Source organism: Herbaspirillum sp. GW822-FHT03A08 (assembly GCF_058801885.1).
This window is the reverse complement of record NZ_JBXANR010000001.1, coordinates 55356-110583: the sequence shown is the minus strand read 5'-3', so window position 1 is coordinate 110583 and position 55228 is coordinate 55356. Positions and strand designations below refer to the sequence as shown.

The 55228-nt window shown below is 58.2% G+C and carries 57 protein-coding genes and 1 tRNA gene (2 of these 58 only partly in view); 35 read left to right on the top strand and 23 right to left on the bottom strand.

All coding sequences use genetic code 11. The features are described from left to right. Positions 1-866 carry the 3' portion of a DMT family transporter gene (locus AC1RN6_RS00575; protein WP_493002275.1) on the top strand. Its footprint begins 67 nt before the window's first position, so the window shows 866 of its 933 coding nt (coding positions 68-933); its start codon lies off the left edge, out of view; its stop codon occupies positions 864-866. Positions 867-1010: 144 nt separating this feature from the next. After that, the gene (gene pbpG, locus AC1RN6_RS00570) at positions 1011-2129 is read left to right on the top strand and encodes a D-alanyl-D-alanine endopeptidase (RefSeq protein WP_493002274.1); all 1119 of its coding nucleotides are present in this window, start codon (positions 1011-1013) and stop codon (positions 2127-2129) included. Between the two features lie 108 nt (positions 2130-2237). Here the strand turns inward: pbpG and AC1RN6_RS00565 are convergent, their stop codons facing one another. Further along, positions 2238-3032: an IclR family transcriptional regulator gene (locus AC1RN6_RS00565; RefSeq protein ID WP_493002272.1), complete on the bottom strand. Its 795-nt coding sequence runs from the start codon at positions 3030-3032 to the stop codon at positions 2238-2240. Between the two features lie 424 nt (positions 3033-3456). Here AC1RN6_RS00565 and AC1RN6_RS00560 point away from each other — a divergent pair, with 424 nt between their 5' ends. From AC1RN6_RS00560 to AC1RN6_RS00520, 9 genes are all read left to right on the top strand, one after another. Next, on the top strand, positions 3457-4470 hold the full coding sequence (locus tag AC1RN6_RS00560; RefSeq protein ID WP_007878290.1) for a sulfate ABC transporter substrate-binding protein: 1014 nt from the start codon (positions 3457-3459) through the stop codon (positions 4468-4470). Positions 4471-4552: 82 nt separating this feature from the next. Next, positions 4553-5143 carry an NADPH-dependent FMN reductase gene (gene ssuE, locus AC1RN6_RS00555; protein WP_493002271.1) on the top strand — a complete coding sequence of 197 codons (591 nt, stop codon included), beginning with the start codon at positions 4553-4555 and terminating at the stop codon, positions 5141-5143. 104 nt (positions 5144-5247) lie between these two features. After that, entirely contained in the window at positions 5248-6216 is a 969-nt protein-coding gene (locus tag AC1RN6_RS00550; protein WP_493002270.1) for a sulfonate ABC transporter substrate-binding protein, read from the top strand. An 82-nt stretch (positions 6217-6298) separates the two neighbouring features. Continuing rightward, a complete protein-coding gene (ssuD, locus tag AC1RN6_RS00545) occupies positions 6299-7495 on the top strand; it encodes an FMNH2-dependent alkanesulfonate monooxygenase (protein ID WP_493002269.1) in 1197 nt (398 codons plus the stop codon). A gap of 9 nt (positions 7496-7504) precedes the next feature. Next, a complete protein-coding gene (gene ssuC, locus AC1RN6_RS00540; protein ID WP_493002267.1) occupies positions 7505-8362 on the top strand; it encodes an aliphatic sulfonate ABC transporter permease SsuC in 858 nt (285 codons plus the stop codon). 14 nt (positions 8363-8376) lie between these two features. Continuing rightward, positions 8377-9222 carry an ATP-binding cassette domain-containing protein gene (locus AC1RN6_RS00535; RefSeq protein WP_493003475.1) on the top strand — a complete coding sequence of 282 codons (846 nt, stop codon included), beginning with the start codon at positions 8377-8379 and terminating at the stop codon, positions 9220-9222. A 45-nt stretch (positions 9223-9267) separates the two neighbouring features. Beyond that, positions 9268-9483 carry a TOBE domain-containing protein gene (locus tag AC1RN6_RS00530; RefSeq protein ID WP_007884497.1) on the top strand — a complete coding sequence of 72 codons (216 nt, stop codon included), beginning with the start codon at positions 9268-9270 and terminating at the stop codon, positions 9481-9483. A gap of 139 nt (positions 9484-9622) precedes the next feature. After that, positions 9623-10483 carry an EAL domain-containing protein gene (locus tag AC1RN6_RS00525; RefSeq protein ID WP_493002266.1) on the top strand — a complete coding sequence of 287 codons (861 nt, stop codon included), beginning with the start codon at positions 9623-9625 and terminating at the stop codon, positions 10481-10483. A 1-nt stretch (position 10484) separates the two neighbouring features. Next, the gene (locus tag AC1RN6_RS00520) at positions 10485-11081 is read left to right on the top strand and encodes an RBBP9/YdeN family alpha/beta hydrolase (RefSeq protein WP_493002265.1); all 597 of its coding nucleotides are present in this window, start codon (positions 10485-10487) and stop codon (positions 11079-11081) included. Between the two features lie 281 nt (positions 11082-11362). Here AC1RN6_RS00520 and AC1RN6_RS00515 read toward each other — a convergent pair whose 3' ends face one another. Together AC1RN6_RS00515 and AC1RN6_RS00510 are read right to left on the bottom strand one after the other, a co-directional pair. Beyond that, the gene (locus AC1RN6_RS00515; protein ID WP_493002263.1) at positions 11363-12118 is read right to left on the bottom strand and encodes an SDR family NAD(P)-dependent oxidoreductase; all 756 of its coding nucleotides are present in this window, start codon (positions 12116-12118) and stop codon (positions 11363-11365) included. Then, the gene (locus AC1RN6_RS00510; RefSeq protein ID WP_493002262.1) at positions 12111-12269 is read right to left on the bottom strand and encodes a hypothetical protein; all 159 of its coding nucleotides are present in this window, start codon (positions 12267-12269) and stop codon (positions 12111-12113) included. The genes AC1RN6_RS00515 and AC1RN6_RS00510 overlap by 8 nt, the downstream gene beginning before the upstream one ends. Here AC1RN6_RS00510 and AC1RN6_RS00505 point away from each other — a divergent pair. The 3 genes from AC1RN6_RS00505 to AC1RN6_RS00495 all read left to right on the top strand — a co-directional run bounded on the left by AC1RN6_RS00505 (position 12268) and on the right by AC1RN6_RS00495 (position 16261). Then, positions 12268-13158: an AraC family transcriptional regulator gene (locus tag AC1RN6_RS00505; RefSeq protein WP_493002261.1), complete on the top strand. Its 891-nt coding sequence runs from the start codon at positions 12268-12270 to the stop codon at positions 13156-13158. The two genes, AC1RN6_RS00510 and AC1RN6_RS00505, sit on opposite strands and share 2 nt — an antisense overlap. Positions 13159-13688: 530 nt before the next feature. After that, complete coding sequence (locus AC1RN6_RS00500; RefSeq protein WP_493002260.1) at positions 13689-14201, top strand: DUF3304 domain-containing protein; 513 nt, start codon at positions 13689-13691, stop codon at positions 14199-14201. A 2-nt stretch (positions 14202-14203) separates the two neighbouring features. After that, positions 14204-16261 (top strand): T6SS phospholipase effector Tle1-like catalytic domain-containing protein, encoded by a 2058-nt coding sequence (locus tag AC1RN6_RS00495; RefSeq protein ID WP_493002259.1) that lies wholly within the window; start codon positions 14204-14206, stop codon positions 16259-16261. A 164-nt stretch (positions 16262-16425) separates the two neighbouring features. Here AC1RN6_RS00495 and AC1RN6_RS00490 read toward each other — a convergent pair whose 3' ends face one another. The 7 genes from AC1RN6_RS00490 to AC1RN6_RS00460 form a co-directional block, all read right to left on the bottom strand. Further along, positions 16426-17904 carry a mannitol dehydrogenase family protein gene (locus AC1RN6_RS00490; RefSeq protein ID WP_493002258.1) on the bottom strand — a complete coding sequence of 493 codons (1479 nt, stop codon included), beginning with the start codon at positions 17902-17904 and terminating at the stop codon, positions 16426-16428. A gap of 12 nt (positions 17905-17916) precedes the next feature. Beyond that, on the bottom strand, positions 17917-18795 hold the full coding sequence (locus AC1RN6_RS00485) for an ABC transporter permease (protein WP_493002257.1): 879 nt from the start codon (positions 18793-18795) through the stop codon (positions 17917-17919). A 29-nt stretch (positions 18796-18824) separates the two neighbouring features. After that, positions 18825-19694 carry an ABC transporter permease gene (locus AC1RN6_RS00480; RefSeq protein WP_085942288.1) on the bottom strand — a complete coding sequence of 290 codons (870 nt, stop codon included), beginning with the start codon at positions 19692-19694 and terminating at the stop codon, positions 18825-18827. Between the two features lie 5 nt (positions 19695-19699). After that, the gene (locus tag AC1RN6_RS00475; RefSeq protein ID WP_493002256.1) at positions 19700-20800 is read right to left on the bottom strand and encodes an ABC transporter ATP-binding protein; all 1101 of its coding nucleotides are present in this window, start codon (positions 20798-20800) and stop codon (positions 19700-19702) included. Between the two features lie 81 nt (positions 20801-20881). Further along, on the bottom strand, positions 20882-22057 hold the full coding sequence (locus AC1RN6_RS00470; protein ID WP_493003474.1) for an extracellular solute-binding protein: 1176 nt from the start codon (positions 22055-22057) through the stop codon (positions 20882-20884). Positions 22058-22209: 152 nt separating this feature from the next. Further along, a complete protein-coding gene (gene uxaC, locus AC1RN6_RS00465; RefSeq protein WP_493002255.1) occupies positions 22210-23640 on the bottom strand; it encodes a glucuronate isomerase in 1431 nt (476 codons plus the stop codon). A gap of 147 nt (positions 23641-23787) precedes the next feature. After that, positions 23788-24528 carry a FadR/GntR family transcriptional regulator gene (locus AC1RN6_RS00460; RefSeq protein ID WP_050479601.1) on the bottom strand — a complete coding sequence of 247 codons (741 nt, stop codon included), beginning with the start codon at positions 24526-24528 and terminating at the stop codon, positions 23788-23790. Positions 24529-24996: 468 nt separating this feature from the next. On the opposite strand from AC1RN6_RS00460, the gene cysT reads away from it, so the two are divergent. From cysT to AC1RN6_RS00440, 4 genes are read left to right on the top strand one after another with little or no spacing between them, the layout of a single operon-like run. Then, entirely contained in the window at positions 24997-25860 is an 864-nt protein-coding gene (cysT, locus tag AC1RN6_RS00455) for a sulfate ABC transporter permease subunit CysT (RefSeq protein ID WP_493002254.1), read from the top strand. A gap of 1 nt (position 25861) precedes the next feature. Beyond that, positions 25862-26779, top strand: coding sequence for a sulfate ABC transporter permease subunit CysW (gene cysW / locus AC1RN6_RS00450; protein ID WP_493002253.1), 918 nt, complete (start codon positions 25862-25864; stop codon positions 26777-26779). A gap of 16 nt (positions 26780-26795) precedes the next feature. Then, positions 26796-27908: a sulfate/molybdate ABC transporter ATP-binding protein gene (locus AC1RN6_RS00445; RefSeq protein WP_493002252.1), complete on the top strand. Its 1113-nt coding sequence runs from the start codon at positions 26796-26798 to the stop codon at positions 27906-27908. Continuing rightward, entirely contained in the window at positions 27905-28840 is a 936-nt protein-coding gene (locus AC1RN6_RS00440) for a CysB family HTH-type transcriptional regulator (protein WP_493002251.1), read from the top strand. Before AC1RN6_RS00445 ends, AC1RN6_RS00440 begins: the two co-directional genes overlap by 4 nt. A 65-nt stretch (positions 28841-28905) precedes the next feature. On the opposite strand, the gene AC1RN6_RS00435 is transcribed toward AC1RN6_RS00440, so the two are convergent. Beyond that, a complete protein-coding gene (locus AC1RN6_RS00435; protein WP_493002249.1) occupies positions 28906-29931 on the bottom strand; it encodes an SDR family NAD(P)-dependent oxidoreductase in 1026 nt (341 codons plus the stop codon). Between the two features lie 122 nt (positions 29932-30053). Here AC1RN6_RS00435 and AC1RN6_RS00430 point away from each other — a divergent pair, with 122 nt between their 5' ends. Both AC1RN6_RS00430 and AC1RN6_RS00425 read left to right on the top strand, forming a co-directional pair. Next, positions 30054-30974: a LysR family transcriptional regulator gene (locus AC1RN6_RS00430; RefSeq protein WP_493002248.1), complete on the top strand. Its 921-nt coding sequence runs from the start codon at positions 30054-30056 to the stop codon at positions 30972-30974. Next, the gene (locus AC1RN6_RS00425; protein ID WP_493002246.1) at positions 30971-31600 is read left to right on the top strand and encodes a tRNA-uridine aminocarboxypropyltransferase; all 630 of its coding nucleotides are present in this window, start codon (positions 30971-30973) and stop codon (positions 31598-31600) included. Before AC1RN6_RS00430 ends, AC1RN6_RS00425 begins: the two co-directional genes overlap by 4 nt. A gap of 13 nt (positions 31601-31613) precedes the next feature. Here AC1RN6_RS00425 and AC1RN6_RS00420 read toward each other — a convergent pair whose 3' ends face one another. Further along, entirely contained in the window at positions 31614-32081 is a 468-nt protein-coding gene (locus AC1RN6_RS00420; protein ID WP_050479609.1) for an Lrp/AsnC family transcriptional regulator, read from the bottom strand. 133 nt (positions 32082-32214) lie between these two features. Here AC1RN6_RS00420 and ocd point away from each other — a divergent pair, with 133 nt between their 5' ends. The 5 genes from ocd to AC1RN6_RS00395 all read left to right on the top strand — a co-directional run bounded on the left by ocd (position 32215) and on the right by AC1RN6_RS00395 (position 36824). Continuing rightward, entirely contained in the window at positions 32215-33279 is a 1065-nt protein-coding gene (gene ocd, locus AC1RN6_RS00415; RefSeq protein ID WP_493002244.1) for an ornithine cyclodeaminase, read from the top strand. Positions 33280-33344: 65 nt separating this feature from the next. Beyond that, positions 33345-34253, top strand: a complete 909-nt coding sequence (rocF, locus tag AC1RN6_RS00410) for an arginase (protein ID WP_493002242.1) — start codon at positions 33345-33347, stop codon at positions 34251-34253. A 233-nt stretch (positions 34254-34486) separates the two neighbouring features. Further along, positions 34487-35266, top strand: a complete 780-nt coding sequence (locus AC1RN6_RS00405; RefSeq protein ID WP_493002240.1) for a basic amino acid ABC transporter substrate-binding protein — start codon at positions 34487-34489, stop codon at positions 35264-35266. Positions 35267-35352: 86 nt separating this feature from the next. Further along, positions 35353-36105 (top strand): amino acid ABC transporter permease, encoded by a 753-nt coding sequence (locus AC1RN6_RS00400; protein ID WP_493002239.1) that lies wholly within the window; start codon positions 35353-35355, stop codon positions 36103-36105. Further along, positions 36102-36824 (top strand): amino acid ABC transporter ATP-binding protein, encoded by a 723-nt coding sequence (locus tag AC1RN6_RS00395; protein ID WP_493002237.1) that lies wholly within the window; start codon positions 36102-36104, stop codon positions 36822-36824. Before AC1RN6_RS00400 ends, AC1RN6_RS00395 begins: the two co-directional genes overlap by 4 nt. Positions 36825-37057: 233 nt before the next feature. Here the strand turns inward: AC1RN6_RS00395 and AC1RN6_RS00390 are convergent, their stop codons facing one another. The 4 genes from AC1RN6_RS00390 to AC1RN6_RS00375 all read right to left on the bottom strand — a co-directional run bounded on the left by AC1RN6_RS00390 (position 37058) and on the right by AC1RN6_RS00375 (position 40379). Beyond that, positions 37058-38092 carry a quinone-dependent dihydroorotate dehydrogenase gene (locus AC1RN6_RS00390; RefSeq protein WP_493002235.1) on the bottom strand — a complete coding sequence of 345 codons (1035 nt, stop codon included), beginning with the start codon at positions 38090-38092 and terminating at the stop codon, positions 37058-37060. A gap of 88 nt (positions 38093-38180) precedes the next feature. After that, a complete protein-coding gene (locus tag AC1RN6_RS00385; protein WP_493002233.1) occupies positions 38181-38909 on the bottom strand; it encodes an arginyltransferase in 729 nt (242 codons plus the stop codon). A 156-nt stretch (positions 38910-39065) separates the two neighbouring features. Then, entirely contained in the window at positions 39066-39788 is a 723-nt protein-coding gene (gene aat, locus AC1RN6_RS00380) for a leucyl/phenylalanyl-tRNA--protein transferase (protein WP_493002232.1), read from the bottom strand. Between the two features lie 15 nt (positions 39789-39803). Further along, entirely contained in the window at positions 39804-40379 is a 576-nt protein-coding gene (locus AC1RN6_RS00375; RefSeq protein ID WP_493002231.1) for an NUDIX hydrolase, read from the bottom strand. Positions 40380-40638: 259 nt separating this feature from the next. Here AC1RN6_RS00375 and AC1RN6_RS00370 point away from each other — a divergent pair. Continuing rightward, positions 40639-40715 (top strand) — tRNA-Met (locus AC1RN6_RS00370). 162 nt (positions 40716-40877) lie between these two features. On the opposite strand, the gene AC1RN6_RS00365 is transcribed toward AC1RN6_RS00370, so the two are convergent. Together AC1RN6_RS00365 and AC1RN6_RS00360 are read right to left on the bottom strand one after the other, a co-directional pair. Then, positions 40878-41093, bottom strand: coding sequence for a hypothetical protein (locus AC1RN6_RS00365; RefSeq protein WP_493002230.1), 216 nt, complete (start codon positions 41091-41093; stop codon positions 40878-40880). A gap of 162 nt (positions 41094-41255) precedes the next feature. Then, complete coding sequence (locus AC1RN6_RS00360; RefSeq protein ID WP_493002229.1) at positions 41256-41675, bottom strand: hypothetical protein; 420 nt, start codon at positions 41673-41675, stop codon at positions 41256-41258. On the opposite strand from AC1RN6_RS00360, the gene aroQ reads away from it, so the two are divergent. Then, positions 41670-42431, top strand: coding sequence for a gamma subclass chorismate mutase AroQ (aroQ, locus tag AC1RN6_RS00355; RefSeq protein ID WP_493002228.1), 762 nt, complete (start codon positions 41670-41672; stop codon positions 42429-42431). The two genes, AC1RN6_RS00360 and aroQ, sit on opposite strands and share 6 nt — an antisense overlap. Before the next feature lie 38 nt (positions 42432-42469). Here aroQ and AC1RN6_RS00350 read toward each other — a convergent pair whose 3' ends face one another. Further along, on the bottom strand, positions 42470-43402 hold the full coding sequence (locus tag AC1RN6_RS00350) for a M15 family metallopeptidase (protein WP_493002227.1): 933 nt from the start codon (positions 43400-43402) through the stop codon (positions 42470-42472). Positions 43403-43463: 61 nt separating this feature from the next. On the opposite strand from AC1RN6_RS00350, the gene AC1RN6_RS00345 reads away from it, so the two are divergent. Continuing rightward, on the top strand, positions 43464-43715 hold the full coding sequence (locus AC1RN6_RS00345; RefSeq protein WP_493002225.1) for a hypothetical protein: 252 nt from the start codon (positions 43464-43466) through the stop codon (positions 43713-43715). A 318-nt stretch (positions 43716-44033) separates the two neighbouring features. Here AC1RN6_RS00345 and AC1RN6_RS00340 read toward each other — a convergent pair whose 3' ends face one another. Next, positions 44034-44840 carry a MetQ/NlpA family ABC transporter substrate-binding protein gene (locus AC1RN6_RS00340; RefSeq protein ID WP_493002224.1) on the bottom strand — a complete coding sequence of 269 codons (807 nt, stop codon included), beginning with the start codon at positions 44838-44840 and terminating at the stop codon, positions 44034-44036. 127 nt (positions 44841-44967) lie between these two features. Beyond that, positions 44968-45750 (bottom strand): phosphodiester glycosidase family protein, encoded by a 783-nt coding sequence (locus AC1RN6_RS00335; RefSeq protein WP_493002223.1) that lies wholly within the window; start codon positions 45748-45750, stop codon positions 44968-44970. 514 nt (positions 45751-46264) lie between these two features. Here AC1RN6_RS00335 and AC1RN6_RS00330 point away from each other — a divergent pair. From AC1RN6_RS00330 to AC1RN6_RS00300, 7 genes are all read left to right on the top strand, one after another. Then, positions 46265-47968, top strand: coding sequence for a methyl-accepting chemotaxis protein (locus tag AC1RN6_RS00330; RefSeq protein WP_493002222.1), 1704 nt, complete (start codon positions 46265-46267; stop codon positions 47966-47968). Between the two features lie 389 nt (positions 47969-48357). After that, a complete protein-coding gene (locus AC1RN6_RS00325) occupies positions 48358-49497 on the top strand; it encodes a branched-chain amino acid ABC transporter substrate-binding protein (protein ID WP_493002221.1) in 1140 nt (379 codons plus the stop codon). Positions 49498-49601: 104 nt separating this feature from the next. Further along, positions 49602-50528, top strand: a complete 927-nt coding sequence (livH, locus tag AC1RN6_RS00320; RefSeq protein WP_094564309.1) for a high-affinity branched-chain amino acid ABC transporter permease LivH — start codon at positions 49602-49604, stop codon at positions 50526-50528. Continuing rightward, positions 50528-51754 carry a high-affinity branched-chain amino acid ABC transporter permease LivM gene (locus AC1RN6_RS00315; RefSeq protein ID WP_493002220.1) on the top strand — a complete coding sequence of 409 codons (1227 nt, stop codon included), beginning with the start codon at positions 50528-50530 and terminating at the stop codon, positions 51752-51754. The genes livH and AC1RN6_RS00315 overlap by 1 nt, the downstream gene beginning before the upstream one ends. Further along, positions 51751-52527: a high-affinity branched-chain amino acid ABC transporter ATP-binding protein LivG gene (gene livG / locus AC1RN6_RS00310; RefSeq protein ID WP_493002219.1), complete on the top strand. Its 777-nt coding sequence runs from the start codon at positions 51751-51753 to the stop codon at positions 52525-52527. The genes AC1RN6_RS00315 and livG overlap by 4 nt, the downstream gene beginning before the upstream one ends. After that, positions 52527-53231, top strand: a complete 705-nt coding sequence (locus tag AC1RN6_RS00305; protein WP_493003473.1) for an ABC transporter ATP-binding protein — start codon at positions 52527-52529, stop codon at positions 53229-53231. The genes livG and AC1RN6_RS00305 overlap by 1 nt, the downstream gene beginning before the upstream one ends. Positions 53232-53487: 256 nt before the next feature. Continuing rightward, a complete protein-coding gene (locus tag AC1RN6_RS00300; RefSeq protein ID WP_493002217.1) occupies positions 53488-54123 on the top strand; it encodes an FMN-binding negative transcriptional regulator in 636 nt (211 codons plus the stop codon). A 59-nt stretch (positions 54124-54182) separates the two neighbouring features. On the opposite strand, the gene AC1RN6_RS00295 is transcribed toward AC1RN6_RS00300, so the two are convergent. Together AC1RN6_RS00295 and hppD are read right to left on the bottom strand one after the other, a co-directional pair. Continuing rightward, positions 54183-54470 carry a hypothetical protein gene (locus tag AC1RN6_RS00295; RefSeq protein ID WP_493002215.1) on the bottom strand — a complete coding sequence of 96 codons (288 nt, stop codon included), beginning with the start codon at positions 54468-54470 and terminating at the stop codon, positions 54183-54185. Between the two features lie 150 nt (positions 54471-54620). Continuing rightward, on the bottom strand, positions 54621-55228 hold the 3' portion of the coding sequence (gene hppD / locus AC1RN6_RS00290) for a 4-hydroxyphenylpyruvate dioxygenase (RefSeq protein WP_493003471.1). The gene runs 487 nt beyond the window's last position; 608 of the gene's 1095 nt are visible here — the last part of the coding sequence; its start codon lies off the right edge, out of view; its stop codon occupies positions 54621-54623.

Genomic DNA, 55228 nt, shown 5'->3' with positions numbered 1-55228 from the left:
TGTTCTGGGCCGGCAATATGCTGGTCGGCAAAGCGCTCAATCAGCAAGTCGCGCCCATGGCACTGGCATTTTGGCGCTGGGTGCTGATTCTGGTCATTCTGGCGCCGTTTGTGCTGCGCGACGTAATGCGGCATTGGCTGGCGATCCGAGCAGCATTACCTTTGCTGGCCCTGTTGGCATTGCTGGGCACCGGCTTGTACAACGCGCTGATTTTCGGCGCCTTGCACTTCACCAGCGCAACCAATGCCGCCTTGCTCAATTCATCGATTCCCGTCTGGACCTTGCTGCTGTCGGTGTTGTTGCATCAGCGTCGTCCCGGCCGCATGGAACTGGCCGGCGTGATCGTGTCGCTCTATGGCGTGGCGATAATCATCAGCCATGGTTCATTCGCCGGCCTGGCGAGTTTTCAACTCAATCGTGGCGACGGCTGGATGCTGGTTGCGATGGTGATGTGGAGTCTGTATCTGCTGCTGTTGCCGCGACGTCCGCGCGCCTTGCCGAGCTTCGCTTATCTGTGGGTGACGGGAGTGATCGGATTGATCGCATTAACTTTTGTAATGCTCGTCAACGGAGGTGGGCAGGCGTTCGTTATACCGCTCAATCAAAGCAGTTTGGCCGGTGTGTTTTATCTGGCGGTGTTCCCTAGCATTCTGGCAACGCTGGTATGCAATTACGGCATAGACCGTATCGGTTCCGTCAGGGCATCTCAATGCGTTCATCTGGTACCGGTATTCGCATCTGTTATCGCGATGGCGTGCCTCGGAGAGACGTTACACTGGTATCATGCTTTAGGTTTTATTTTCGTACTGGCGGGTCTGGTTATAGCAAATTACAGGGGTATCGCGACACAGAAAAAAGTCGCGTAGGTTTCCAAAAAGTAAAATAAAGCGCATTTCTCAAGAAAGTTGTTTAAAAAGTTGCGCTAACTACCTAATTATCTTGCGATTTTTCCTCGATTTGCTACACTGCCAACAGTTTCTTGTATGTATCAATCAGGGGGAGGTTCACCAATGCTTAAATCTGCGCTAGCTGTCGTTACTACGCTACTTTTCGTGGTGGCCGGCATTTCTCCCGCACAGGCTCAAACGTCGGCCAATACCAAGAAAACAGTCGTTAAAAAGACCGTAGTCAAGCGAGTCGTCGTTAAACGACAAGCCGCTCCCAAGCGCGCAGCACCGCAAGCCTCCCTTGATCACCGCGAAAAACTCGTTAAAAAAGTTGCTTACGTGCACGGCAAACGCCGCGTCGTCTATCAGCGCGTCGCCGCGATGCCGACTGTACCGGTTGTTCCTCCAGTGATGACCGCCGGCGACATGGCCGGCCTGAACCTGACGCAAGATCCGCTGGCGCTGCGTTCCAACGTCGCACTGGTGATCGACCAGGCGAGTTCGCAAGTCCTGTTTGAAAAGAATTCCTCCGTTGCCTTGCCGATCGCATCCGTGACCAAGCTGATGACATCGCTGGTCGTGGTAGAAGCGCGTCAGAACATGGAAGAGACATTGACCGTCACCGATGACGACGTCGATCGTCAAAAACACAGCAGCTCCCGCCTGCGCGTGGGTGCGCAATTGTCGCGTGACGACATGCTGCACATCGCACTGATGAGCTCTGAAAACCGCGCGGCATCGGCACTGGGCCGCAACTATCCGGGTGGTCTGCCCGCATTCGTTGCTGCGATGAACGCCAAGGCGCGCTCGCTGGGCATGATGGATACACACTACGTTGATTCGACCGGCCTTTCCAGCAACAACGTCGCCAGCGCACGCGACCTCGCCAAGCTGGTGGTCGCTGCTTACAACTATCCGGTCATTCGCCAATACTCGACCGACGCCAAGTACATGGTCGAGCCTAGCGGTCACGCTCTGCAATACGCCAGCTCCAATCGTCTGGTTGCCAGCAAGGACTGGGATATCGGCCTGCAAAAAACCGGTTACATCAACGAAGCAGGTCACTGCCTGGTCATGCTCACCAAGATCGAAGGCCGTTCGGTGGTGATGGTGTTCCTCGATTCCAAGGGCAAGCTGTCGCACGTCGGCGATGCGGCGCGCATGCGCAAATGGCTGTCCGAGCAAGGTCCGCAAAATCTGACGCGTGTGAATCTGCGCGGCGGGCGTGCTGACGAAGGTTGATTTCAGATTACATCGGCTATCTTTCATACCCGATAAATAAAAAGGCGAACCGCGGTTCGCCTTTTTTATTGCCTGATTTTATTGTTTGTTTCGGACTACGCTATGTGATCAAGCCGCGCCATCCTGCTGGCTCACGAAACCCAATGCAGAGGAAATCTGCGCCGCGGTCGTGATCAGATCCTCAACCCAGTCTTCCTGCAGGCGATCCGCCGGCGCCGAAATCGATAATCCCGCCACCAGCTTGCCGGAGTCGTCACGGATGCCGGCTGCCATACAGCGTACGCCCAGTTCCAACTCTTCATTGTCGCGCGCATAGCCTAGTGCGCGCACCATGCTCAGTTCGCGTTCCAGCTTACTGAGGTCAGTGATCGAATTCTTGTTGTGCCCGGCCAGTCCGGTGCGCGTTGCGTAAGCACGCACCGCCTTGGGGTCGTCAATCGAAAGGAACAGCTTGCCGGTCGACGTCAGGTGCAAGGGTGCACGGCCGCCGATGGCACGCACCACCTGCATGCCGGAGCGTTCAGAGAAGGAGCGGTCGATGTACACGATCTCATCGCTCTGACGAACCGACAGGTTGATCGTTTGATGCGTCTTGCGGTGCAGGGCGCGCATGAAGTCTAGCGCAGCTTCGCGCACGCTGAGACGGCTCTTGACGATGTTGCCCAGCTCGAGCAAACGCATCCCAAGACGATACGTGCCCGGCTCGGAACGGTCGACGAAACGCTTCACCACCAGATCGTTGAGGATGCGGTGAGCGGTGGAAGGGTGTAGTTTGGTCGCAGCCGACAATTCCTTCAGACTGACCGGATCCGGATACATTGCCAGAGCGTCCAGCAGAGACACCATGCGCTCAATGACCTGAATCGATATCGCGCCTGTCTCGTCTTGGGCTTCTTTTTTCATATCAGTGTTTGATGCATTGCAATACGTTCTTTATACCACATTGTGAAACACAGAAGAAGGCAGTGCGCTACAACAAGGCGTTTACGGGTGTTTCCAGTAGTTTTACCGGCGTCAAAATGAAACGACCTTGCATAGGTGCGATATGTGCAAGGTAGTTTCAGCCGGTATGGCCGGCACCGGAATTTGATCCAGTTGAATGTCACCTCGTGGTTGAAGAGCTGCGAAGCGATGCTCAAAGCTATATTGCTGCCAGTGATTCCTTTATACGAATTTGATATGAACAAGCCGGCTCTATATTCAGCGGCATTGCGATTGCATATCTGTTTTTCGCATATTGAGAGAAGAAAGTATTCGTTCGTTTTTCCTTGCTCACTCATTAATCTGTGACCTCCAGAACAAAACTGAACCAAGAGGGATGCAGATCATGTTGAAAAAGTTTATCAAGTCGGTTGCGGTGGCAGCCTTGTTTTCGCAGGTCGTGCCGCTGGCGCACGCCGCAGATATCTCGTTGCTGAATGTTTCCTACGATCCGACTCGCGAACTCTACGCCGACTATAACAAGGCTTTCGCCAAGTATTGGAAAGCCAAGACCGGCGACAACGTGACCATCAAGGCATCCCACGGCGGCTCGGGCAAGCAAGGCCGCTCGGTTATTGACGGTATCGACGCCGACGTCGTTACGCTGGCACTGGCCTACGACATCGATGAAATCTCCGAAAAAGCCAAGCTGCTGCCAGCCGACTGGCAAAAGCGTCTCGATCATAATAGCTCGCCGTACACCTCGACCATCGTGTTCCTGGTGCGCAAGGGCAACCCTAAGCACATCAAGGATTGGGACGATCTGATCAAGCCGGGTGTCTCGGTGATCACACCAAATCCTAAGACTTCCGGCGGCGCACGCTGGAACTATCTGGCAGCCTGGGCCTACGCCTTGAAGAAGGGCGGCAATGACGCCGCAGCGCGCGACTATATCTCCAAGCTGTTCAAGAACGTGCCGGTGCTGGATTCCGGCGCCCGCGGCGCCACCATCAGCTTCGTTGAACGCGGCCTGGGCGACGTCCTGCTGGCGTGGGAAAACGAAGCCCTGATCTCGCTCAAGGAGTGGGGCCCGGACAAGTTTGACGTCATCACGCCGTCGATCTCGATTCTGGCGGAACCGCCTGTCGCAGTGGTCGACAAGGTCGTCGATCGCCGCGGCACCCGCAAGGTTGCTGAAGAATATCTGAAGCATCTGTACTCCGACGAAGGCCAGGAAATCATCGCCAAGAACTACTACCGTCCGATCAATCCGAAGATCGCTGCGAAGTACGCCTCGCAATATCCGAAGGTCAATCTGATTACCGTCGACAACACCTTCGGCGGCTGGCAAAAGGCGCAGAAGGATCACTTCTCCGACGGCGGCAGTTTCGATCAGCTGTACGTGCCGAACAAGAAGTAAGTATGTAATCAATGCATTACATCTCCGGAAATCCGCCTGGCGATTTCCGGAGCCATCACCAGATTTATCCTTTGAGTTGACCATGACGATTCTCTTGCTGGCTGGTAGTCCTTCAGCGCCATCCCGCTCCACCCGTTTGCTGCATCACGTCGGCGAAAAGCTGGCCGCGCTGGGGCACCGATATTCCAAACTGGATGTGCGCGATTTGCCGGGGCAGGCATTGATCCGGGCCGATTTCAACGACGCCGAAATCAAGGCCGCGCTGGCCCGCGTCGAAGAAGCTTCGGCCGTCGTCGTGGCCACGCCAGTGTACAAAGCGGCTTACAGCGGCGCACTGAAAGCCTTCCTCGATTTGTTGCCGCAGTTCGGCCTGACCAACAAGCTGGTGTTGCCGCTGGCCACCGGCGGCAGCCAGTCGCACATGCTGGCCCTCGATTACGCCTTGCGTCCGGTGTTGTCGTCGTTGAATCCCAAGCATGTCCTGCCGAGCATTTATGCGACGGAAGCGCAGGTCACCTGGTCGGAGCAAGATGGCCTCGTGCTCGATGCACCGATCGTGGCGCGCGTGCAGGAAGGCGTTGAACAACTGTCGAGCAGCCTGATTGCCTTGCACAAGACCGCGCCGGGCGAATTTACCGATGTCCCGTTTTCGCAGATCCGATGTAGCGTGTAGTCGTTAAGCGCCACACAGAATTTCATTACTGACGCCTCAGAAATCGATGTCCGCGTTAAGGGCGGAGGGGCATTGTTACGCCAAAAAACTATTCGGGAAACAACATGAGTTCACAACATCGTATTACCAGACGCCGTACTTTGAGTTTGCTGTCGGCGCTGACAATCGCCGCCGCCAGTCTGAGCATCGGCAACGTCGCCTTGGCGCAATCCAAACCGGTTCTGCGCATCGGCTATCAAAAGGCTGCCAGCACGCTGGTGCTGCTCAAGGCGCATGGCTCGCTGGAAAAACGTCTGCAGGCGCAAGGCGTGGAAGTGAAATGGGCTGAGTTCGCCGCCGGTCCGCAATTGCTGGAAGCATTGAATGTCGGCTCGGTTGACTTCGGCTATGTCGGCGAAGCGCCGCCGGTATTTGCACAAGCAGCGGGGGCCAATTTCGTCTACACCGCGTACGAAATACCGACACCGAATGCCGAAGGCTTGCTGGTGCAAAAAGATTCGCCGATCAAGACCGTCGCCGAACTCAAGGGCAAGAAGATCGCCTTCAACAAAGGTTCCGACGTGCATTGGCTGGTCGTTGCCTTGCTGAAGAAAGCTGGTTTGACTTACAGCGACATTCAACCCGTTTATCTGGCGCCTGCCGATGCGCGCGCCGCATTTGAAAAAGGCGCCGTCGACGCCTGGGCCATCTGGGATCCGTTCCAGGCCGCCGCCGAGAAGCAAATCAGTGCACGCCGTCTGGCGACAGGCGTCGGTGCCGTCAGTCATCACCAGTTCTTCCTGAGCGCGCGTCCGTTTGCTGAAAAGAACGGCGAGATCCTCAAAGTCCTGCTGGAAGAAATCACCAAAGAAGGCCAGTGGATCCGCGCCAACACCAAGGAAGCCGCCGCACAACTGGCGCCGATTCAAGGTCTGGATCCTGACGTCATCGAAGTCAGCCTGAAGCGCTACGAGCACATCTTCAAGCCGGTAGACGCCAAGGTGCTGGAGGAGCAGCAACGCATCGCCGATGCCTTCTTCGAGCTGAAGCTGATCCCGAAAAAACTGAACGTCAAGGAAGCGGTGCTGAAGTAATCCTGGCGATGCGCCGTGCCCGCAAGGGCATGGTGCAATCCGGATCCGGCACGGTGTTGAATATTATTGATTGGAGTCTGCAATGAATGTTTTCTGGTTTCTCCCCACACATGGCGACAGCCGCTACCTCGGCACCTCAGAAGGCGGCCGCCGCGTCAGCCACGACTATCTGAAGCAAGTTGCGGTCGCCGCCGACACGCTCGGCTACGACGGCGTGCTGCTGCCGACGGGGCGATCCTGTGAAGACGCCTGGGTGACAGCATCCAGTCTGATTGCAGAAACCAAACAATTGAAATTTCTGGTTGCCGTTCGCCCGGGCCTGAGCGCACCGACCTTGTCCGCACGTATGGCTGCGACCTTCGACCGTCTGTCCGGCGGACGTCTGCTGGTCAACGTCGTCACCGGCGGCGATCCGGCGGAGCAAGAGAGCGACGGCATCTTCGGCACCCACAAGGAACGCTACGAAATTTCCGACGAATTTCTCAAGATATGGCGTGAAGTCTTGACCAAGACCCACACCGGTGAAGAGACCAATTTTGAAGGCAAGCATCTGAGCGTCAAGGGCGCCAAGGCCATCTATCCGCCGATCCAGACGCCATATCCGCCGTTGTACTTCGGTGGTTCGTCCGATGAAGCCATTGATCTGGCGGCGGAACAAGTCGACGTCTATCTGACCTGGGGCGAACCGCCTGCCGCCATCGCAGAAAAAATCGCCAAGGTGCGTGCCCGCGCCGAAAAGGCCGGCCGCAAACTGCGCTTCGGCATTCGCTTCCATGTCATCGTTCGTGAAACCAACGAAGCCGCCTGGCGCGCTGCGGATGAACTGATCAGCAAGCTCGACGACGAGACCATCGAAAAGGCGCAGAAGTCGTTTGCCAAGATGGACTCGGAAGGTCAGCGCCGCATGGCGGCGCTGCACGGCGGCAAACGCGACAAGCTTGAAGTCAGCCCGAATCTGTGGGCCGGCGTCGGCCTGGTGCGCGGCGGCGCCGGTACTGCACTGGTCGGGGACGGTCCGACCGTGGCGGCGCGCATGAAGGAATATGCCGATCTGGGTGTCGACACCTTCATCTTGTCGGGCTACCCGCATCTGGAAGAGTCTTACCGTTTTGCCGAGCTGGTGTTCCCGCTGCTGCCGCGCAAGCAGAAAGAAGATCTGCCGGGCTTCAACATCACCGGACCATTCGGCGAGATCGTGGCCAATACCCACGTGCCATCGGCGCCCAAGGCAACGGCAGCCAAGCAAGAGTCGCAAGAACTTCGCGTCTCCGAAAGCTGAGGAATCGACATGAGTGCAGGCATCACAAGTTCGGGCGTGGCGGACGCAGTAGCAGTTACTACATCCGCTACGCCGGCCAAATCGGTACGCAAGAGCGAACGCGGCCACAGCTTCGGCCGTAAGCAACTGGCATCGTGGGCTTTGCCGGTCGGACTGATCGTCTTCTGGCAAATCGCTGCCCAGGCGGGTTGGCTGTCCAGCCGCATTTTGCCGGAACCGTTCGCTGTTTTGCGTGCAGCATGGCATCTTGCGGTGACCGGCGAGTTGTGGGTTCATCTGGGCGTGAGCACTGGACGCGCGGCTTCCGGTTTTGCCGTCGGCGGTGGACTGGGGCTGCTGTTGGGCTTGTTGACCGGCACCTTCCGTCAAGCCGAGACCTTGCTCGATACCACTTTGCAGATGGTACGCAATATTCCGGCGCTGGCGCTGATTCCGCTGGTGATTCTGTGGTTCGGCATTGACGAGACGTCGAAACTGTTTCTGGTTTCGGTCGGCGTGTTCTTTCCGATTTATCTCAATACCTTTCACGGCATCCGCTCGGTCGACAAAGGACTGATCGAAATGGCCAAGAGCTACGGCCTGTCGGGCTGGCCTCTGTATCGCGACGTGATCCTGCCGGGCGCCTTGCCCTCGATTCTGGTCGGCGTGCGTTTTGCGCTGGGCTTGGTATGGGTGCTGCTGATTGTTGCTGAAACGATTTCGGCGCAGGCGGGTATCGGCTACATGACCATGAATGCACGTGAGTTTCTGCAGACCGATGTCGTGCTGGTCGGCATTCTGCTCTATGCCTTGCTGGGCAAGCTGGCCGACGTGCTGGCGCGCGGCCTGGAAAAATTCTGGTTGCGCTGGCATCCGGGTTACCAATGAAAGAGGGTGACATGATGCAAAACAATCACGTGGAAACCACAGAAGTAAAAAATGCCGCTGAGCGCAAGCCAGGCCAGGTGCGCGGTGTTCGCGTCGCGGCCAAGGCGCTGTCCAAATCCTACGGCGGCCGCGAAGTGCTGAAGTCGGTTGAGCTGGACGTCAAGCCGGGCGAGTTCGTCGCCATCGTCGGCCGCAGCGGCTGCGGCAAGAGTACTCTGCTGCGTCTGATCGCCAAACTGGAAACAGCCACCAGCGGCGACATCGCCTTCGCTCAGGATGGACATCAACCTGAGACGCGCATCATGTTCCAGGACTCGCGCCTGTTGCCATGGAAGCGCGTGCTCAACAACGTCGCACTCGGCTTGCCGAAAGCGGCGCTGGCGTCGGCGGCGCAAGCCTTGCGCCAGGTCGGTCTGGAAGAGCGCGGCGGCGAGTGGCCTGCGGTGCTGTCCGGCGGACAGCGTCAACGCGTCGCCCTGGCCCGCGCACTGGTGCACGATCCGGAATTGCTGCTGCTCGATGAACCGCTGGGCGCGCTGGATGCGCTCACCCGTATCGAGATGCAGCAACTGATCGAATCGCTGTGGCAAAAGCGTGGCTTCACCGCCGTGCTGGTGACCCACGATGTCCAGGAAGCGATTGCGCTGGCGGATCGCGTGGTGCTGATCGAAGACGGCCGTATCACGCTCGATCAGACCATCGACCTGCCGCGTCCGCGTGCCCGCGGCAACCTTGCCTTCGCCCAGATCGAAGAAGCCATTCTGTCGCGCGTGCTGCAACATCCGGCCAGTGCGCCGGACAGCACGCTCGGCGATATCTCACTGCAAAAGAGCGTCAGCCAGGTGCAGTGGGCCATTTGATTTATCCCTTTTATTTTTTAACCGCAGTCCCTCAAGGAGCAAAGCATGACCATTCAAGCCATCAACGTTCGTAACCAATTCAAGGGCAAAGTAAAAGCCATCATCGAGGGATCCGTTGTCTCCGAAGTCGATGTCGAGACGCCAGCCGGTATCGTCACCTCCGTCATCACCACACGCTCGGTCAAGGACCTGGGTCTGGTGATCGGCAGCGAAGTAGTGGCACTGGTCAAGGCGACCGAAGTATCGATCGCCAAACTCTGATTCTGGCTGCATCTTTAGAGCGGCTGACAAAACGCCGATGGCAAGGCGCGCCGACGAAGACAGTACGAAAGTACGGCTAGGAGAAGCAACGCCGGCAGCGGCGTTTTGTTAGCCGCTCTTTATTGCATTGGAGCCATTGATGAAGTATCAAGCCCTGGAAAAATATCTTGCTCGTCTCAACGGCTCCGTCAGGGAAGAGTCCAGGGTGTGGCTGGATGCGGAAGGGCGGGCGCAAGGCAAGTATTTCAATACGACGCTGACGTCCGCCTTTCAACCGATACGAGCATTTGGCAGCACGGCGATTGCCGATGCCGGCATCGTGGCGCACGAAGGATTCGCGCGCAGCTATTCGGAAGACGACAGCGGCCTGCACCTGTGGCGCCTGCTCGATCAGGCTGCCAGCGATGACGAATCGGTCGAGCTGGACCGCTTGTGCCGCATGCTGCATTCCATCAATTTTTATCGCCAGGCGGAGGACAAGGTCAGTCTCCATCTGAGCGTGCACGCACGCCTGCTGGCGGCGGTCGACAGCAACCACGGGATTGCTTTCCGGCGCATCCTCAACATGCTGGAATTGCCGCACGAACAGATCGTGTTGCAAATGCCGGTGGTCACGCAGAACCAGCGCTGGTTGCTGAACTATGTGCTGGACAATTACCGGCGCAATGGATTCAAACTGGGCATCAGTGCAGCCGACGCGCGCGATGCGCTGGCCTTACTGGAGAAGGTCAAGCCCGATCTGATCAAGGTCGATGCGCGCGAGATCACGGATGAGCAAAGCACCGGGAAGCTTTTGCGCATCGCCGGTGAGCAGGATATCCGGGTGGTGTTCAAGCGTGTGGAAAACCCGGACGTGTTCACCAAATTGCAGGCATTCGGACAAGCTCTTTCGCTGCCGGTGTATGCTCAGGGCTATCTGTGGGATACGCCGAAATCGACGCTGGCTGCGCCAGCCGCACACGATTCGGCGACCGCACCCTCCGGCATCAAGGTGGCCTGATATGAGCGAGACGACTGCACTGCAAGCGAACCGGCGCCATTCACCGCGTCTGGCCGATTTTCGTGTGCTGGTCGTCCCGGGCTTGCATGGCAGTGGAGCTGAGCATTGGCAGTCACGCTGGCAGCGTCTTTATCCTTCTTTTGAACGTGTCGAGCAGGATCGCTGGGATACGCCGGATTTGCCGGTGTGGTCGCAACGCTTGCAGGATGTCTTGCAACGAGACGTCCGACCGACGCTGATCGTGGCGCACAGCTTTGGCTGTCTTACGACGGTGCATCGTGCTGCTGCTGATGCCGGGCTGATCGCGGGGGCTTTGCTGGTGGCGCCGGCTGATCCGGTCAAGTTTGCGGTGGCGGATTCCGTTCAGGTGGCGTTGCCATTTCCTTCGATTGTGGTGGGGAGCGGGGATGATCCCTGGATGACTGCTGAGCGGGCGCAGCATTGGGCGTCTGTGTGGGGGAGTGAGTTCGTTTATGCCGGGGAGGTGGGGCATATCAACTCGGACTCGGGGTTGGGGGATTGGGTTGAGGGGCAGGAGGTGTTGGGGCGGTTGGTTGCTCGGATCGCGTCTCCGGTCTCGGCTTCTGTCTCTGGCTGAGTTGTTTCTTCTTCTGTAATCGACTCCTTTCTTTCTCCGATCAAGCGTGGTTTGCCGGGGTAGTCCGGCGGCTACTCTCAAGCGGACTTCGAGACTGGCTTGCTTCGCATCGCCTTCAGGTACTGAGGTGATTCAATCTTCTCCGGCCTTATTTATTTCGTCGTTCCAACGCACAAGCTGGAACCCGGTTTCGTTGCGACGATTGAGTGACGCGCTGACGCCACCGGGTCCCAGCGTTCGCCGGGACGACGGGTTATGGCTGGAAGATTATCCGTCGCAACTCAAATCCCCTGACCACCCGACACTTCAATCCGCTGCGCCGTCACCCAGCGATTATCCTCCGACAGCAAACTCGCAATCATCGGTCCGATGTCGTCCGGCAGACCGACACGGCCAAGTGCTGTCATTCCTGCAAACAGTTTATTGATGTCCGGGTTGTCGCGGACCGCGCCGCCGCCGAAGTCGGTTTCGATGGCGCCGGGTGCGACCGTGTTGACGGCGATGCCGCGTGGGCCGAGTTCTTTGGCCATGTAACGGGTGAGTACCTCCACCGCGCCTTTGGCTGCCGCATAGGCGGCATAGCCGGGGAAGGAGGTACGGGTCAGGCCCGAAGACAGGTTGACGATGCGGCCGCCGTCGGCGATCAGGGGGAGCAGGGTCTGTGTCAGGAAGTAGACGCCCTTGAAGTGGACGTTGACCAGGCCGTCAAACTGGGCTTCGGTGGTCTGGCCGAGCAGGGCGTAGTCGCCGTGGCCGGCGTTGTTGACGATGTGGTCCAGGGTGTCGCGCGACCAGGTTTGGCGCAGGGTAGTGCGCAGGCTTTCGGCGAAGCCGTCGAAGGTGGCGACGTTGCCGGTATCAAGCCGGAGGGCGGCTGCCTTGCGGCCCATGGACTGGATTTCGGCGACGACGGCTTGTGCGTCTTCGCTGCGGCTTTGGTAGGTGACGATGACGTCGCCGCCGTGGCGGGCGATGCTTAATGCGGTGTTGCGGCCTAAGCCGCGGCTGGCGCCGGTAACGAGAGCTATTTTAGACATGATGCGCTTCCTTGATGATGAGATGCTGCGTGGATGGGAAGCCGCAGTATCGGATCCGGGCGGGGCGCATGGTTACCGGAAACTCGACGATCCTTGCCTGATCCTCCAAATGGGATGCGCGTTCGGCTGCGACGAGGTAGGCTTGCAGCATGACTACTTTACTCACTACCGTACATCGCTATGCCGAGTCCCACGCCGACAGGACCGGCTTGGCGCAGACGCCCATTGCCGGGCTGACGATCGTGCGTGCAACTGAGGTCAGCGATCTGCTATATGCGATTTCGCGACCGTTGATTTGTCTCGTCTTGCAAGGAGGCAAGCATGTCACGATGGGCGCGCAGGCGTTTTCGTTCTCCGCGGGGGATTCCTTGCTGATCACGGCGGATGTGCCGACGGTCAGTCAGATCACGCGCGCAAGCCTTGCTGCACCTTATCTGTCGCTGGTGATGGAGCTGGACCCGGCGGTCATCGCCGATCTGGCCATGCAGATGGATGTTGTCCGGGAAGACGGCGCGTTGCCGGTTCGTGTCGACCCCACGGACAGCGAAGTGGCCGATGCAGCATTACGGCTGATGCGTTTGCTTGATCGTCCGGCGTCGTTGCCGGTGTTGCATGTGCAACTGGTGCGCGAGTTTCACTATTGGCTGCTGGCCGGCAAGCATGGTGCGGCGATCCGGAGTCTGGGATGGCCGGATAGTCAGGCGCGCCGGGTGGCGCGTGTAGTTGAGGTGTTGCGTACCGATTTTGCACAACCCTTGCCGGTGGAGCGTCTGGCGGCGGTGGCGGGGATGAGTCCATCGTCGTTTCACCAGCACTTCCGCAACGTGACCTCTTTGTCGCCGCTACAGTTTCAAAAGCAGTTGCGTCTGATCGAGGCGAGGCGCTTGATGCTGTCGGAGGGGGTAAGCGCCAGCAGTGCGGCGTTCGCGGTTGGATATGCAAGCGTGCCGCAGTTCACGCGGGAATACGGCAGGATGTTCGGCCTGCCGCCGGTGAAGGATACGGAAGAAGCGAAGAGTAGGGTGCGTGCGTCTGCCTAAGAACGTGGTGATGATCTGTGAATGGCATCGTCAAGAATTCTTGACCGGAAAATTGCAAGCTGGCGTTGCGCCCCGAGCCTCTCGCGTGCGTTCCCATCTTATTATTCAAGCCCCCTTTTCAATATGCCGAGACCGTCGGAGCGAACAGTTTTTTGATAAGACATCTTCCACGGGCAGCCGGTGAGTTGCATATAGAAAACCTCGCAGAGCTATTCGTAAAATTTACTGTATCTGACCTCGTGCGCTTCTTCGCCTTTTCAAGCACGTGGACAATCTCTTCAAATTCCTTAGGGATCATATCGCTCATATAGAACGTGCATGTTCTGCTGCCAAGGACAATCACAAACATATTCTTGAATCCTGCTAACGACAAATTTTCCCGATAGCAGGCAGAAATACACTCTCCATATTTAACGAATTTTCCTGATTTTCTTGGGCCTGCAGCTGAGTGTGTGTTTACAACGCCCTTATCTTCGCGGACATTGGCAGGTTGTACTTTTCTCAAGGAATACGTTCTAAGGAAAACAACGATGACGATTAAAAAATTACTACTTCCACTACTACTATTCACAAGCATCTCTGCCTTGACTGCCTGCAATACGCCTTTGCCGGCGGTGCAGGAGAAGGCTGACACGATATCGTATGTGCCCATACCGAGGGAATATGTCTCGGTTTCTTGCGTGACACACGGCACCGGCTATATCCATTCCTTTTACATTGAGGAACCTGCATCAAGCAGTCGGTTGGGAGGCCGTGAAGCAGGAGGCACTAACTGCGGCGGCATCATCGCCGCCGGCTACGCTCTGCCCAAGACCTGGTTTCCGGGGATGAAAGTCAAGGTGCGCTGGAACCGTCCGATCAAAGGCGTGGATAGCTGGCATGAAAAGACGACCAATATCATGCGATATGACGAGGTGGGGACGATCTATGTTCACTTTTTCCCGGGGGACCAAGTGCGCGTAGTATCCGCACTCCCTTATCCAGAAAGCCTAAAGCATCCTATACCAGCCAATGCCACGGTCCCGCCACCGGAGGAGCAATAATCATGTACACACCAATTTATTCAGCTCCGACGACGATAGAGAACAACGCTGAGCAAGAAATGATGACGACAGAGCAGCAAGAGCGCGCCTTGGCCGATCTGCTCACAGAGCCACCCGTCTACAAATCCAACGGTCTTAGGATGCCTTCCTGCCAGTCGATGGTCAGAATTGGTCTGTTCTTCGACGGCACCAGTAACAACAAGTATCGGGATGAGCCCAAGCAGGAACATACCAATGTCGTCAAGCTGTTCAATGCGCACAAGGACGTCAGGGGCGAAGGTTTTCTGGACGATATGGACTGCTTCCGTTTCTATATCCCCGGTGTCGGCACCCGTTTTCCTGAAAATCAGGAGTGGAAAGAAACACAGGAAGGCAAGGCCATGGGCAAAGGTGGACAAGCGCGGATTTTGTACGGAATTCTAGAGATCTATAACGCTGTTCATCGCGCTTTTAACAGTGATCGACCACTGCTTTCACCACCTGAAATTACAGCCAAACTAAAAAGCTACACCCGCGACGTCGAAAGTAACTACGACAAGGAATACCCCGAACATGAGCGCCGCAAGCGGTGGTTCACAGAACTACGCGATGAGTTGAACGACAAGCTAAAAGCCCGGCGTGACATCATCCTCCAGCCGCGCATTCCCCTGATTCGCGTGGCCGTATTTGGTTTTTCACGCGGGGCGATTGAAGCGCGCAGTTTCTGCTACTGGCTGCACGCCGCGCTGGAAGAGAAATCAACGCTCGCTGGCATGCCCATCGAGATCAACTTCCTCGGCCTGTTCGACTCGGTCGCCTCGGTCGGCCTGCCGCATTCGGCGGCGCAAACCACGCCGTTCCGCTTTATCGACGGCCACTTCAGCTGGGCGGCAGAGACTTTGACGCCACTTCCATCGCTGGTCAAACAGACGGTGCACTACATTGCCGCGCACGAACAGCGCATGAACTTCCCGGTCACGCGCGTGCAGGGCAATAACGTGCAGGAAGTACTGTATCCCGGTGTGCATGCGGATGTCGGCGGCGGCTACTGTCCCAAGGAGCAAGGGCGTGGCATGACGATGGGGCAGATGGTGTCGCAGGTGCCGCTGCTGCATATGCACAAAATTGCGCGCCTGGCAGGCGTGCCCTTGGTGACCTATCGCCAGATGGATGCACGTCTGCAAAACGACTACGCCCTCAGTCCTGAGCTGGCCGCCAACTGGAACACCTACATGGCTGCCGGAGATTTCGCCGGAACGTATGAAAGTCAGGTACGCGAACACATGCGGATGTACTACCGATTTCGCTATCACTGGTTAGGCCGCATGGCGCAACTGCCGGCCTGCAAACGTGCCACTCCTCAAGAGCGGCAAGACATGGTCAGCTACGACGATCTGTTCAAGGGTGACATGGAATTGCTGCGTGAGCGCGCCAAGGGCGGCCCTCCAAGGAGGTACCGAGCCAACGGCGACGAAATCAAATTCTTTGCACCGGGCCACAGTCACATCGCCAACCGCGAACAGTTACTGCGCGCAGATATACGCCAAGCACCCGACGACAGGGAAGCGCTGGTGCTTCAGGTATTCGAAGAACAACGGGGCCAGTCCAAGGCCGAGGGCATCGCCTTGCTGGAAGAGCAGGTGCACGATTCGCTGGCGGGGTTCTATCTGGGTGGCTACATCAGCGCAGAAGAGAAGGCTGAGAAACTACGCACATGGCAGACCAAGCCGCCGTCGCGGGAAGATAGCTACAACTATCAGGCCTGGCAGAATTTTGAGAAGGCCAAGGCTAACAATCGCGAACTGCAAAAGATTCTGGACGATAAGGCTGCGTTGGCGACGCAGGCAGAGACCGCTCGTTTTAATGGTCGTTTGGGAGACATGGAAGATATACAGCGTGAAAGCGCCTTCACCGACAAAGAAGCCACCTTATTGACGCTAGATGCCAACGGTCAGCCTATCTTCCCCGTACAAAAGGACAGCGATGCGGGAGCATTGTGTAGTGTCCTTGTCGCTACGCAGACGGAGACTCTACGCGAAGGCGGTGGGTATCTGGTGCCGCGCTTTGTGTTCTTGCCATAACGACACGTTGTGACATGGGCTGGTACGATGCGTGAAAAGATTACCCAACCCAGCCGGATATTCACGAGCTGAGAGGGGATCGAAAAATGAGGCCGGCGCGCGCAAGAAGTGTTTTGGGCGCGCCTGTCTTTGATGTTTTAATCAGGCATTCTTTGCGGCTCTACTCAGGAAATCGTGAGAATGTTCTTTGCATCGATTTTTCCCAGCGCCTGCAGCACGCCTTTGTCCTCGATCCTGCACAAGAATCCCTTCACGCTAGAGACAAATTCAATCCGCATCGCCAGGTCGTTGCCGAACACCGCTTCAATCGCCAGCAGTGCATCGACGCGCTGACTGATGTCGGCAATGCCGGCTGCTGCCTGCAAAGATTCGGCCAGCGGGTCAGAGATCGGATAGGCCAGCCCCGCTTCATCTTCCGCGCGCAGATAACGCATCCAGCCGGCTACCGCAAAACAAAGACGCTCGCACGGCAAGCCTGCGTCGAGACGCGCGCGTATTGTGCCAAGCAGCCGCTGCGGCAACTTTTGTGAACCGTCCATCGCGATCTGTTGCAGACGATGCTTCAACGCCGGGTTGCGAAAACGCGCGACCAGTTCGTCTCGGTATTCGTCCAGTCCTGGGCGCTCCAGCGTCGGTGCGATTTCTTCCGTCATCATGCGCTCGATGAAGCTGCGCAAACTGTCGTCGCGGATCGCCTGATCGACCGTGACATAACCTGCCAGAGAACCGAGATAGGCGAGGCTGGAGTGGCTGCCGTTGAGCATGCGCAGTTTGGCATGTTCGTACGGTTCTGCTTCCTTGACCATGGTGGCGCCGGCCTGTTCCCATGCGGGACGCGGACCGGCGAAGCGGTCTTCGATCACCCACTGCGAGAACGGCTCGGTCACGACCGGCCAGGCATCGTCAACCTTAAGGCGGACGGCGATGGCGGCGCGGTCTTCATCGGTGGTCTTGGGGACGATGCGATCCACCATGGAGTTGGGGAAAGCGCCGTGCTGAGAAATCCATTTCGACAGTTCCGGATCAATGCGTTCGGCAAACGCCAACACCAGCCCGCGCGAGGTATTGCCGTTGGACGGCAGGTTGTCGCAGGATAGTACGGTGAACGGCGGCAAGCCTGCGTCACGGCGCTTCTCCAGCGCGCGCACGATGAAGCCGATGGCCGAGCGCGGCGCGTCGGCATGCGCCAGATCGTGCGTGATATCGGGATGATCGAAGCGCAGCGTGTTGGTCGCCGGATCGTGGCAATATCCTTTTTCCGTCACGGTGAGGCTGACGATATGGCAGTGCGGATGACTCATCGCGGCCAGCACGGCGGCGGGCGACTCCGGCGCTACCAGCGTATCGATGATGGAGCCGATGACGCGAAGCTGCTCTCCCTCGACACCTCTTATCCCCAGTGTGTAGAGATTGTCCTGCGGCGCCAGCGCATCGCGGGTATCGGGACTGCGCAGCGATACGCCGATGATGCCCCAGCGCAGATCGCCTTCCGCCAGCACCGTGTCGGTATAGACCGCCTGATGCGCACGGTGGAAGGCTCCCAGTCCCAGATGCACGATGCCGGGCAGCAGGGCGGCTCTGTCATAGGTCGGCAGAGCCGCCTGCTTGCCGGCCTCCGCCAGGGTTTGCTTGTTCAGCTTCATGATGCGCCCGAATCAGTTTTGCGGATGTTCTTTGACGCGGGACACTAGTTGCGTCGGGCTGACGAAGCGCATCGCGATCAGCAGCCAGATCAGCGTGACGATCATGTAGACCATCGCCATGGCATCGATCGACTGCGAAGCGCGCACGCCTGCGGCAAACACCGAGTAATAAAGCGCCACCACCAGCGTCTGCGTATCCGCGCCGGCGGTCAGGAAGGTCAGCTCGAACATTGCAATCGTGCGCACCAGCACCAGCAGCGAGGCGGCCAGAATGCCCGGCGCCAGCAACGGCACCAGCACATGGCGGAACATCGTGAAGGTGCGTGCGCCGAACACGCGGGCCGCCGATTCCAGATTCGGATCGATCTGTTCGATGAACGGCGTCATGACCAGAATCACGAACGGCAGCGCCGGCAGCAGATTGGCGATGATCACGCCGGGGAGGGTGCCGGCCAGATGCAGTTCATACATCAACGTCGCCAGCGGGATGCCGTAAGTAATTGGCGGGATCATCAGCGGCAGCAGGAACAGGCCCGTCAGCAGTTTCTTGCCGCGGAAATTGCGCCGCGCCAGGGTATAGGCCGCCGGCACGCCGATCAGGATCGATAGCACCACCACCGACAGCACGACCTGCACCGTCACCAGCAGCACGTCGCCGAGCTGGAATTCCTGCCAGGCGGCGGAATACCATTCCAGCGTCCAGCCGTTCGGCAGCCAGGTGCCGAGCCAGCGCTTGGCAACTGAGTTGGTGGCGACCGAGGCGATCATCAGGCCGACGTTGATCAGGAAGAAGGTCATCAGGCCGACTACCAGTCCGCTCCAGGCGCGGCTGGCCCAGTGGGTGCGGCGCTTCGGTGCGGGCTGCCGTGAGATCGATTGCGAAGTCATCATGGGAGAAGTTGTCGTTGCTTGATTCATAATTAACCCTTGCCTCCGGTGACCGGACCGCGATAGAACAGATTGCGCGCGCCGAGCACGATCACCACCACGCCCAGTTGCACCGCACCCATGATCATCGCTACCGCCGAGGCCATGGAATAGTCATAGTTCTCGAACGCCGCTTCATATGCAGCAATCGAAATCACGCGTGTCGCACCGGCCGGCGAACCCAGCAGAACGGCAGATGGAAAAACCGAGAACGCCTGCACGAACGACAGGCAGAACGCCATCGCCAGACCCGGCAGGATCAGCGGAAAGATCACGTAACGGAACTGATTGAAAGGTGTCGCGCCGAGCGTCGCAGCGGCACGCGGCAGCACAGGATCGATGCCGGTGATGTACGACAGGATCAGCAAAAAGGCGAACGGAAAACCCGATATCACCAGCGAGATCACTACACCTGCATAGTTATGCGTCAGGCGGATCGCGCCTTCGTAGATGTGCAGCGTCTGCAGGATCTGTGCGAACCAGCCCTTGGGGCCGAAGTAAGTCAGCATGCCTTCGGCGATCAGCACTGTACCGAGCGTGATCGGGATCACGAGGATGGTGGTGGCGATCTTTTGATACGGCGTCTTGTGGCGCAGGCGATAGGCCACGGGCACGGCGATCAGGATGTTGATCAGCGTTGCCGGCAAGGCCAGTTTGAGCGTCACGCCGATGGTCATCCACAGGTTGTCGGTGCTGAAGAACTTGATGTAGTTCGACAGCATACCGCCTTCCAGCGGCTGAAACGACAGGATCAGACCGTGAATGAACGGATAGACGAATACCGCCAGCATGAAAATCACCGCCGGCGCCGCCATCCACATGGCGGGATCTCGCCAGCGCGAGCCGGCTGTTTGTGAAGACATCAGCATCATGCCACCTGCTCAAAAGGATAAGCCAGCACGCGGTCGGCAGGGACCGATACGCGGATAGTTTCGCCCGGCGATGCCTTGCCTTCAGCGCGGACATAGAGGCGGGTATTGTCTTGCGTGCGCAGCATGAACAGCGATTCGCGGCCATAGTATTCAACCGACTCGACGCGCGCACTGATGCTGTTGCCTGGCGCGGTGCCGTCGGCGCAGATGCTGAATTCTTCGGGGCGGATCGATACGGCGGCGCGGCCGTTCAGGCGCATCTTCGGAATGCCGGTCAGATTGACGCCGGGACCTGCCAGTGTGACGGTTTGCGCATCCTGGCCGACCACATCGAGCACCAGTTCATTGCGATAACCCATAAAGCGTGCGACTGCCAGATTCGATGGTTGGCCATAGACTTCCGGCGGCGTGCCGATTTGCTGGACCTTACCGTCTTTCATGACGACGATGCGGTCGGCCAGCGACAGCGCTTCATCCTGATCGTGGGTGACGTACAGTGTGGTGCGGCCGAGTTCGCCATGGATGCGGCGGATTTCGGAGCGCATTTCCAGACGCAGTTTGGCATCGAGGTTGGACAGCGGCTCATCCATCAGAATCAGCGGCGGCTCGATGACGATGGCGCGGGCGATCGCCACGCGTTGTTGCTGGCCGCCGGACAACTGGCCGGGCAGCTTGTTCATGTGTTGCGCCAGTTGCACCAGATCAAGGGCGCGTTTGACGCGGGTCTGGATTTCAGCGGCAGGCACGCCGCGCATCAACAGGCCGAAGCCGACATTCTTGGCCAACGTCATGTGCGGGAACAGGGCATAGTTCTGGAACACCATGCCGAAGCCGCGCTGTTCAGGCGGCAAGGTATCGATACGGTGATCGTCGAGATAAATGCCGCCGTCCGACAGCGGCAGCAGGCCGGCGATGCAGTTCAGCGCGGTCGATTTGCCGCAGCCCGAAGGGCCGAGCAGGGCGATGAATTCGCCGCGCGCAATATCCATTTGCAAACCATCAAGTGCTGCGACTTGCGGCGCTTCGGTTGTTTTTCCGGTGCCGCCAAAGCGACGTGTGACGCGATCCAGTCGCAATGTCTTGAAGTCAGGTTTCATGCTTGCCTCTTATTGATCGTAATGAGCCGGGTGGCGCGGAATACGTTGTTGCCACCCGGCCTGTCTCTGCTGTGCTTTTGCTTATTTAAATTTTTGAGCGCCGACTTGCTCGTCCCAAATGCGGAAGGCCTTGACCATCACCTGCGCATCCAGCGGTTGCACGTGCGGGAACTTGGCGATCCAGTCGGCGTACTCGGCGCGGCCGAATTCTTTCAGCGTGTCCTGGCTGGCTTGCGGCGCCATCGTCACCGGCACGTTCTTGATCGCAGGGCCGGGATAGAAGTAGCCCTTGTCATAGGTCTGCGCCTGTTGCTTCGGTTGCAGCAGGTAGGCCATCACGTCCAGCACCACGGCTTGCTTGGCGGGAGCCAAGCCCTTCGGCACGATCATGTAGTGCGTGTCGTTGACCCAGGTCATGTTCTTGAAGGCGCCGACTTTGAACTCTTTCGGCACCACGCCCAGCGCGCGCGGGTTGATGTCCCAGCCGGTCACGGTGACGGTCATGTCGCGCGAACCTTCGCCGAGTTCCTTCATCACGGCGCCGGTGCCGCCCGGGTAGTATTCGATGCAGGTGTTGAGGTCTTTCAGGTAAGCCCAGGTCTTATCCCAGCCCTTGACCGGATCTTTCGGATCCTTGTCGCCCAGCAGGTAAGGCAGGCCCATCAGGAAAGTGCGGCCGGGACCGGAGTTGGCCGGGCGCGCGTAGATCAGTTTGTTCGGATTGGCCTTGCACCATGCCAGCAATTCCTGCGGCGTGGTCGGCACTTGCTTGACCTTGTCGGGGTTGTATTCCAGCAGCGGACCGGCAGGCATGAAGGCGACTGCCAGACCCTGGTTGTGCGCCAGTTCCTGCATCTTCTTCACTTCAGGAAGATAGTTCTCGGTCAGCGGCGCAAACTTGGCATTGTTCTCCGGCAGCAGCGTTACCCACAGATTCTGCTCAATGCCGGCGGCCAGGATGTCGGTGCCGCCGAGGACCAGATCGATGTCGCTGCGCTTGGCGTTTTGCATCGCCTTGAGCTTGCTCGGCAGCTCAGGCGCAGGGGCTTTGGTGAAGGTGAATTTGACGTTCGGATGCGCCGTCTTGTATGACTCGATGGCGTCTTGCAGCAAGGCTAGCGAACCGGCGACGTCGACCACGTTGATGGTGACGGCTGCCTGCGCGTGCGCCGCAGGGCTGCCGGCCAGGGCGGCAAGGCCGAAGCCGATGGCAGCAGCCATGACGGTGCGACGGGTCGCTTTGTGCAAGGTGTTCAAAACCTGTTTCATTACTGTCTCCTCCTGGGAATAGATGTTAGGTATCGGGATAAAGCCGACGTCTTAAAACGTTCTGATGCATCTTCAATCCGTACTAGCTATTACTTATTGCTGATTGCTGTTTTGCCGATGTGCTTCTCTTTCAAAAACGGTTACAAGCGATAGGCCTGTTTGGCCAGTCGGTATGTCAGGTCATGCGCCAGCTCGAGCGCTTCGTCTTCGCGCAGGCGATGCTCGGCGACCAGTCGCGCCAGGTAGCCGCAGTCGATGCGGCGGCTGACGTCGTGGCGCGCCGGGATCGACAGGAAGGCGCGGGTGTCGTCGTTGAAGCCGACCGTGTTGGCAAAGCCGGCGGTCTCGGTCGTCAGTTCACGGAAACGGCGCATGCCTTCCGGCGCGTCGAAGAACCACCATGCCGGGCCAAGCTTGAGCGCCGGATACACGCCGGCCAGCGGCGCCAGTTCGCGCGAGTAGCTGGTTTCATCGAGCGTGAACAGAATGATGGACAGGCGCGGATCGAGGCCGAAGCGATCCAGCAGCGGCTTGAGCGCACCGACGTATTCGGTCTGCATCGGAATGTCGAAGCCCTTGTCGCGGCCGAAGCGCGCCAGCATTGCCGGGTTGTGGCTGCGCCAGGAGCCAGGGTGGATCTGCATGACGAGACCGTCTTCGATGCTCATCGCCGCCATCTCGGTCAGCATCTGGGCGCGGAACAGTTCGGCCTCATCGCGGCTGATCTTGCCCGAGAGCGCCTTGTCGAACAGCGCCTTGCATTCGGCCAGAGGCAAGTCGGCGGTGCGCGCGCTCGGATGGCCGTGATCGGTCGAAGTCGCGCCGTGTTCCTTGAAGAAGGCACGGCGGTTGCGGTGCGCGTTCAGATAGCCTTCCCAGGTGCGGGTGTTCTCGCCGGTCAGTTCGCCGAAGCGGGCGACGTTGGCGGCGAAGCCTTCGAATTCGGGATCGATCACCGGGTCTGGACGATAGGCGGTGACCACGCGTGGACGGCCTTTCGCTGTTTGCCAGGGATCGCTCTTCAGCTTGCCGTGATGGGCGAGCGGATCGAGCGGCGATTCGGTGGTGGCGATGACCTCGATGTTGAAGCGTTCGAACAAGGCGCGCGGGCGGAACTCGGAGCGTTGCAAGCAGGCGTCGATATGATCGTAGAGCCGGTCGGCATTGGCTTCGCTCAATCCTTCTTCGAGACCGAACACTTCCTGGAACACATGATCCAGCCACATGGCGGACGGCGTGCCGCGAAACAGCGTCCAGTGTTTCGCCACCAGACGCCAGATGCGGCGCGGATCGGTTTCCACTGCAGCGCCATCGCTGTCTTCACGTGTTGGGATACCGAGATCTTCCAGTTTGACGCCCTGGCTGAACAGCATGCGGAAAACATAGTGGTCCGGCTGGATCAGCAGCGCCGATGGGTTGGGGAAGGCGGCATTCTCGGCAAACCAGCTCGGGTCGGTGTGACCGTGCGGGCTGACGATGGGCGCGTCTTTGATTTCCTGATACAGACGGCGCGCAATGGCGCGGGTGTCCGGGTCAGCGGGGAACAGTCGGTCTGGGTGCAGCAATGGCATGTCGTCTCCTGATTTCCAATGGCTTGCTTGTCCGTTCATTCCGTCCTTGGCTCTGGCGGGTTTGCAGGTTTTGCTTACCCAGGCCTCTGGCGGACGTCATGACGGTTTCTCTTTCTGAATCTGCTGTCGTTTTTGCCTTTTTTGCCCTTACTCCGGGTTATGCGGCATATACGCCTTGCCGCCGCCCCAGCCGCGCGAGAACTCGCTGGTCACGCGTTCGAGGTGGGCATGCATGGCTTTGCGCGCGCCGGCCGGGTCGCGGTCAACGATGGCCTCAAGGATGCGGCGATGGTCGACCAGCGTCTGCTGGCGCAATTCCTCGGTATGGAAGTGCTCTTCCATCTTGATCCACAGACGGCCGCGCTGGTCCCACAGGTTTTCAATCACGCTGACCAGCGCGCTGTTGCCGGTGGCGCGGGCGATCGACAGGTGGAAGGTGCGGTCGGCCTCTTCGTTGTTGGGGCGGTCGTGGTAGAAGCGCTCCATGTCGTTGAGGGCGCGCAGGATGGCGTCGAGCGCGCCGTCGGTGGCCATGCGCGCGGCAATCGCGGCGACTTCGCCTTCGATCATGCAGCGCGCCGACAGAATCTCGAAAGGGCCGGGGCCGATTTCCTGGATGGCCGGCGCCGCGCCTTTCTTCTCAATTACGTAAATCCCCGAGCCGCCGCGCACTTCGATCACGCCGGTCAGTTCCAGCGCGATGAGCGCTTCGCGCACCGATGCGCGGCTGACCTTGAGCTGCGCCGCCAGATCGCGTTCCGACGGCAGGCGCTCGCCGGCGTGAATCTGCTCGTCGCGGATATACGCCTGAATGCGATCGGCGACCACGCGGTAAAGCCGCGTTTCGGGGGCGCTGAGTTCGGCGAGGGCAGTAACGACTTTGAGCATGGCGTGCTTTTCTAAAGGTCGTAAAAAGTGGTCAGGCCATTCTAGGTTGGCCTGACCAATATTGCAATACGGTCTAGCCAATTTATTTCGCGGTTCGCCAAAGTGCCACTGGATGCGGCTTGTAAGGCATTTGAAAGCAGATTTCCTGTTTTGCAAAGTGGTCGACCAATTCTTGTTTTGATAGGTGGTCAGTCGTCGGATGACTATAGCGGAAGCCGCTTTCCGAGAAAAGAGGAGAGATAAAATCGATGCAAATTCAGGCGTTTTTGCGTTCGTCTATATACGTAAATTTTCTATAGACATGCAAAAAAATTCGTTCTCTTTATAACAATGCGGTGCGAATATCGCCACTCATTAGTCGTATTTGTAATAAGAGAATTGGCCGCCACAGGCCGGAAGCCGCTTTCTCGTCGCGCTCCATCGCGTCCATCGAAATCAAAGCGGCTCTCATAAGAAGGAAACACAAGCGTGACCGTGCCGATTGCCCCCCCTGTTGTTAACAAAGCGCCATTCCGGGTGTTGCCGGGCTTTCGCCTGTCGCTCGGTTTTACGCTGTTTTATCTGACATTGATCGTTCTGATTCCTTTGTCGGCAGTGTTCCTCAAGACTTTCACCATGACCTGGGATGCCTTCGTCAGCGCCGTGACCTCGCCGCGCGTGATGGCATCGTACCGTCTGACGTTTGGCGCTTCTCTATTAGCTGCGCTGTTGAACGTGATCTTCGGCGGCATCGTGGCATGGGTACTGGTGCGCTATAAATTCCCCGGCAAGCGCATCATCGACGCGCTGGTCGATTTACCGTTTGCCTTGCCGACCGCAGTGGCCGGTATTGCCCTGACGACGCTGTATTCGCAGAACGGCTGGATCGGCCGCTACCTGGAGCCGCTCGGCATCAAGGTCGCCTTTACGCCGCTGGGCGTGCTGGTGGCGCTGACCTTCATCGGCTTGCCGTTTGTTGTGCGCACCGTGCAGCCGGTGCTGGAAGACGCCGAACGCGAACTCGAAGAAGCGGCCGCCAGTCTTGGTGCGTCGCGTTTGCAAACCTTTGCCCGCGTGATTTTTCCGACGGTGTTTCCTGCGCTGTTGACCGGATTCGCTCTGGCGTTTGCCCGTGCTACCGGCGAATACGGCTCGGTGGTGTTCATCGCCGGCAACATGCCGATGGTGTCCGAAATCACGCCGCTGTTCATCATTACCAAGCTGGAGCAATACGACTACACCGGCGCAACCGCGATTGCCGTGGTGATGCTGATTGTGTCCTTTGCCTTGCTGCTGACCATCAACCTGTTGCAAGCCTGGGTCCGCAAGCGCGGCCAGGCCGAGAAAGTCTGACATGAGCGCCGTCATTACTCCGGGTGTCACTGCCACACCGATGCGCGGCGAGCCCGCTTACGCGCCGGCCGCCACGCTGGAACCTTTGTGGGTGCGCATCGTGCTGGTGGGGATCGCTTTTGCCTTCCTGACCCTATTCCTGTTCGTGCCGCTGGTGGCGGTGTTTTATGAAGGCCTGAAAAAAGGCTGGGACGTCTACGTCGACTCCATCATCGAGCCGGACGCCTGGTCAGCCATCAAGCTGACCCTGATGACGGCGGCGATTGCCGTGCCGCTCAATCTGGTATTCGGCGTCGCCGCAGCATGGTCGATCGCCAAGTTCGAGTTCTGTGGCAAGAACATCCTGCTGACGCTGATCGACTTGCCGTTCTCGGTGTCGCCGGTGATCTCCGGTCTGATCTATGTGTTGCTGTTCGGTCTGCAAGGTTACTTCGGCCCCTGGCTGCGCGAGCACGACATCAAGATTCTGTTTGCGGTGCCGGGTATCGTGCTGGCGACAGTATTCGTGACCTTTCCCTTTGTGGCGCGTGAGCTGATTCCCCTGATGCAGTCGCAGGGCAGCGAAGAAGAAGAGGCCGCGCTGGTGCTGGGCGCTTCCGGCTGGAAGACCTTCTGGCACGTGACTTTGCCCAACATCAAATGGGGCCTGCTGTACGGCGTGATCCTGTGTAATGCCCGCGCCATGGGCGAGTTCGGTGCGGTGTCGGTGGTGTCCGGCCATATCCGCGGGGAGACCAACACGATCCCGCTGCAGGTCGAAATTCTCTACAACGAATTCAATATCGTCGGTGCATTTGCGGTGGCGTCGCTGCTGGCTTTCCTTGCGCTGGTGACGCTGGCCATCAAGAGCTTTATCGAGTGGCGTCTGCACAAGCAGTTGACCGCCCACGTCGCCCATCCCGGCGCGGATCTGGAGTAAGGATTAGGAGTTAAGCATGAGCATCGAAGTCAAAGACATCAACAAGCGTTTCGGCAATTTTGTCGCACTGAACAATGTTTCGCTGAATTTCCCCGCGGGCGAACTGACCGCTTTGTTAGGACCGTCCGGCTGTGGCAAGACCACGCTGCTGCGCATCATCGCCGGTCTGGAGTCGCCCGATTCGGGGCAGGTGCTGCTCGACGGCGACGACGCTTCGGCGCGCCATGTGCGCGAGCGCCAGGTCGGTTTCGTGTTTCAGCATTACGCCTTGTTCAAGCACATGACGGTGTTTGAAAACATCGCCTTCGGCCTGCGCGTCAAGCCGCGCAATCAACGCCCTTCCGAAGCGCAGATACGCGAAAAGGTCACCAGCCTGCTGGAACTGGTGCAGCTGGATTGGCTGGCCGATCGCTATCCGCCGCAATTGTCCGGCGGTCAGCGGCAGCGTATTGCCCTGGCGCGCGCACTGGCGGTGGAGCCGCGCGTGCTGCTGCTGGACGAGCCGTTCGGCGCGCTTGACGCCAAGGTCCGCAAAGAACTGCGCCGCTGGCTGCGCCGTCTGCATGACGAACTGCACGTCACCAGTATTTTCGTCACCCACGATCAGGAAGAAGCGCTGGAAGTGGCCGATCAGATCGTGCTGATGAACAAGGGTAACGTCGAGCAGATCGGATCCCCCAGCGAGGTCTACAACCATCCGGCGTCGCCGTTCGTCTACGGCTTCCTCGGCAACGTCAACCTGTTCCACGGTCGCGTGCACGAAGGCGTGCTGGAAGCGGGCGGCGTCACCTTCGATGCGCCCGATCATGCGCAGGCGCAGGACGAAAAGGGCATCGGCTACGTACGTCCGCATGACCTCGAAGTGGATCGCTACTCGCCCGGCGCCGAAGGCATCGTGGCCCAGCTCAGGCGCTCGCATGCCATCGGCCCGCTGGCGCAGCTGGAGTTGGAGCGTGACGACAATTCCGAACTGATCGAAGCCGTGATTTCCAATGAACGCTTTGCGCAATTGAATCTGAAAGACGGCGAAACGCTGGTGGTGCGACCGCGCCGCCTGCATGTCTTTGTAGATAAGTTCGTCGACAACGCGGCCTCTACCGGGGCTGCACAGAATAAGGATGCACGATGAATTTCCAGCAACTGCGTTCCATCCGCGAAGCTGCGCGTTGCGGCTTCAACCTGACCGAAGTCGCCAATGTGCTGTTTACCTCGCAGCCCGGCGTAAGCCGCCAGATCCGCGAACTGGAAGAAGAACTCGGCGTCGAGATTTTCGAACGCAACGGCAAGCGTCTGATCGGCCTGACCGAACCGGGCAAGGGCATCCTGCACATCATCGAACGCTTGCTGCTGGAAGCGGAAAATCTGCGCCAGGCAAGTCAGGAATACGCCGGCGAACAAAGCGGCACACTGACCATTGCGACTACGCACACTCAGGCGCGTTATGTGCTGCCGCGCGTGGTGCAGGCTTTCCGAGCGGCGTTCCCGCAAGTGAGGATTGCGCTTCAGCAAAGCGCACCGGAACACATTGCCGAGTGGGTGATGTCGGGCAAGGCGGACGTCGGCATTGCGACGGAAGGTCTGAGCCAGTTCAAGGATCTGGTCTCTTTCCCTTGCTATACCTGGAACCACGTCATCGTTGTGCCGCAAGGCCATCCGCTGCTGTCGCTCAAGCATCCGATCACGCTGGAAGAATTGGCCGCACATTCGCTGATTACCTATGACGTCGGCTTCACCGGCCGCGGCCATATCGACGACGCTTTCCGCAAGGCCGGCATCGAGAAAGATATTGTGCTGACGGCCATGGATTCGGACGTGATTCAGCAATACGTCGCACTCGGCCTGGGCGTGGGCATCGTGGCGTCAATGGCGATCGAACAGGGCAAGCATCATGGTCTGGAAGCAATCGAGGCATCGCACTTGTTTGCACAGAACATCACGCGTCTGGCGGTGCGCCGCGGTGCATATCTGCGTGCTTACACCTACGACTTCATCCTGCAGTTTGCACCGGAACTCAAGCGTGCCGATATCGTTGCAGCATTGAATGAGCCGACTTCACATTGATGTGAGGTTAACGCTGTTCTGTTTCATCAAAACCGCCTTCCAATGAAGGCGGTTTTTTTATGCGCTCAAACTGTCGCCGGGCTGCGCAGGTTGGATGTCGGCAGACAACCAAGGCCTTCAAGCGTCGCGCGCACCGCTTCGTCCAGCGGCGTATGCGGTTCTTCGCCGAGCATCTGCAGCAGGCGCTGATTGCTCATGCGTACCGGCTGTTGCCACAGGTAGCGCATTTCCTTCATTTCCTTGAACAGCGGGACGAAAGGTGAGGCCGGCGCCAGCAACCACCATGGAAAGCCGCGTACCGGCAACGACGTATTGCCGACAGCGCGGCGGATGGCATCGATCATCTGCATGCCGTCGGCATCCCAGTGGCCGTGCATCTGGAAGGTGGCAAACTTGTCCAGCACCGCCTCGCGTTCTATCAGGCGCATCATGGTTTCAGCCAGATCGGGCAGGTAAGTCCACTGATGGCCGAGGCCTTGTTTCCCCGGATTGGTGATCGAAACCGGTATCTTGCCCGGCTTGACCAGACATTGCGAAAACCAGTTGCTGCCCGCTTGCGGACCGAAGAAATCGCCGGCACGCACGATCAGGCTGCGCACGCCATCGCCGGAGGCGGCCTGCAGGCGGCGTTCCAGCTCGACGCGAATGGCGCCTTTGCGCGTGACCGGACGTTGCGCAGAGTTTTCACTCAGATTCGGCAAGGCATCCGGGCCGTAGTTGTAGATGGTGCCGGGCAATAAGATGCGCGCGCCGAAATCCTGAGCAGCGGCGATGCTGTTGCCGATCATCGGCAACACCAGCTCGGCCCAGCGCTGGTAGCCCGGCGGGTTGACGGCATGGACGATCAGGTCGACATTGCGTGCGGCAGCAACGACGTCGGCGCGCTGCATGGCGTCGCCTGCTATCCATTCATATTGCTGCATGCCGGGGCGGGCCGCGACCTCGGCGGCGTTGCGATGCAGGGCGCGTACTTGCCAGCCGCGCGCATGCAGCTTGCGCGCCATTTCGCCGCCGATGCCGCCGGTGGCGCCGAGCACCAGGGCGGTCTTGGTTGTTGCGGTTGCATTGTTTGCGTTCGTTGCATTGTTCATGATCTGCTCCGTGGTTGTGGTTTGCTAGTGAGGCCAGTTCGCGAGGCCCAATGAAGCCAGTGTCGGATAAATGGGCATTAAATGGAATTGTTGAAAATAAGTGAGCTGCTATACTTATTTGTATGACTAAACTAGCTGCCGATCCAGGCTGGGAGCTTTACCGTTCCTTTCTCGCTGTACTGACCGAGGGCTCGCTCTCGGCGGCTGCGCGGTCGCTCGGGCTGACGCAGCCGACAATCGGGCGGCATGTCGATGCGCTGGAACAGGCGGTTGGTTTTGCGTTGTTTACGCGTTCGCAACATGGCTTCATGCCGACTGAGGCGGCGCTGAGTTTGCAGCCTTATGCAGAAAGCCTGGCTTCAACCACCGCGGCCCTGATGCGCGCAGCATCGGCGCACGGCGGCAAGGATGCCTCGGCGAAAGGGGGCGTGCGGGGGACTGTGCGCATTACGGCAAGTGAGGTAGTGGGGGCGGAAATCCTGCCGCCCATTCTGGTAAAGCTGAAACGGGCGCATCCCGAGCTGGTGGTCGAGCTGGCCTTGTCGAATCGTGTCGAAGACTTGTTGCGGCGCGAAGCCGACATCGCCGTGCGCATGTTGAGGCCGACGCAGGAAGTACTGGTCACAGGCCGCGCCGGTGCGATCGAACTGGGTTTTCACGCGCACAAAAATTACCTCGCGCAACACGGTGCGCCTAAGAATATGGATCAGTTGATGGAACACACGCTGATCGGGTTCGACAAGGAAACCGCGTTCATCCGCAATGCCGCCAAGGATATCGCCATCATGCGGCGCAGTCATTTCTCCTTGCGCACTGACAGCGATCTGGCGCAACTGGCGATGATCCGCGCCGGCTATGGTATCGGCATGTGCCAGACGCCGCTGGCCAGACGCAACCCCGATCTGGTGCGGCTATTTGCGAAACAGTTTTCCATGAAGCTGGAGACGTGGGTAGTGATGCATGAAGACTTGCGCAACAGCGCGCGCGTGAGCACGGCCTTTGACGCTCTGGTTGAGGGCTTGCAGGAATACATCGCATCATGAATCAAGCCGAGAATACCGGGTTGCCTCCGAGGCGTCCGATGTGCACGCGTTGCCTGCGTGCGCAGAGCAGTTGCATTTGCAGCTGGATCAGGACCCTGGCGCCGGTAGCGCAAGTGCTGATCTTGCAGCATCCGCTGGAAATCCATCAGGCTAAGGGCAGTGGGCGTTTATTGCATCTGAGTCTGCAGGGCAGCAAGCTCGCCAATGGCGAACAGTTTGAGGAAGAGACGCTACGCCGTTTGCTGTATGCGGATGTGGATGGGCAGTCGATACAACCAGTGCTGCTGTATCCGCAGACGCCGGGCGAATCGCCTGCGCGAATCTTGCCGTTGCCGGATTTGTCCACGCCGGCGCGTGTGCGACTGGTAATCCTCGATGCGACCTGGCGCAAGAGCCGCAAGATGCTGTATCTGAATCCCTTGCTGCAACACCTGCCGCGTTTGCCGCTGATCGATCCGCCTGCGTCACAGTACCGCATCCGCAAGGCGCATCGCGCGGATCAGTTGTCGACGCTGGAAGCCACTTGCCATGCGCTGGCGCAGCTGGAAGCCGGCGAGGGTAAGTATCTGCCGCTGCTGCAGGCTTTCGATGGCTTTGTGGCGCAGCAGACTTCTTATATCCCCTAAGATCCGGACCCGCTCAACGATCCTCCAGCGTGATCGGCAAGCCCGACTGCGGTTTGACTTCTTCGAGGCAAATCATGGAGCGCAGGCCGGCTACTCCCGGCACCTGCATCAGACGATCGGTCAAAAAATGCGACAGGCTCTTGAGGTCGTGCGACACCACCTTGAGCAGATAGTCGAAATCGCCGGAAATCGTGTAGCACTCGATGATTTCCGGAAACGCCCGGATTACGCTTTCCACTTCACGCACCTGCTTGAACTGGGCGCGATCGAGCGACAACGCCACGAACGCCGTCACGTCCAGTCCTACCGCAGGGGGCGAGACCAACGCCGCATACCGGCGAATCACCCCTTGTTCTTCCAGCACGCGCACGCGGCGCAGGCATTGCGGCGGCGACAGATGGATGTTTTCCGAGATGTCGACATTGCTCATGCGTCCGTCGTTTTGCAGCAATTCGAGGATCTTGACGTCGAGTTTGTCCATGGAATCTCCTTGTAATGAAATAAAGCTGCATAACTATCTCTTTATTTATAGGATAAAGAAAGCAAATTTCCAATGTTCATCTGTAAAATTTCTTGCATTGAAACAACGGCGGCGAGCAGTAACGCCGATCATCATGGTCAAGTACATCGGAACCCGGGAATTGCAGTCTTTCGTGGCCGCCCAGTCGGTGGAACGCGTCATTGACGCGCTGACGGGCTATATAAAAGCAGACTACTTGCGCTGGCAACAGTTCGACAAAACTGCACGCATGGCGAGTCATTCCACGGTAGGTGTGATCGAATTGATGCCGATTTCGGACGGCAGGCTGTATTCGTTCAAATATGTCAATGGCCATCCCAAGAACACCGCGCACGGCTTGCTGACGGTGACGGCATTCGGTGTGCTGGCCGATGTGGACAGCGGTTACCCGCGCCTGCTGAGCGAGTTGACGCTGACCACGGCCTTGCGCACGGCGGCGACTTCGGTACTGGCGGCGAAATACATGGCGCGCCGCAACAGCCGCGTGATGGCGCTGATCGGCAACGGCGCGCAGAGCGAGTTTCAGGCGATTGCGTTTCATTGCCTGCTGGGCATTGAAGAGTTGCGTGTGTTTGACGTCGATCCTGCGGCGACCGAGAAGTTGTGCCGTAATCTCGCCGCCTATCCGGCTTTGCGCTTGGTGCGCGCCGGCAGTGCAGCGGAAGCGGTGCGCGGCGCCGATATCGTCACCACCGTCACGGCAGACAAGCGCAATGCCGTCATCGTGACGCCGGACATGATCGAAGCCGGGATGCATCTCAACGCTGTCGGTGGCGACTGCCCCGGCAAGACCGAGTTGCACCGCGAGGTATTGGACAAGGCGCGCGTGATCGTGGAATTCGAGCCGCAGTCGCGCATCGAAGGTGAATTGCAGCAGATGCCGTCCGACTTCGCCGTGACCGAGCTGTGGCAAGTCTTGTCGGGCGAGGCGGCAGGGCGCAGCAGCGACACCGAGGTGACGGTGTTCGACTCGGTGGGTTTTGCGCTGGAGGATTTTTCCGCGTTGCGCTATCTCGACGAACAACTGAGCGGCGACGATGCACAATCCATCGATCTGGTGCCGGAACTGGCTGATCCTAAAAATTTGTACGGCGTTGCCCTGGGCGGCAAACCGGCTGTGCTGGACGTGCTGCAGAAAGCGGCTTTGCTGCATGCCTGATGTTCCGGCGCGACGGGCGATTTGCTCGATTTGATTTATCCGCTTCACTTGTTTAAGGAAATTACATGAAACAACTCAGACTGATTGGCGCACCTACCGACATCGGCGCCGGTCGTCGCGGCGCATCGATGGGGCCAGAAGCCCTGCGGGTGGCCAATCTTCAGCAGGCTTTGCAACAGCATGGCCTGGATGTGATGGATGGCGGCGACCTGATCGGTCCGGCCAATCCGCGGCAGGGACCGGTCGACGGTTTCCGTCATCTTGAACAAGTCGTTGCCTGGAACCGCAGCGTGCATGAAGCTGTGCACGCGACCTTGCAGCAGGGGCAGTTGCCGGTGCTGCTGGGCGGCGACCACGCGCTGGCGATCGGATCGATTGCGGCGGTAGCGCAATATTGCCGCGAGCAAGGCAAGAAGTTGCTGGTGCTGTGGCTGGATGCGCATGCCGACGCCAATACCAATACTTCGACGCCGACCGGCAATATCCACGGCATGCCTGTGACCTCTCTGCTGGGCATCGGCCCGGATCAACTGACCAGCATCGGCGGCCAGGTGCCTGCGCTGCTGCCGGACGCCATCCGCCAGATCGGCATTCGCAGCGTGGACCGCGAAGAAAAGCAGCATCTGCGCGAGCTAGGTCTGCGCGTCTACGACATGCGCCATATCGACGAACACGGCATGCGAGTGACTATGGAGCAGGCGTTGGCCGGCATCGACGCCGACACCCATCTGCATGTCAGCTTCGACATCGACTTTCTCGATCCGGCGGTGGCGCCGGGTGTGGGGACGGCGGTGCCGGGCGGCCCGACTTACCGGGAAACCCAGCTTTGCATGGAGATGATTGCCGATACAGGGCGTCTCGCATCGCTGGACGTGATGGAGCTCAACCCCGCGTGCGACGTGCGCAACCAGACCGCGGAGCTGGTTGTCGAGCTGGTGGAGAGTTTGTTTGGCAAATCTACACTTATTCGATAAAAAAGCGACAATTTGTCAGTTGACGGATCGAGGCATACGCCGGATCATGTCGGGTTTCGCGCGCGAAGCGCACCCGGCATGACTTCCGGCAATTTGCACAAATGCGAGCCGGTGTCGGGTGGCAAATCCGGGCAGTCTTAAGAAAGCACCAGGAATTCGTTTTACCAGTGCCATTGTTTTGGCATGTTTCATCAACAAAAGCTTCACTACAGCTTCACCTCAGGGAGAAAACCATGTCGTTCAAGAAATTTGTCGTGCTCGCCAGCAGCGTTCTCGCGCTGACACTGTCCGCCACCGCAACTCAGGCAGCCGACCAGACTTACGTCGTCGGCGCCGGCGGCACTTACCGCCCATTTGAGTTCGAAACGCCGAAGAAGGAACTGGTCGGCTTCGACATCGACATCATCAAGGCTATCGCGAAGGCGTCCGGCTTCCAGATCAAGCTGGTCAGCACGCCGTGGGAAGGCATTTTTGCCACCCTGGGCCAGGGCGACCGCGACATCATCATCTCCGGCATCACCATCACTGAAAAGCGCGCCCAGATGGTCGACTTTTCGCTGCCTTACTTCCCGGCCGAGCAAGTCATCATCACCGGTTCCGGCTCCAAGGTTGCGGCACTGGCTGACCTGAAGAAGCTGCAAGTGGGCGTGGTCAACTCGACCGCAGGCGACATCGTCCTGTCGGAAGAAGTCGGCAAGTCCAGCACCGCGATCCACCGTTTCGACAACACTCCGCTGATGCTGGAAGAACTGTACCGCGGCGGCGTTGATGCAGCGATCGGCGACGTCGGCGTGATCAAGTTCTACATCAAGAGCCATCCGGAGAAGCAATTCAAGGTGGTCAGCGACGCCAAGTTCACACGCCAGTACTTCGGTATCGCCGTGAAAAAGGGCAACAAGGAACTGCAAGACAAGATCAACGCCGGTCTGAAGAAGATCGTTGCCGATGGCACTTACGCCAAGATCTACAAGGAATGGTTCGACGCCAACGTCCCGACACTGCCGTTGCAATAATCAGCAATCCGCGCATCTAAGTATTTCTTTTCAATGCCCACGTTCTCTTTGCAGACCGTGGGCAGATTTTTACCCGGATTGCATTCATGAATTCTTTCTTTCAATGGGAAATCATCGGCGAGTACCTGCCCCTGTTTGTCGAGGGCACGTGGATGACCATCAAGGCCGCGGTCATTTGCGTGATCGCCGGTACCTGCTGGGGCCTGGTGCTGGGTGTCGGCCGTCTGGCCGAGGCGCGTCATGGCTTCTGGAAATATTTCCTGCGTTACGCGGTGCAATGGCCGATACGCTTTTACGTCAGTTTCCTGCGCGGCACGCCGTTGTTCGTGCAGATCCTGCTGATCCACTTCGCGCTCATGCCGATGCTGATCAATCCGAGCGGCGGCCTGATTCTGAGCGGCGACATCGCGCGTGAAATCCGTTCGCAATACGGCGCGTTTGCGTCGGCGGTGCTGGCGATTACGCTGAACTCCGGCGCATACGTCTCCGAGATCTTCCGCGCCGGCATCCAGTCGATTGACCGCGGCCAGAGCGAAGCATCGCGCTCGCTCGGCATGACCTACATGCAGACGCTGCGCAAGGTGGTGTTGCCGCAGGCGTTCCGCCGCATGCTGCCGCCGTTGGGCAACAATGCAATCGCGATCGTCAAGGATTCCTCGCTGGCCTCGGCCATCGGTCTGGCGGAGCTGGCATATGCCGCACGCACGGTGTCCGGCGCGTATGCGCGTTACTGGGAGCCGTACCTGACGATCTCATTGATTTACTGGGCGATTACCTTGCTGCTGTCGGCATTTGTCCGTCACCTCGAAACACGCTACGGCAAAGGAGATGCACGATGATCAGCGTCAAGCAATTGCAAAAGCAGTACGGCCAAGCGCATATCCTGCGCGGCATCGACTGCGAGATCAAAGAGAGCGAAGTGGTGTGCGTGATCGGTCCTTCGGGTTCCGGCAAGAGTACATTCCTGCGCTGCCTTAACGGCCTGGAAGAAGCGACTGACGGCGAGATCTTCATCGACGGCGTCAAGGTCAACGATCCCAAGGTCGACCTGAACACGCTGCGCGCCGGCCTGGGCATGGTGTTCCAGCGCTTCAACCTGTTCCCGCACATGTCGGTGCTGGAAAACCTGATCATGGCGCCGATGCAGGTGAAAAAGCTGTCGCGCCGCGAGGCGGTGCTGGTGGCCGAGAAGCTGCTGCAGAAGGTCGGCTTGCTGGACAAGATCGACGCCTTCCCGAACCAGCTCTCCGGCGGTCAGCAACAGCGTGTGGCGATCGCCCGCGCGCTGGCGATGGAGCCGAAGGTCATGCTGTTCGATGAACCGACTTCCGCACTCGATCCTGAGCTGGTCGGTGAAGTGCTGACGGTGATGAAGACGCTGGCCGAAGAAGGCATGACCATGGTCGTGGTCACGCATGAGATGGGTTTTGCGCGCGAGGTGTCGGATCGCGTGCTGTTTATCGATCAGGGCGTGATCATGGAAGAAGGTCCGCCGCAGCAAGTATTGGGTGAGCCGAAGAATGAACGCACCCGCGATTTCCTGCGCAAGGTGCTGTAACGACAACCTTATAGGTCGTGGTCCTGGCGAAAGTCAGGATCCAGCGTCGTTGAAGTGTGCTGGGGCATGAAGTTTTTGCCGGCATTGTAACGACGCTGGGTCCCAGCGTGCGCTGGGAGGATGGGTTGAAGGATTGAGTTTGGATCGAGTTTGCGGCGTCTCGCACGCAATAAAAAACCGCCATTGCACGCAAATGCAATGGCGGTTTTTTTACGTCAGTCGAATCGGCCGGATCAGCGTAGTGCGTCCGCGCATTCCTTGACCAGTGCCGGACCGCGGTAGATCAGGCCGGAGTATAGCTGCACCAGCGACGCACCGGCTTGCATCTTGGCCTTGGCATTGCTGCCGCTGAGGATCCCGCCCACGCCGATGATCGGCAGCGCATCGCCCAGTTCAGCCTTGAGGCCGCGCACCACTTGATTCGACAGTTCAAACACCGGCGCGCCGGACAGGCCGCCGGCTTCTTCACCATGCTGCAAGCCTTTGACGGCATCGCGCGTGATGGTGGTGTTGGTGGCGATAACGCCGTCGAGCTTGTGGCGCAGCAGCGCATCGGCGATGTTCTTGATTTGTTCGGCGTCGATGTCCGGTGCGATCTTCAATGCGACCGGGACATAACGCTTGTGCTTGTCGGCCAGGCGCAGTTGCGCTTCCTTGAGTTGCGACAACAGGGCGTCCAGCTCGGATGCGCCTTGCAGCTGGCGCAGGTTCTTGGTGTTGGGCGAGGAGATGTTGACGGTCACATAGCTGGCGTAGGGATAGACTTTTTCCAGGCAGTGCAGGTAATCGTCGGCGGCGCGTTCGATCGGGGTGTCGGCGTTCTTGCCGATGTTCAGGCCCAGCACGCCTTGCTTGCCCTGATAGAAGCGCGAGCCCTGCACGTTGGCGACGAAGGCGTCGACGCCGCCGTTGTTGAAACCCATGCGGTTGATGATCGCGTGCGCGGCCGGCAGGCGGAACATGCGCGGCTTTGGATTGCCCGGTTGCGCGCGCGGCGTGACCGTGCCGATTTCAATCGAGCCGAAGCCAAGCGCGGCCAGGCCGTCGATGTAGGAGCCGTCCTTGTCCAGGCCGGCGGCCAGGCCGACCGGATTGGGGAAGGTGATGCCCATCACGGTGCGCGGATCGGCGGCAGGCTTGCTGATGAAGCCGGTCAGGCCGAGCGCGGCGGCGCGGCGCAGGGCGGGCAAGGTCAGGTGGTGAGCGGATTCTGCGTCGAGGGAGAACAGCAGCGGACGGGCGAGGGCGTAGAGGAGTTTATCGGACACGATGAGTCGGCTAGAGGGAAAAGTGCCGCTATTTTAACGTGTCCGGTGTGCTTTTCCGTTGAAAAGACAGGCGGGACTAATCGAGCAACTAATCGCGCAACTCGGCCCAGTTGCCGTTCTGCAATGCTTCCAGCGGCCGGAAGTTGGTCTTGTAGGCCATCTTGGCGCTTTCCTTGATCCAGTAGCCCAGATAGACATACGGGATCCCCAACTGGCGGGCTTGCTCGATTTGCCACAGGATGTTGTAGGTGCCGTAGGACGAGCCTTCGACATCCGGATCGTAGAAGGTGTACACCGATGACAATCCGTCATCAAGCACGTCGATGATACTGACCATGCGCAGCATGCCGCCGGGTTCGCGGAACTCGACCAGGCGCGTGTTGACCTTGCTTTGCAGCAGGAACTGCGCGTACTGGTCGCGGCTGTCCTGATCCATGCCGCCGCCGGCGTGACGTACGGACTGATAGCGCAGGTAGAGCTCGTAATGTTCGTAGGCGTAGGTCAGGTTGGTGACCAGCGTCACCAGTTGTTGATTCTTTGTCCAGGCGCGGCGCTGGCTGCGGTTGGGAACGAATTCTGCCGTCTTGATGCGCACCGGCGTACAGGCCTGGCAACCGTCGCAATACGGGCGGTAGGTAAAGATGCCGCTGCGGCGGAAACCGGTCTTGACCAGTTCGGAATAGACGTCGGCGTTGATCAGATGCGAAGGGGTGGCGACTTGCGAGCGGGCTTGCTGGTTATCGAGATAGCTGCATGGGTAGGGAGCCGTCGCATAAAACTGCAACGTGGAAAACGGCAGGTCTTTAAGGTGCGTCATGTGCGTCCTGTGGTGTCCTGTAATGCAGTCGCTGGCATCAATTCGTTGTGCTTGCCGCAATAGTGTCGGTGTAACAAATTCGTCATGATTACCAGTAATTTACACTACTTTCCCGAACCAGTAACTGGGTCCGCCGAATGGGTTTTTACGCAACATTCACGGCTTGGTGAGCAGGTCCAGCGGATGCCAGAAAGTGATCTGCGGCGCTTCGATAGCCTGGTGTAAATGCCTGAGAAAGTCCTTGCGTGGTATCGGCGCCGCGCCCAGTGAGGCCAGATGCGGGGTTTCCTGCTGGCAGTCGATCATCTGCACGCCATGCTGGCGCAGGAAATGCACCAGATACGCCAGCGCAACCTTGGAGGCATCAGATACGCGCGCGAACATCGATTCGCCATAGAACATCTGGCCGATGGAGACGCCATAAGCACCGCCTACGAGTTTGCCGTCCAGCCAGACCTCGGCTGAATGTGCATAGCCGGCGCGATGCAATCCGCAATAGCCGTCGACGATGTCTTTTGAAATCCAGGTGCCGGCGTCATCCTTGCGCGGCGCAGCGCAGGCGCGCATCACTTCGCGGAAAGCCGAGTCGAATCGGACTTCCCAGCGGGCATCGGTATGGCGGCTGCGCTCGATCTTGCGCAGGGTTTTTTTAAGGCTGTCGGAGATGATGAAGCGGTCGGTGTACAGCACCATGCGGGGATCGGTGCTCCACCACAGGATGGGCTGACCTTCGGAGAACCAGGGAAAAATGCCGTGACGATAAGCATTGAGCAGACGCTGCGGCGACAGATCGGCGCCTGCAGCCAGCAAGCCGGCCGGCTCGGTCAGCGCCTTGGAGACATCCGGGAAGGGAGAATCGACATCCAGCCAGGAAATCATGCGTGGTCCCCGAGACTAATCAGGTTGCATCATGCGTTTGCGGATATCGTCGGTATGCAGGCCGAAACTGCCATCGCCTGTCCTGACCTTGGACAGATCCGCAAAGTAGGAGCGCAGAGTGTATTCGACCGTAGGGAAGGCAATCTCCGACCAGGGGATATCTTCTTCCCTGAACAAGGCGACTTCCAGGCTTTCAGTGCCAGCGGCGTAATCGAGGTCGAGCAGCTCGGCCAGGTAAAAGAAATGCACCTGATGTACATGCGGCACATTGATGAGCGAGAACAGCGGGCCGAGCCGGATGCGGGCGCCGGCTTCTTCTTCCGTTTCGCGCGCGGCGGCGTCGGTGGTGGTTTCGCCATTTTCCATGAAGCCGGCAGGCAGGGTCCAGTAACCGTGACGCGGCTCGATGGCGCGGCGGCACAGCAGCACGCGCAATTCACCGTCGCGTTCCCAGACCGGGATGGAGCCAACCACCATCTTCGGATTTTGATAATGAATGGCGCCGCAATTGCCGCACACGAAGCGCGGACGATTGTCATCGGGAGGAATCTGCAGAGATACCGGATGAGCGCATTCAGAACAAAATTTCATAAAAGACGGTCGACGTATTTTTGTAGGAATAATTGACGGCGATCAGGCGCCATCGCGTGATAGGTGATTCATGCCAAAGTGCGGGTAGAAGTGTATCACTGTCGCCTGTAGGGAGACTCTTTTATCGGCGGTGACGCCAGCGGGCTCGTTATACAGGTGACCGGAGCACGCGATGCCTGGACGAAAGCCGGCAGAGGAAAGAATTCGAGCAATCGGTTTGCATAGTTCGTGGATATGTCGTATAATCTTTTTCTTCAGACGCGGGGTGGAGCAGTCTGGCAGCTCGTCGGGCTCATAACCCGAAGGTCGTAGGTTCAAATCCTGCCCCCGCAACCAAATTTGTCTAAAACCGTTGATAGCCTTGGCTCTCAGCGGTTTTTTGCATTTCACGGCAGCATTTTTGCGATGTATGCGTAGCCGCCTCAGTATCGATAGCAACAAAAAAAGCCACGCGAACGTGGCTTTCGTATTTACGGCACCGACAGCGCCGATACTGACTCAGCCGCTGACTTTGGTACCGTCGGCGTTTTGAGCGACAGCAGTGACGGAGCTTGAATTGCTTTGCTTCGTCGCTGTGTTGGTATCAGTCTTGATATCGCCGCCGGCACTGGCCATGACCTTGGCGAAATCTACGGTCGATGGTTTGTGTTTGGCGACTTGTTGCGCGTGTGCAGCTGTCGCTGCATTGGAAGAAGAAACGGTATTGATCGTCATGGTGTACCCCTCTGATGAAGAAACGAATTCTGTGGTCGATCCAGCGAAGCCAGTATAGGGGAGGAAAACGCTTCGTCTCATGACGTGCGGAATAACTTACACAGCTTTACCTTTATGACGGAGGACGTTTTTCTTAACAAGCGCAAAGAATTGCGAGGGGCATCAGCCGAGGCGGACGAGTGGATTGCGGCTTGTGTCGGCTGACGAGAGCGGGGTGTTTGTTTTGCGCGTCGCTGTTTGTGCATATTTCATCGTCAATGCTGGCGGAGTGCCATCGATGGACTCGCCGTCCATTTGCTGCATTTCGCGATAGGCAGCTTGTGCCGCCTTGCGATAAGCGGGGGATTCGCGGCGTCGCTGTTCTGCCGCCAAGTCCAGCATCTCACGATAGGCACGCTGCGCTTCCCTGCGATAGACAGGTGTATGGCTTGTGACTTTCTTCCGTACCGGTGTTGAAGCGTGGTGCGGCGTGACGGGCGCGCTGGGCTTGGCAAGCACATTGGTGCTGCGATCAGGGCGTGTCAGCCACGCCAGTAAAACGGGCAGCAACAGGACAGGCCAGATAAGAAAAACGATTTGCATGGTGGCATTGCAAGATGGAATAAGATGCCTTGCATTGTGGAGACGGGCGCGTCTGCGACATATAGGAAAAATCTCAAAGTACGGACTACTAAGGCATTGCGGCAGCGAGAAGAGACTTGCTCGGGGCGGTGGGATAAGAACAAGGACAGGAAAAATATCAGGATGACATCACGATTGAAAATAAATGGCTTGCTGGTCTGGCTCTGGCGCGTGGCCGCGATTTCGCTGCTGTTGTCGGCATGCCAGACAATACCGGCTGGCATCCCGGCCGAGGAACAGCAGAAAATCGACCGTCTGCTGACACTGATGGATCAGCGCCTGAACGTCGCGGTCATGGTGGCGCAGTCAAAATGGAATTCGGGCGCGCCCATCAACGATCCCGTGCGTGAACAGAAAATCCTGGATGATCTGAGTGTCTCACTGAACAGTGCAAGCGATGGCGAAAAATCATTCATGCGGCGTTTTTTTCAGGCGCAATTCGACGCAGGCAAGTTTATTCAATTGGATTTGCACACGCGGTGGCGCAAGGAAAAGCACGAACGCTTTGCCGCACCTCCAGATCTGGCGCGAGACATCCGGCCCGAGCTGGATCGGCTGACGCCTTTGCTGATCGATGCGCTCAACCAGACGCTGCCTTTGCTCAAGCAGGCATCGGCACGGCAATACTTGCAGCAACGCAGTGAGGTGCTGGTACGTGGCGATGCGGACGGCGCCGCACGGCGTGAAGCGGTTCAGGTGTTGCTCGAGATGCGCTAAACGCGCCGTATTAAGCGCGTCACATCATTTTCTCACGCTCAGCGTTTGCTTTTTCCCGCACAGGCCTTGCGTCGTAACGTCAGATTTGCAATGGTATTGCCGGACACGCAGGCCGCATACGTGTTGGCGTAAGAAGAGAATTCGCGGCGAGCTTCCTGCAACGGCAGACTCAGCAAATGAGCGATGAAGTCCCGGCTGCCGATTTCGAAATGCTGATAGTCGATCGGCTGCTTCCAGTTGCCGCCCCAGATCATGAATCCATGCCTGAAAAAAATGTCCTGCACCTCTTCGGCCATACCCGCACGCATGGGTGTGCGTGACTGATATTGCCCGCGCGCAGCAAGCGGCAGCACAACGAGTTGCTTGCCGGCGTCTTTACCGATGTAGGGGTTTTGCAGCGGATTGATATCGATGGCGACGCCGTAGGCATGTTTGGACCACGCGCTGCCGCCGGTCATCGGACGGCCGTTGAAAGCAGAGGTGTTGTTGTCCGCCATCGACGCTTCGTCGTCACCCTGATACGCCTCCAGGGATCTCGCTTTATGGAGCGGGAATCCACGTTGCAGCAGTGCATCGAAGATAGCTTGCACTTGCGGTGCGACGACATCCAGTACGACGACATTGCCGTCGTCATTGCGGTGTCCTGCAAAGTCCTGATAGGAAAATGAAACTTGCATCATCCGACCGCATTTGACCGGGTTCTCTGCGCTGATGACTTTGTTGCTTTGCATCGTTGCGCATTGTTCGCTTGTCAATGGCGTGATCTCTGCGTGCGCCGAGATTGGCAGAAGCAGTAGTGCAAAGGAAACAATGCAAAAAGCGGCGGTCGATATCGGATATGAAGGTTTATTCGGCATGCGGAGGCGAAGAGGGAATTGTCGGAATGGATTGTCGCGAAAGCTTACGCAAAGAATGGCCATTCTCCTACAAGATGGGGCCTGCCGGGCGGGAACAATTGAACGTGAGCGCATCTAAATTTGTGCATGCAGTCACTTGTGTTCAACTTGTATTCAATAACTTCTTGGAGGAACTATGTTAGTACGTCACGCAGTGTTAGCTTCTGTCATGTTCACCGCCTTGCTGGCGGGCTGTAACAAACGCGATGAGGCTCCGGCCGCACCAGCAGCGAGCGATTCGTCGGCCGCCACGCCTGCACCGGCTACACCGACGCCGCCGGCCATGACGCCGCCGCCAGCCCCGGCAGGTGATGCCAAGCCTGCAGATGCCGCACCACCTGCAACACCACCGGCTGACAACGCAACCAATACTGACAAGAAGCCTTAATGCATAAGCATTGAGACTTTGATCAGACGGGTTTGAGCAACGCCCATGCGGGAGCAATCCGGCATGGGCGTTTTAGCGTGTGCAACAAATGAAACGAAACAAATTTTGGAAGTGTTTAGAAGAAGTGCGAACTTTGTGACAGCAGGCGACTCCTAAAAATGGTTGAACTGTTCCTTCAACCTCCCTCTTGAAAGGGAATTTGGCCCGCAGTCTATTGCTGCGGGTCTTTTTTCTTCTGGTGCAACATCATCATCGCCATGACGTTGTGAGCGGTACCCTCGTACCGCCACTGTCACCGCATATCGCCAACGATACTGCTTAGAATGCCGGTACCAGGGATCCCTTGAATTCCGCTTCGATGAATTTACGTACTTCGTCCGACTGGTATGCCTTCACCAGTTTCTTCGCCCACGGTTTGTCCTTGTCTTCCACGCGCGTCACGATCAGATTGGCGTAGCGGCCCTTGGCGTCTTCGACCGCGATGGTGTCGCGCTGCAGGGACAGGCCGGCCTTGAACGCGTAATCGTTGTTGATCGAAGCCGCTGCGAGATCGTCGAGCGAACGCGGCAGTTGCGCGGCATCCAGTTCCACCAGCTTGAGCTTCTTGGGATTTTCGATGACGTCCAGCGGTGTGGCATTGACGCCGTTTTCACCGACGCCGGGTTTGAGTTTGATCAGGCCGGATTTTTGCAGGAGCAGCAGGGCGCGGTTGCCGTTGGAAGGATCATTCTGGATGCCGATGCTGGCGCCTTGCGGCAATTGATCGACCGTCTTGTATTTCTTGGAATAGATGCCCAGCGGCGCCGTAATCGTCAGGCCGACCGGGACCAGCTTGTAGCCGCGCGTCTTGATCTGGCTGTCGAGGAAGGGTTTGTGCTGAAAGGCGTTGGCGTCGAGATCGCCGGCGGCAAGCGCCTCGTTCGGTTGCAGATAGTCGCTGAAGGTAATGATCTGGATGTCGAGACCGTCGCGCGCGGCAACGCGTTTTACCACTTCAAACGTCTGCTCGGAATTGCCGACCGACACGCCGACTTTGATTTTTGTTTTGTCCTGTGCCGAAACGGCGTTGGCGCCCAGCGTGAGGACTGCGAATAATACGGATGCGGAAATCGACCAGCGGCGCATTTTTTCTCCCGATGTTGTATGCGAATATGGGCCATCAAAGGCAAGGCGGGATGGTCACACAAGGCTTATTCGAGGAGAACGAATGATTTTGCATGTCGATATGCGATAAGTGTCATCCGTGCCGGCGCTACTTCTCCACGCCGATGATGGCGCCGAAGGACGGGCCGATGTCTGCTTCCAGCGAGGGATAAATGCGTGAAATGCTGCCGTCCAGGTAAAGCGCGTCGACGCAGTGCAGTTTGTCACGCAAAAACTGGGCGAAGTCGTAGAAGGTGATGGGATTTCTCGCCATGACCAGCACGATCTTTTTCGCGGGATCGATGCAGGCGGCATTGCGCACGAACAGGTTGATGGAGCCGGGATCGAAGGCGGCGTTGATTTCTCCGTTGCGCAGCATGATCGGCCCCGACTGCGTGGCGTACAGCGCATGTGACAACCAGCGGGATCGGTCGCTGTCGACGCTGGCGGTGTCGACAATCCGGGCCTGTTTTTCTTCCACGATAAAGACGCCGTTCGGCTGCAGGTAGAAGTTGCCGTAGGCGTTCTGGCGCGTATTGAGTTTGCGCAGCATGACGCCGTTCTCTATGTACAGGCCGAGCGGACGCCGGTCTTTATCGTAAATGCCGGCATTGGTGGCACAGAACAGATCCTTGCCCTGCGGCCGCAGCCAGGCGCGCAAATTGGAGAAGGTGCCGAAGACATTGCCCGACGGGTCTTTCCAGTACATGCGCAAGGCATCTTGCTGAGGATCGATATGGCAAGCCGTGACGCTGATCTGGTTGTAGCGGTATTGCCGGATTTCCGCCGCCTGAACCGTGAACTGTGTGGCCGTCCATATTGCCGCAGCGACGGAGAAGAACGGACCTGCATGTCTGAGGAAATCGGTGATCTGGCGCAAAGGCTGGAGCATGCAGGGATGAAGGTAAAAGTAATTGTAAATGGCGGTTAAGCGCGCTAAAGAAACCGGGTATGTTGCCGTAAATCATCTCATCGTCAATGTTTCAGGAAATAACGCACTTTCGTACCACGCACCCAGACCATGCCTGAATCGCCGCAACAGGCAATGAATCCCTGACGCTGTATCCGACTCGCCGTTGTCTCCGTGATGACGCGGAGGGTGTTGCTGCGCGCTGTGATTGCGACGGGCGGCATATCGAACTGAAATATTGTATTCGGCAAAACAGCATCCCGATGAGTTATCCCGATGCGGAAAGAAAATAAATTTAAATCTGCACGCCGGCCTTGTGCAAGCAGGCAAGCGATGCAGGTGAACAGAAAGTCGTTATGAACCATCAATACGGAAGCCGGCGAGCAGTCCTCCATCGCCGGCAAGCCATCATCGCAACAGGGGCAGCCATAGCCCCGAAGCCGCCTTCCTGCTCAGATCGCGTCCTCCCTCCCTCTACGATTACAAAGAGCACATCATGAAATGGTTTTATAACCTTAAGATCGCCCACAAGCTTGTTATCTCGTTTGTCGCGGTATTGATCCTGACGATCATCCTCGGCCTGTTTTCGATCGGCCAACTGAGCCGCGTCAACCAGGCATCGACCGACATCAGCACCAACTGGCTGCCGGCAGTGCGCGCAGCCTTGCAGATGAAGACCACTCTGAGTCGGATTCGCGTCGCGGAATTGCAGCATATCCAGTCGGACAATGAAAAAGACTTCGACATGTATGAGAAGTCGATTGAGTCGCAGATTGCGCAATTCAAGAAGTTCGACGACATATACGCCAGTCTGATTTCGGAACCGGAAGAAAAGACCGTCTATCCGGAATTCAAAAAAAACCTCAGCGCTTATTTTGCCGAAAACAAGAAGATCCTGATGCTGGCGCGCAGCGGTCTCAATGACGAGGCCCGATTGCTGATTCGTGGCGACTCCACCAAACTTTATATCGCCATGGCTGCTCAGTTGGATCGTCTGAGTCAGATCAACGAGGCCGGCAGTGCAAAAGCGGATGAGACCGCGACATCGACCTATGAAGCCGCGCGCATCTGGATCGTGGTTCTGTTGGCCGCCAGCGTCGCGCTAGGTTTGCTGCTGGCGTTCTGGGTCGCAGGGATTGTGTCGCGTCCGCTGACTGCCGCGGTGGGAATTGCCCGGCGCGTGGCCGGCGGCGACCTCACGGCGCAGATTGAAGTCCGTTCGCGTGACGAGACCGGCCAACTGATGCAAGCACTGAAAGCGATGAACGACAGCTTGCTCAACATCGTGTCGCAGGTGCGTACCGGCACCGACACGATCGCCACGGCATCGACCCAGATCGCCAGCGGCAATCTCGATCTGTCCAGCCGCACGGAAGAGCAGGCCAGCTCACTGGAAGAAACCGCATCGTCGATGGAAGAGCTGACTTCCACGGTCAAGCAAAATGCCGATAACGCCCGTCAAGCCAATCAACTGGCAGTCTCGGCATCGGAAGTGGCGGTACAGGGCGGCGGCGTAGTCGGACAGGTGGTCGATACCATGGGTGCCATCAACGAATCGTCGAAGAAAATTGTCGACATCATCAGCGTCATCGACGGCATCGCTTTCCAAACCAACATCCTGGCGCTGAATGCTGCGGTGGAAGCCGCGCGCGCCGGCGAACAAGGCCGCGGCTTTGCGGTCGTCGCATCGGAAGTGCGCAGCCTCGCGCAGCGCTCTGCCAGCGCAGCAAAGGAAATTAAGGAACTCATCAGCAATTCCGTTGAAAAAGTGGACTTCGGCAGTAGGCTGGTGGAGCAGGCCGGCGCCACGATGGCGGAAGTAGTGGCGAGTGTGCGCCGCGTGACTGACATCGTCGCTGAGATCACCGCTGCCAGCCAGGAACAGAGCGCGGGTATCGAACAGGTCAATCAGGCCATCGCGCAAATGGATGAAGTGACGCAGCAAAATGCGGCGCTGGTGGAGGAGGCCGCTGCTGCCGCGCAATCGTTGCAGGATCAGGCGGCCAATTTGTCCGAGGTGGTCAGCGTCTTCAAGATCGATCAGCAGCAACTGCAGGCGACATCCGCAGCGAAGGCTGCGAACAACGCCAAGCGCACGATCGACATTACGCCGCGCTCGAAGGGGATTCCTGCCAAGCGCGCGTCCATGCCGGTCATTCCCAAGGCGGCCGAGAGTGAGGCTGACTGGGAGCAGTTCTAAAACGATTCCCGGCCGTTGAACGTTTCAGCCGGATCTGCAAAAAACGCCGCCTGAGTGTGCCCGGCGCGGCGTTTTTTCATGCGAGCAGGAGGCCGGAGCGTGATAGTGAGGTGCAGCGCAACAAGAGCATATTTGGAAATATCGATTAAAAATTTTTGTTTTTTGAATAAAAAGTGTGCGAAATATTCTCGTGATGCGCAAAAATAGCAAATACAGGGTCGTTCGCATAAAAAAAGCTGTCGTATATGACGGAAATGTTACACTCCTGCCCCATAGCGCCAGCATCGGTAAAGATGCAGCGCTTTGTTCATACTTTGTTCATATGTAACGTCTGCTCAATGTTGTTGCCGGCCAGAGCCGCAACGAATAAATATATTGGAGGAAATTCAATGAAATCCGTATTCCCTTTGAACCGCCTGACAAAAATCGCCATGGCCGTTGGTGTCGTCGCATCCGCAGTTTCGTTCGCCGGCACAGCCCAGGCTGAAACAGTGAAGATCGCGATCGCCGGCCCGATGACTGGTGCGGTGGCCCAGTACGGCGACATGGTCAAAGCCGGTGCACTGACCGCAATCGAGCAAATCAATGCAGCCGGCGGCGCCGGCGGCAACAAGTTTGAAGCCGTCCTGATGGATGACGCCTGCGAGCCGAAGCAAGCAGTTGCCGTCGCCAACAAGATCGTCAGCCAAGGCATCAAGTTCGTGATCGGTCACGTCTGCTCGGGTTCGACCATCCCTGCATCCGACATCTATGAAAACGAAGGCGTCGTGATGATCACGCCGTCGGCGACTGCGCCTCAGCTGACTGAAGCCAAGCCGCACAAATATATCTTCCGCACCATCGGCCGCGACGACCAGCAAGGTCCTGCCGCCGCCAAGTACGTGGTTGAAAAGCTGAAGCCAAAGAAGGCTGCCGTCCTGCACGACAAGCAATCTTACGGTCAAGGCGTGGCGACTTCGGTCAAGGCCGGCCTGGAAGCGGCAAAGATTCCAGTCGTCGTGTTTGAAGGCGTGAACGCCGGCGACAGCGACTACTCCGCCGTCATCACCAAGCTGAAATCGCAAGGCGTAGACTTCGTCTACTTCGGCGGCTATCACCCTGAAATGGGTCTGATCATGCGCCAGGCGCGCGAACAAGGCGTCAAGGCCGTGTTCATGGGTCCTGAAGGCGTCGGCAACAAGGACATCACGGCCATCGCCGGCCCTGCTTCCGAAGGCATGCTGGTCACACTGCCGGCCGACTTTGCTGCCGATCCTGCCAATGCTGCACTGGTCAAGGCTTTCGCTGCACAAAAACGCGATCCTAACGGCCCGTTCCAGATGCCTGCTTACTCGGGTGTGAAGGTGATTGCCGATGCGATCACCGCCACCAAGTCGACTGATCCGACCAAGGTTGCAGCGTACATCCACGCCAATTCCTTCAAGACACCGATCGGCACTGTGGAATACGACAAGAAGGGCGACCTGAAGTCGTTCAAGTTTGTCGTCTTCACCTGGCACAAAGACGCAACGAAGACTGAAGCCAAGTAATTTTTTCTCCGGCTTGCAGTAGTCGTCCATACTGACGTCCCATGCAAAATGCCCCATTGCGGTAAGAATGGGGCATTTGCACATCTATATTTGCCAAGTTTCCTATGAATGAACTGCTCCCACAACTGACCCAGCAGCTCGTCAACGGGCTGAGCCTGGGTGCGATCTATGCATTGATCGCCATCGGTTACACCATGGTCTACGGGATCATCGGCATGATCAATTTCGCGCACGGCGAAATTTACATGATCGGTTCCTACGTTGGCCTGGTGACGCTTACCGCCATCGGCGTGCAGGCGGGTTATCCCTTGCCGCTGTTGCTCGGCGCTGCGTTGATCGTCTCCGTGGTGGTCACCGGCCTGTACGGCTGGACCGTCGAACGCGTCGCTTATCGTCCGCTGCGCGGCGGACCGCGCCTGGTGCCGCTGATCTCAGCCATCGGCATGTCGATCTTCCTGCAGAACTACGTGCAGATCGGCCAGGGTTCGCGCGACATGTCCGTGCCTGTCCTGATTTCCGGCGCGCTGGAATTCCAGATGGGCAGCGACTTTACGGTCACTATTCCTTATTCCCGCATGATCATCGTCGGCGTCACGCTGCTGCTGATGGTCGGCCTGACGCTGTTCATTGCGCGTTCGCGCATGGGTCGCGCCTGCCGCGCATGTGCCGAAGACATGGGCATGGCCAATCTGCTCGGCATCGATACCAACCGCGTGATTTCCTTCACCTTCGTGCTGGGTGCGATGCTGGCGGCGGTCGGCGGCGTGCTGATTGCACTGACCATCGGTAAGCTTAATCCCTACATCGGTTTCATCGCCGGCATCAAGGCGTTCACTGCTGCCGTGCTGGGCGGGATCGGCAGCATTCCCGGCGCGATGCTGGGCGGTGTGCTGCTGGGACTGGCCGAGACATTCGCTGCGGGTTACCTGCCGGCTGAATACAAGGATGTGGTGTCCTTCGCCTTGCTGGTCCTCATCCTCTTGTTCCGTCCCACAGGTTTGCTGGGCAAGCCGGACGTGGAGAAAGTCTGATGCCTGTTACTTTTAAAAACGCCGTGGCGGCGGCGATCCTGACCGCCATTCTGACCACGCCGCTGCTGGGCCTGCAATTGCAGCTAGAAGGTTACCGTGTGGTCTTGCAGGCGCACTGGACGCCGGTGCTGATCGCGGTGCTGGCGGTGTTCGTGTTCCAGCTGATCAAGCCGACTCTGACGCGCAGCACCAAGGGTGTGCGTCTGCCTGCATTGCCGAAGCTGCAGCCGCGGCAACAGAAATACGCCTTGCTGGTGCTGTTCGCGATTGCGCTGGTGTGGCCGTTCTTCGGTTCGCGCGGCAACGTCGACGTGGTGACCCTGGCTTTGATTTACGTGATCCTGGGCCTCGGCCTGAACATTGTGGTCGGCTTTGCCGGTCTGCTGGATCTGGGCTATGTCGGTTTCTATGCGGTCGGTGGTTACACCTATGCGTTGCTCAACCAGTACTTCGGTTTTACCTTCTGGGAGTGTCTGCCGATTGCTGCCGGCATGTCGGCCTTATTCGGCTTCATCCTCGGTTTCCCGGTACTGCGTTTGCGTGGAGATTATCTGGCGATCGTGACCCTGGGCTTCGGTGAAATCATCCGTCTGCTGCTCAACAACCTGACCTCGCTGACCGGCGGTCCGGATGGCGTGTCCGGTATTCCGAAACCGACCGTGTTCGGCATCGAAATGGCGCGTAGCGCCAGCGTCGAAGGCGGCACGACTTTCCATGAAATGCTCGGCCTGACGTATCAGGGCAGCCACATGGTGATCTTCCTGTATTTCGTCGCCTTGCTGCTGGTGCTGTTTACTTACTTCGTGACCAGCCGCCTGATCCGCATGCCGATGGGACGCGCCTGGGAAGCGCTGCGCGACGACGAAATCGCCTGCCGCTCGCTGGGCATCAATCCGACCAAGATCAAGCTGTCCGCATTCACGCTGGGCGCGGCGTTTGCCGGTCTGGCTGGCAGCTTCTTCGCCGCGCGCCAGGGGCTGGTGAATCCGGAATCCTTTACCTTCATCGAATCGGCGCTGATCCTGGCGATCGTGGTGCTGGGCGGCATGGGTTCGCAGCTGGGTGTGATTCTGGCGGCGATTCTGCTGACGATTTTGCCGGAAGTGGCGCGCAGTTTTGCGGAATACCGCATGCTGATTTTTGGTCTGGTGATGGTATTGATGATGATGTGGCGTCCGCAGGGCTTGTTGCCGGCAACGCGTCCTCACGTGGAGCTGCCGCGATGACGACGACTAATACTACTTTGCTGCAGGTCTCGGATCTGTCGATGCGCTTCGGCGGTTTGCTGGCGGTCGACGGTGTGTCGCTGTCGGTGATGGACAAGGAAGTTTTTGCCATCATCGGCCCTAACGGCGCCGGCAAGACCACCGTCTTCAACTGCATCAGCGGCTTCTACCAGCCGACCACCGGCGACATCAGCCTGGGCGGTGCGTCGATTGCGCGCAAGCCCAGCCACGTCGTGGCGCAACAGGGACTGGTGCGCACCTTCCAGAATATCCGGTTGTTCAAGACTCTGACCGTGGTGGAGAACCTGCTGGTGGCCCAACACAATCAGGTCAACAACAATCTGGTGTCCGGTTTATTGAAGCTGCCCGGATATCGCCGCGCCGAGAAGGAGGCGCTGGATCGCGCCGCCTACTGGCTCGACCAGTTGGGTCTGACTGCGCTGGCCAACCGCGAAGCCGGCACCTTGTCGTATGGTTTGCAGCGCCGCGTCGAGATCGCGCGCTGCATGATCACCAAGCCGCGCCTGCTGCTGCTGGACGAACCCGCGGCCGGCCTCAATCCGCAAGAGAAGCAGGAGCTGCAGCAGCTCATCGACACGCTGCGCCGTGAACACGGCGTGGCAGTCCTGCTGATCGAACACGACATGAGCCTGATCATGGGCATCTCCGACCGCATTCTGGTGATGGAGCACGGCAAGCCTATCGTCATCGGCACGCCGGATCAGGTGCGCAATGACGAGCGCGTGATCAAAGCTTACCTGGGAGAAGAATGATGTTGCAGTTTGAACAGGTACATACCCACTACGGCGCCATCGAAGCGCTGCATGGCGTATCGCTGAATGTGGAGCAGGGCGAGATCGTCACGCTGATCGGCGCCAACGGCGCAGGCAAGACCACCTTGCTGATGACCTTGTGCGGCAAGCCGCGTGCATCGAGTGGCAAGATCGTCTTTGAAGGCCAGGATATCACCCAGCGTGCGACGCACGAAATCATGCGCATGGGCATGGCGATTTCGCCCGAAGGCCGTCGTGTTTTCCCAAGCCTGACCGTACTGGAAAATCTCAAGATGGGCGCGTTTTTCGCCACGAATGAGCAAATTGAAGAGGGCGTGCAGTACGTCTTTGGTTTGTTCCCTCGTCTGAAGGAGCGTACCAACCAGCGCGCCGGCACCATGTCCGGCGGCGAGCAGCAGATGCTGGCGATCGGCCGTGCGCTGATGAGCAAGCCACGTTTGCTGTTGCTGGATGAGCCGACGCTGGGTCTGGCGCCGCTGGTGATTGCGCAAATCTTCGACATCATTCGCACCATTCGCGACAACGGCGTGACGGTGTTCCTTGTCGAGCAAAACGCCAACAAGGCGCTGGGTGTAGCCGACCGCGGCTATGTACTGGAAAACGGCCATGTAGTACTTGCCGACACCGGCGTTAATCTGCTTGCTAATGATGCTGTGCGCAAGGCGTATCTGGGACACGCATGATGCGCTGATCCAGTGCTTTGATGCAGCAATGCAACGATTGCGGGTCCGCACCTCACAAAGGTCCGGACCCGTAATTTTTTTCTGAAGCAGCTTGCACTGAGGTTTGTCGAGTTTGCTGCACGCAGGCCAGGCATTGTCGATTATTTTGCCCGCTATAAAAAACTTCCCCGGTCGGTTACAGTAGGCTGCTGCAAGGCGTGTATTTTTTGTTCACGCATCTTATGTCCGCCGTACCGATCATCGCAAGGGAAAACACGTGTACCTACCCAGCCATTTCGCCGAATCCGACCTTCAGGTCTTGCACCGTCTGATGCAGGACCATCCTTTGTCGACACTGATTACGCAGACGTCGTCCGGTCTGGACGCCAATCATATTCCGCTGATCTTGAGCGCCGACGAGGGGGAGCATGGCATTCTGCGCGGACACGTGGCGCGTGCCAATCCGGTCTGGAAGGACTACGTTGCGACAACCGAAGTCCTTGCGGTCTTTCAGGGGGCAGACGCCTACATCTCGCCATCCTGGTACCCCACAAAGAAAGAAAACGGCAAAGCCGTGCCTACATGGAATTATGCCGTTGTGCATGCCAGCGGTCCCTTGCGCATCATCGACGACGCCGAATGGCTGCGCGCGCTGGTCACCAGGCTGACGACGCATCATGAAGCCGCAATGGCGCAGCCATGGTCAGTCAGCGACGCGCCGGCGGACTATATCGACAAGATGATCAGCGCCATCGTCGGCATCGAAATCCCGATCACCAAGCTGGTTGGTAAATGGAAGGTCAGCCAGAATCAGCCGGTGCAAAACCGCGCCGGCGTTGTTGACGGCTTGCTCAGCGGAATACAGCCGAATGCTGCTGCGATGGCTGCGTTGGTGGCGAGCAAAAAAGACTGAAGCAGAGGACGGAAGGAATAAAGAGGCTGCGCTGAAATCGCAGTTTCTTCTGCAGGTTTTCAGGCGTTGCTGGTAGCGACTGACAGCACGACGCTGAGATAGCTGCTGCTGCGATTGCGGCTGCGCGCTTTCTCTTTTTCCAGGCGGAAGATTTCCTGATAATGCGCCTGGATGCGTTGACGCAGCTGGTTCAGGTCTTGTTCGGAGATGGATGACAGCATTTGCTGTAATTGCCGTTGCAACTCACGAATCTGGCGGGTCAATTGCTGGATGCGCTCGGAAATATCCTCGACGACGGCAGAAGCGGCGTTGGCGGCGTATTTTCCAAATTGAGCGCTGGCAGGCATGGTGTTCCCTCGCAGAAGTAGTACTTCCTTTTACGTCCATCCCGGCGATTTCTTGAGGGCAAGGCAAAAATAAGGCGGCGTACCGGATTTCCCGGAACGCCGCCATGGAATTGTCTTTTTATTAATTTTGAGGCGGGAAGATCAACCTGCTCAGATCACGCCACGGCGAATCTGATCCAGTTCGATCGATTCGAACAGCGCCTTGAAATTGCCTTCGCCAAAACCATCATTGCCCTTGCGCTGGATGATCTCGAAGAAAATCGGGCCGATCAGCGTCTGCGTAAAAATCTGCAGCAGCAGACCCTGGCCTTCGGTCGGCGCACCGTCGATCAGGATCTTCAGTTCGCGCAGCGCGGCCAGGTCTTCCTTGTGGCCGGGGATGCGGCGCTCCACCAGATCGTAATAAGTGTTGATGGTGTCTTGCAGCGGGACCTGGCGTTGGTACAGCGTGCGCACGGTCTGGTAGATGTCGTCGGTGCCCAGCGCAATGTGCTGGATGCCTTCGCCGTTGTACTGCTTGATGAATTCTTCGATCTGCGATTTGTCGTCAGCGCTTTCGTTGATCGGAATACGGATCTTGCCGCAAGGGCTGGTCATGGCACGCGATTTCAGGCCGGTCATCTTGCCTTCGATGTCGAAATACTTGATCTCGCGGAAGTTGAACAGACGCTCGTAAAAGGATGACCATTTATCCATCGCGCCGCGCACCACGTTGTGCGTCAGGTGATCGATGTAGGTCAGGCCGACGCCGACAGGAT

Bases quoted from the DNA above. Each gene is read 5' to 3' on its own strand.
- pbpG (WP_493002274.1), top strand. From the start codon at position 1,011: ATGCTTAAATCTGCGCTAGCTGTCGTTACTACGCTACTTTTCGTGGTG.
- AC1RN6_RS00565 (WP_493002272.1), bottom strand. From the start codon at position 3,032: ATGAAAAAAGAAGCCCAAGACGAGACAGGCGCGATATCGATTCAGGTC.
- AC1RN6_RS00560 (WP_007878290.1), top strand. From the start codon at position 3,457: ATGTTGAAAAAGTTTATCAAGTCGGTTGCGGTGGCAGCCTTGTTTTCG.
- ssuE (WP_493002271.1), top strand. From the start codon at position 4,553: ATGACGATTCTCTTGCTGGCTGGTAGTCCTTCAGCGCCATCCCGCTCC.
- AC1RN6_RS00550 (WP_493002270.1), top strand. From the start codon at position 5,248: ATGAGTTCACAACATCGTATTACCAGACGCCGTACTTTGAGTTTGCTG.
- ssuD (WP_493002269.1), top strand. From the start codon at position 6,299: ATGAATGTTTTCTGGTTTCTCCCCACACATGGCGACAGCCGCTACCTC.
- ssuC (WP_493002267.1), top strand. From the start codon at position 7,505: ATGAGTGCAGGCATCACAAGTTCGGGCGTGGCGGACGCAGTAGCAGTT.
- AC1RN6_RS00535 (WP_493003475.1), top strand. From the start codon at position 8,377: ATGCAAAACAATCACGTGGAAACCACAGAAGTAAAAAATGCCGCTGAG.
- AC1RN6_RS00530 (WP_007884497.1), top strand. From the start codon at position 9,268: ATGACCATTCAAGCCATCAACGTTCGTAACCAATTCAAGGGCAAAGTA.
- AC1RN6_RS00525 (WP_493002266.1), top strand. From the start codon at position 9,623: ATGAAGTATCAAGCCCTGGAAAAATATCTTGCTCGTCTCAACGGCTCC.
- AC1RN6_RS00520 (WP_493002265.1), top strand. From the start codon at position 10,485: ATGAGCGAGACGACTGCACTGCAAGCGAACCGGCGCCATTCACCGCGT.
- AC1RN6_RS00515 (WP_493002263.1), bottom strand. From the start codon at position 12,118: ATGTCTAAAATAGCTCTCGTTACCGGCGCCAGCCGCGGCTTAGGCCGC.
- AC1RN6_RS00505 (WP_493002261.1), top strand. From the start codon at position 12,268: ATGACTACTTTACTCACTACCGTACATCGCTATGCCGAGTCCCACGCC.
- AC1RN6_RS00510 (WP_493002262.1), bottom strand. From the start codon at position 12,269: ATGCTGCAAGCCTACCTCGTCGCAGCCGAACGCGCATCCCATTTGGAG.
- AC1RN6_RS00500 (WP_493002260.1), top strand. From the start codon at position 13,689: ATGACGATTAAAAAATTACTACTTCCACTACTACTATTCACAAGCATC.
- AC1RN6_RS00495 (WP_493002259.1), top strand. From the start codon at position 14,204: ATGTACACACCAATTTATTCAGCTCCGACGACGATAGAGAACAACGCT.
- AC1RN6_RS00490 (WP_493002258.1), bottom strand. From the start codon at position 17,904: ATGAAGCTGAACAAGCAAACCCTGGCGGAGGCCGGCAAGCAGGCGGCT.
- AC1RN6_RS00485 (WP_493002257.1), bottom strand. From the start codon at position 18,795: ATGATGACTTCGCAATCGATCTCACGGCAGCCCGCACCGAAGCGCCGC.
- AC1RN6_RS00480 (WP_085942288.1), bottom strand. From the start codon at position 19,694: ATGTCTTCACAAACAGCCGGCTCGCGCTGGCGAGATCCCGCCATGTGG.
- AC1RN6_RS00475 (WP_493002256.1), bottom strand. From the start codon at position 20,800: ATGAAACCTGACTTCAAGACATTGCGACTGGATCGCGTCACACGTCGC.
- uxaC (WP_493002255.1), bottom strand. From the start codon at position 23,640: ATGCCATTGCTGCACCCAGACCGACTGTTCCCCGCTGACCCGGACACC.
- AC1RN6_RS00460 (WP_050479601.1), bottom strand. From the start codon at position 24,528: ATGCTCAAAGTCGTTACTGCCCTCGCCGAACTCAGCGCCCCCGAAACG.
- cysW (WP_493002253.1), top strand. From the start codon at position 25,862: ATGAGCGCCGTCATTACTCCGGGTGTCACTGCCACACCGATGCGCGGC.
- AC1RN6_RS00445 (WP_493002252.1), top strand. From the start codon at position 26,796: ATGAGCATCGAAGTCAAAGACATCAACAAGCGTTTCGGCAATTTTGTC.
- AC1RN6_RS00440 (WP_493002251.1), top strand. From the start codon at position 27,905: ATGAATTTCCAGCAACTGCGTTCCATCCGCGAAGCTGCGCGTTGCGGC.
- AC1RN6_RS00435 (WP_493002249.1), bottom strand. From the start codon at position 29,931: ATGAACAATGCAACGAACGCAAACAATGCAACCGCAACAACCAAGACC.
- AC1RN6_RS00430 (WP_493002248.1), top strand. From the start codon at position 30,054: ATGACTAAACTAGCTGCCGATCCAGGCTGGGAGCTTTACCGTTCCTTT.
- AC1RN6_RS00425 (WP_493002246.1), top strand. From the start codon at position 30,971: ATGAATCAAGCCGAGAATACCGGGTTGCCTCCGAGGCGTCCGATGTGC.
- AC1RN6_RS00420 (WP_050479609.1), bottom strand. From the start codon at position 32,081: ATGGACAAACTCGACGTCAAGATCCTCGAATTGCTGCAAAACGACGGA.
- ocd (WP_493002244.1), top strand. From the start codon at position 32,215: ATGGTCAAGTACATCGGAACCCGGGAATTGCAGTCTTTCGTGGCCGCC.
- rocF (WP_493002242.1), top strand. From the start codon at position 33,345: ATGAAACAACTCAGACTGATTGGCGCACCTACCGACATCGGCGCCGGT.
- AC1RN6_RS00405 (WP_493002240.1), top strand. From the start codon at position 34,487: ATGTCGTTCAAGAAATTTGTCGTGCTCGCCAGCAGCGTTCTCGCGCTG.
- AC1RN6_RS00400 (WP_493002239.1), top strand. From the start codon at position 35,353: ATGAATTCTTTCTTTCAATGGGAAATCATCGGCGAGTACCTGCCCCTG.
- AC1RN6_RS00395 (WP_493002237.1), top strand. From the start codon at position 36,102: ATGATCAGCGTCAAGCAATTGCAAAAGCAGTACGGCCAAGCGCATATC.
- AC1RN6_RS00385 (WP_493002233.1), bottom strand. From the start codon at position 38,909: ATGACGCACCTTAAAGACCTGCCGTTTTCCACGTTGCAGTTTTATGCG.
- aat (WP_493002232.1), bottom strand. From the start codon at position 39,788: ATGATTTCCTGGCTGGATGTCGATTCTCCCTTCCCGGATGTCTCCAAG.
- AC1RN6_RS00375 (WP_493002231.1), bottom strand. From the start codon at position 40,379: ATGAAATTTTGTTCTGAATGCGCTCATCCGGTATCTCTGCAGATTCCT.
- AC1RN6_RS00365 (WP_493002230.1), bottom strand. From the start codon at position 41,093: ATGACGATCAATACCGTTTCTTCTTCCAATGCAGCGACAGCTGCACAC.
- AC1RN6_RS00360 (WP_493002229.1), bottom strand. From the start codon at position 41,675: ATGCAAATCGTTTTTCTTATCTGGCCTGTCCTGTTGCTGCCCGTTTTA.
- AC1RN6_RS00350 (WP_493002227.1), bottom strand. From the start codon at position 43,402: ATGCGCTCACGTTCAATTGTTCCCGCCCGGCAGGCCCCATCTTGTAGG.
- AC1RN6_RS00345 (WP_493002225.1), top strand. From the start codon at position 43,464: ATGTTAGTACGTCACGCAGTGTTAGCTTCTGTCATGTTCACCGCCTTG.
- AC1RN6_RS00340 (WP_493002224.1), bottom strand. From the start codon at position 44,840: ATGCGCCGCTGGTCGATTTCCGCATCCGTATTATTCGCAGTCCTCACG.
- AC1RN6_RS00335 (WP_493002223.1), bottom strand. From the start codon at position 45,750: ATGCTCCAGCCTTTGCGCCAGATCACCGATTTCCTCAGACATGCAGGT.
- AC1RN6_RS00330 (WP_493002222.1), top strand. From the start codon at position 46,265: ATGAAATGGTTTTATAACCTTAAGATCGCCCACAAGCTTGTTATCTCG.
- AC1RN6_RS00325 (WP_493002221.1), top strand. From the start codon at position 48,358: ATGAAATCCGTATTCCCTTTGAACCGCCTGACAAAAATCGCCATGGCC.
- livH (WP_094564309.1), top strand. From the start codon at position 49,602: ATGAATGAACTGCTCCCACAACTGACCCAGCAGCTCGTCAACGGGCTG.
- AC1RN6_RS00315 (WP_493002220.1), top strand. From the start codon at position 50,528: ATGCCTGTTACTTTTAAAAACGCCGTGGCGGCGGCGATCCTGACCGCC.
- livG (WP_493002219.1), top strand. From the start codon at position 51,751: ATGACGACGACTAATACTACTTTGCTGCAGGTCTCGGATCTGTCGATG.
- AC1RN6_RS00305 (WP_493003473.1), top strand. From the start codon at position 52,527: ATGTTGCAGTTTGAACAGGTACATACCCACTACGGCGCCATCGAAGCG.
- AC1RN6_RS00295 (WP_493002215.1), bottom strand. From the start codon at position 54,470: ATGCCTGCCAGCGCTCAATTTGGAAAATACGCCGCCAACGCCGCTTCT.